We start from the raw sequence: 57,671 nt of genomic DNA, 5'->3' as shown, positions 1-57,671 counted from the left end.
CGCCCTGCCCCAGTTCGGCGACCTCGCCGTCCACCCGGATCTCGCGGATCTGGCCGCCGCCGACGGCGCTGTCCCGGACACCGTGCTGCTGCCGCTCACCGGCACCGGACCCGACGCCGACCCGGTCACCGCCGCACACCGCGCCGCCACCGAGGCCCTCGCCGCCGTCCGGACCTGGCTCGAGCAGGACGAGCGGTTCGCCGCCTCCCGGCTCGCCCTGGTCACCCGGGGCGCGACCACCGGCCACGACCCGGCCGCCGCCGCGGTCTGGGGCCTGGTGCGCTCCGCCCAGTCCGAGAACCCCGGCCGCTTCCTCCTCGTCGACCTCGACGCCGACCAGGACACCCCCGCGCTCCCGGCCGCCGCGCTCACCTCCGAGGAGCCGCAGCTCGCCGTGCGCGGCGAGGAGCTCCGCGCCGCCCGTCTGGTCCGCCGTCCCGCTTCCACCGCCGAGGCCGTTCCCGCCTTCGGTGGGGAGGGTGCGGTGTTGGTGACGGGTGGTACCGGTGGTCTGGGTGCGGTGCTGGCGCGTCATCTGGTGGCCGAGCACGGTGTGCGTGAGCTGGTTCTGGTCAGTCGTCGTGGTGGTGCGGCGGCGGGTGCGGCCGAGCTGGTCGCGGAGCTGGCGGAGTCGGGTGCGCGGGCGACGGTGGTGGCCTGTGATGTGACGGACCGTGCGGCGGTGGCCGAGCTGGTGGCCGCGCATCCGGTGTCGGCGGTGGTGCACTCCGCCGGTGTCCTGGACGACGGCATGGTCGGCACGCTGACCCCCGAACGCCTCACCACCGTGCTCCGTCCCAAGGTGGACGCGGCCTGGAACCTCCATGAGGCCACCCGCGACCTGGACCTGAAGGCCTTTGTGCTGTTCTCGTCGGTCGCCGGCGTCCTGGGCAGCCCCGGTCAGGCCAACTACGCCGCAGGCAACGCCTTCCTGGACGCCCTCGCGGCCCACCGCCGGGCCGCGGGCCTGCCGGGTCTGTCGCTGGCCTGGGGCCCCTGGGAGCAGACCGGCGGCATGACCGGCGGCATCTCCGAGGACGACCTGCGCCGCATGGCCCGCGCCGGAACTCCGGCCCTCACCGTCGAGCAGGGCCTCGCCCTCCTCGACGCCGCCCTCGACGGCGACGACGCCGCGCTCGCCCCCGTCCGCCTGGACCTCTCCGTCCTGCGGGCCCAGGGCGAAGTGCCGCCGCTGCTGCGCTCCCTGATCCGCGGCCGCTCCCGCCGTGCCGCCGTCGCCGGGTCCGCCACCGCCGGCGGGCTCGCCCAGCGTCTGGCCCGCCTGGACGCCGAGAGCCGCGACGAACTGGTCCTGGACCTCGTCCGCGGCCAGGTCGCCCTCGTCCTCGGTCACGCCACCGGCGCCGAGATCGACGCCGGCCGCGCCTTCCGTGAGCTGGGCTTCGACTCCCTCACCGCCGTCGAGCTGCGCAACCGCCTGAACACGGTCACCGGACTGCGCCTGCCCGCCACCCTGGTCTTCGACTACCCGACGGTCAGCCACCTCGCCTCCTATGTCCTGGACGAGCTTCTCGGCACCGAGGTCGAGGCGGAGGTCGTGCAGCGCGGCACGGCGGCCGTGGCGGACGATCCGATCGTGATCGTGGGCATGGCCTGCCGCTATCCGGGCGGGGTCACCTCGCCGGAGGACCTGTGGCGCCTGGTCACCGAGGGCACGGACGCCGTCTCCGGCTTCCCCGTCAACCGTGGCTGGGACGTGGAGAACCTCTACCACCCGGACCCCGACCACCCCGGCACCGCCTACACGCGTTCCGGTGGTTTCCTGCACGAGGCGGGGGAGTTCGACCCCGGCTTCTTCGGTATGAGCCCCCGTGAGGCGCTGGCGACGGACTCGCAGCAGCGTCTGCTCCTCGAGGCGTCCTGGGAGGCGATCGAGCGGGCCGGGATCGATCCGGTCGGTCTGCGGGGCAGTGCGACCGGTGTGTTCGCCGGTGTGATGTACAGCGACTACAGCGCGATGCTGGGAAGCCCCGAGTTCGAGGGCTTCCAGGGCAGCGGCAGCTCTCCGAGTCTCGCCTCGGGCCGCGTCTCCTACACGCTGGGCCTGGAGGGTCCGGCGGTCACGGTGGACACCGCGTGCTCCTCGTCGCTGGTGGCGATGCACTGGGCGATGCAGGCCCTGCGCTCGGGTGAGATCTCGCTCGCCCTGGCCGGCGGTGTGACCGTGATGTCCACGCCCGCCGTGTTCGTGGACTTCGCGCGGCAGCGGGGTCTGTCGCCCGACGGCCGCTGCAAGGCGTTCTCGGACTCGGCCGATGGTGTGGGCTGGTCCGAGGGTGTCGGCATGCTGGTGCTGGAGCGGCAGTCCGACGCGATCCGCAACGGCCACCAGATCCTCGCGGTCGTCCGCGGTTCGGCCGTCAACCAGGACGGCGCCTCCAACGGCCTCACCGCCCCCAACGGCCCGTCCCAGCAGCGCGTCATCCGCCAGGCCCTCGCCAGTGGTGGGCTCTCGGCGGGCGACGTGGATGTCGTCGAGGCGCACGGTACGGGTACCACCCTGGGTGACCCGATCGAGGCGCAGGCGCTCCTGGCGACCTACGGCCGGGACCGTGACCCGGAGCAGCCGCTGCTGCTGGGTTCGGTGAAGTCCAACATCGGTCACACGCAGGCCGCGGCCGGTGTCGCGGGTGTGATCAAGATGGTCATGTCGATGCGCCACGGTGTACTGCCCCGCACCCTGCACGTGGACGCCCCGTCCTCGCACGTCGACTGGACCGAAGGCGCGGTCGAGCTGCTCACCGAGCAGACCGCCTGGCCCGAGACCGGCCGTCCGCGTCGCGCCGCCGTGTCCTCCTTCGGCATCAGCGGCACCAATGTCCACACCGTCCTGGAGCAGGCGCCGGGCACCACCGTGCCCGCCCCGGCCGCCCCCGAGCGCACCGCCGGCGCCGTCCCGCTGCTGCTGTCCGGCCGCACCCGCGACGCCCTGCGCGCCCAGGCCGCCCGCCTGCTCACCCACCTCCAGAACCACCCCGAGCCGTCCCTCGCCGACCTCGGCCACTCCCTGGCCACCACCCGCTCCCGCTTCGAGCGCCGCGCCGCGGTGATCGCGCAGGACCGCGAAGGACTGCTCGCCTCCCTCGGCTCCCTCGCCGCCGGCCGCCCCGACCCGGCCGTCGTCGAGGGTGAGGCCGCCGGGCGTGCCCGGGTCGCCGTGATGTTCTCCGGCCAGGGCAGCCAGCGCGCCGCCATGGGCCGCGAACTGTACGAGACCCAGCCCCGGTTCGCCGCCGCGTTCGACGAGGTGTGCGCCGCCCTCGACCCGCTGCTCGACCGGCCGCTGCGCGAGGTCGTGTTCGCCGCCGAGGGCAGCGAAGAGGCCGCGCTGCTCGACCGCACCGGCTGGACCCAGCCCGCGCTGTTCGCCGTCGAGGTCGCCCTCTACCGACTTGTCGAGAGCTGGGGCGTCCGCGCCGACTTCGTCACCGGTCACTCCATCGGTGAGATCGCCGCCGCGCACATCGCCGGGGTGTTCACCCTCCAGGACGCCGCCCGACTGGTCGCCGCCCGCGCCACCCTCATGGAGGCGCTGCCGTCCGGCGGCGCCATGGTCGCCGTGCAGGCCACCGAGGACGAGGTCGCCCCGCTGCTCGGCGAGGGCCTGTCCGTCGCCGCCGTCAACGGCCCCACCTCCGTGGTCGTCTCCGGCGACGAGGACGCCGCCGTGGAGCTCGCCGCCGAGTTCTCCGGCCGAGGGCGCCGCACCAAGCGTCTACGGGTGAGCCATGCCTTCCACTCGCCGCACATGGACGCCATGCTCGACGCGTTCCGCACGGTCGCCGAGACGCTGTCCTACGCCGCCCCCCGCATCCCGCTGGTCTCCGACCTGACGGGCCGCAGGGCCGACGACGCCGAGGTGCGCACCGCCGACTACTGGGTGCGCCACGTCCGTGAGGCCGTACGGTTCGCCGACTGCGTCCGCACCCTGCGCGACGCCGGCGCCACCCTCTTCCTCGAACTCGGCCCCGACGGACTGCTGACCGCCATGGCCGAGGACACCCTCGGCGACGAGCGTTACGACCACAACACGGCACTCGTCCCGCTGCTGCGCGCCGACCGCCCCGAGGAGAGCGCCGCCGCCACCGCCGCGGCCCGCCTCCAGATCCACGGCGTCGACCTCGACTGGACCGCGTACCTGGCCGGCACCGGCGCCCGCCGCGTCGACCTGCCGACCTACGCCTTCCAGCACGCCCACTACTGGCCGCAGCTGCCCTCCGCCGCGCCCTCCCCGGCCGGCGACCCGGCCGACCAGAAGCTGTGGGCCGCCGTCGAGCGCGGCGACGCCGCCGAACTCGCCGCCGTCCTCGGCCTCGACGAGGACAGCCTCACCCCGCTGGACTCCCTGCTGCCCGCGCTGAGCTCCTGGCGCCGCGGCAACCAGGAGAAGGCGCTCCTCGACACGCTGCGCTACCGCGTCGAGTGGACCCGGCTGAGCAAGCCCGCCGCCCCCGTCCTCGACGGCACCTGGCTGCTGGTCTCCTCCGACGCCACCGCCGACGACGAGACCGAGCTGCTCGACGGCCTGGCCGAGGCGCTCGGCGCGCACGGCGCCCGGGTCCGCCGCCTCGTCCTGGACGCCGACTGCGCCGACCGGGCCGTGCTCGGCGCCCGCCTCGCCGACACCGAGAACGCCGACAACACCGCCCAGGTGCTGTCCGTGCTGCCGCTCGACGAGCGCCCCACCGACGGCCCCGCCGGCTTCACCCAGGGCCTCGCCCTGACCATCGCCCTCGTCCAGGCCCTCGCCGACACCGGCGCCCACGGCCGGCTGTGGACCGCCACCCGCGGCGCCGTCTCCACCGGACCCGCCGACCCGGTCACCCACCCCGCCCAGGCCACCGCCTGGGGCATGGGCCGCGGTGTCGCCCTGGAGCACCCCCGCCTGTGGGGCGGCCTCGTCGACCTCCCGGCCGACTTCGACCGCGGCGCCGGACAGCGCCTCGCCGAGGTCCTCGCGGTCAAGGACGCCCCCGACGGCGAGGACCAGGTCGCCCTGCGCGCCACCGGTGTGCACGGCCGCCGCCTGGTCCGCCACATCGTCGACGAGCTGCCCTCCGCCGACCAGTTCACCGCCTCCGGAAGCGTCCTGATCACCGGCGGCACCGGCGGCCTCGGCGCCGAGACCGCCCGCTGGCTGGCCCGCTCCGGCGCCGCCCACCTCGTCCTCACCAGCCGCCGCGGCCCCGACGCCCCCGGCGCCGCCGAACTCCGCGCCGAACTGGAGCAGTCGGGCGCAAGCGTCTCGATCGTGGCCTGCGACGTCGCCGACCGTGACGCCCTCGCCGCCGTCCTCGACGGACTGTCCGCCGACCAGCCCCTCACCGGTGTGGTGCACACCGCGGGCGTCGGCCACTACGGCCCGCTGGACGCGCTGACGCCCGCCGAGTTCGCCGGCCTCACCGCCGCCAAGCTGGCCGGCGCCGCCCACCTCGACAACCTCCTCGGCGACCGCGAACTGGACTTCTTCATCCTGTTCGGCTCCATCGCCGGCGTCTGGGGCAGCGGCGACCAGAGCGCCTACGGCGCTGCCAACGCCTACCTCGACGCCCTCGCCCTGGCCCGCCGCGCCCGCGGCCTCGCCGCGACCTCCATCGCCTGGGGTCCCTGGGGCGGCACCGGCATGGCCGCCGACGACGCCGTCTCCGGCACCCTGCGACGCCAGGGCCTCGGCCTGCTCGACCCCGCGCCCGCCCTCACCGAGATGCGCCGCGCCGTGGTCCGCCAGGACGTCACCGTCACCGTCGCGGACGTCGACTGGACCCGCTACGCCCCGCTGTTCACCTCCGCCCGGCCCAGCGCCCTCATCAGCGACCTGCCCGAGGTCCGTGCCCTGGCCGCCGAGAACACCCCCGCCGACACCGGCGACGCCTCCGAGATCGTCCAGCGGGTCCGCTCGCTGTCGGAGCCGGAGCAACTGCGCCTGCTCACCGACCTGGTGCGCACCGAGGCCGCGACCGTGCTCGGTCACTCCTCCGCCGGCGCCGTACCGGAGGACCGTGCCTTCCGCGAGATCGGCTTCGACTCGCTGACCGCCGTCGAACTGCGCAAGCACCTCGGCGCCGCCACCGGCCTCTCGCTGCCGAGCACCATGGTGTTCGACTACCCGACCCCGCTGGAGCTGGCCCAGTATCTGCGGGCCGAGATGGTCGGCTCCGTCCTGGAGGTCGCGGGCCCCGTCGCCACCGGCGGTACCGACGACGAACCCATCGCCATCATCGGCATGAGCTGCCGCTACCCCGGCGGAGTCAGCTCCCCGGAGCAGCTGTGGGACCTGGTGCTCTCCGGCACCGACGCGATCACCGACTTCCCGGTCAACCGCGGCTGGAACACCGCCGGGCTCTACGACCCCGACCCCGACCACCCTGGCACCACCTACTCCACGCAGGGCGGCTTCCTGCACGAGGCCGACGAGTTCGACCCCATGTTCTTCGGCATCTCGCCCCGCGAGGCGCTGGTCATGGACCCGCAGCAGCGGCTCCTCCTGGAGACCACCTGGGAGGCCTTCGAACGCGCCGGACTCACCCCCGACACCCTCCGCGGCAGCCTGACCGGCACCTTCATCGGCTCCAGCTACCAGGAGTACGGGATGGGCGCCGGCGACGGCGCCGAGGGCCACCTGGTCACCGGCACCAGCCCCAGCGTGCTCTCCGGCCGCCTCGCCTATGTCTTCGGCCTGGAGGGCCCGGCGGTCACCGTCGACACCGCCTGCTCGTCCTCGCTGGTCGCCCTGCACCTGGCCTGCCAGGCGCTGCGCAACGGCGAGAGCAACCTCGCGGTCGCGGGCGGCGCCACCGTCATGACCACCCCCAACGCGTTCGTGGCGTTCAGCCGGCAGCGCGCCCTCGCGCAGGACGGCCGGTGCAAGGCGTTCTCCGAGAGCGCCGACGGCATGACCCTCGCCGAAGGTGTCGGCATCGTCCTCGTCGAGCGGCTGTCCGACGCCCGCCGCAACGGCCACCCGGTGCTCGCCGTGATCCGCGGCTCCGCCATCAACCAGGACGGCGCCTCCAACGGCCTCAGCGCCCCCAACGGCCCCTCCCAGCAGCGCGTCATCCGCCAGGCCCTGGCCAACGCCCGGGTCGCCCCCGGCGAGATCGACCTCCTGGAGGCCCACGGCACCGGCACCCCGCTCGGCGACCCCATCGAGGCGCAGGCCCTGTTCGCCACCTACGGCCGCACCCGTACCCCCGAGACCGCGCTGCTGCTCGGCTCGGTGAAGTCGAACATCGGGCACTCCCAGTCCGCCGCCGGTGTCGCGAGCATCATCAAGATGGTCATGGCGCTGCGCCACGGTGTGATGCCCCAGACCCTGCACGCCGACGAGCCCTCCAGCCACGTCGACTGGAGCCCGGGCACCGTACGGCTGCTCGGCGAGAACACCGACTGGCCGCAGACGGGCCGTCCGCGCCGGGCCGCGGTGTCCTCCTTCGGCATCAGCGGTACCAACGCCCACGTCATCCTGGAGCAGGAGACCGAGGCGCCCGCCGCCGAGGACGAGCAGCTCGCCCCGGCGCCCCTGCCGGTCGCCGCCGGTGTGGTGCCGTGGCTGCTGTCCGCCCGTGGCGCCGCCGCGCTGCGCGAGCAGGCCGACCGCCTCCTCACCCATCTCGTGACCGCCGACCCGGCGGCCCGCCCGATCGACATCGGTCTGTCCCTGGCCACCTCCCGCGCGCTCTTCGAGCACCGCGCCGTGGTCGTGCCGCCCGCCGGCACCGACCCGCTGGAGGCGCTGCGCGCCGTCGCCGCAGACGGGCCCTCGGGCGTCGTCGCCCGCGGTGTCGCGGACGTCGCGGGCCGCACCGTCTTCGTCTTCCCCGGCCAGGGCTCCCAGTGGGCGGGCATGGGCGCCCAGCTCCTGGACGAGTCCCCGGTGTTCGCCGAGCGGATCGCCGAATGCGCCGCCGCCCTCGCCGAGTTCACCGACTGGAACCTCATCGACGTCCTGCGGGGCGCCGAGGGCGCCCCGACGCTGGAGCGCGTCGACGTCGTCCAGCCCGCCTCGTTCGCCGTGATGGTCTCCCTGGCCGCCGTGTGGCGGGCCCAGGGTGTCGAACCCGACGCGGTGGTCGGCCACTCGCAGGGCGAGATCGCCGCCGCGGTGGTCTCCGGCGCCCTGTCGCTGCGCGACGGCGCCCGGGTCGTGACGCTCCGCGCCCAGGCCATCGGCCGCAGCCTCGCCGGGCGCGGCGGCATGATGTCGGTGGCGCTGCCCGTCGCCGAGGTGGAGGCCCGTCTGGAGGCGTTCGAGGGACGGGTGTCCGTCGCCGCCGAGAACGGCCCCCGCTCCTCCGTCGTCGCGGGCGAGCCCGAGGCCCTGGACGAACTGCACGCACAGCTCACCGCCGAGGAGATCCGGGCCCGCCGGGTCGCCGTGGACTACGCCTCGCACTCCCCCCATGTCGAGGACCTGCACGACGAGATCCTCGAACTGCTGGCCGAGGTCGCGCCGCGGACGTCCGAGATCCCGTTCTTCTCGACCGTCACCGGCGACTGGCTCGACACCACCGTCATGGACGCCGGCTACTGGTACCGCAGCCTGCGCGGCCGGGTGCTGTTCGCGGACGCAGTCCGTGACCTGATCGCCGCCGACCACCGTGCCTTCATCGAGGTCAGCTCCCACCCCGTGCTCGCCATGTCCGTCCAGGACATGATCGACGACGCCGGAGTGGCGGGTGTCGCCTCCGGCACCCTGCGCCGCGACAACGGCGGTCTCGACCGCTTCCTGCTGTCCGCCGCCGAGGTGTTCGTCCGCGGTGTCCAGGTCGACTGGGCCGCCGTGTTCGAGGGGACCGGTGCGTCCCGGGTCGACCTGCCCACCTATGCCTTCCAGCACGAGAACCTGTGGGCCATGGCCGCCGCCCCGGAGGCCGTCACCGCGGCCGACCCCGAGGACGCCGCGTTCTGGACCGCCGTCGAGGACGGGGACGTCTCCGCCCTGACCGCGGCCCTCGGCACCGACGAGGACTCCGTCGCCGCCGTGCTGCCCGCGCTGTCCTCCTGGCGCCGGGCCCGCAAGGAGCGCTCCACCGTCGACTCCTGGCGCTACCGCCCGACCTGGAAGCCCGTCACCAAGCTCCCGCAGCGCACCCTGGACGGCACCTGGCTGCTGGTGTCCGCCGACGGCGTCGACGACACCGACGTCGCCGAGGCGCTGGAGACGGGCGGCGCCGAGGTGCGCCGGCTCGTCCTGGACGAGAGCTGCACCGACCGCGCCGTGCTGCGCGAGCGCCTCACCGACGCCGACGGCCTGACCGGCATCGTCTCCGTCCTCGCGGGCGCCGAGCGGACCGGTGCCGTCCCCGGCACCGGGCTCGTCCTCGGGGTCGCCCTCACCGTCGCCCTCGTCCAGGCGCTCGGCGACGCCGGTATCGACACCCCGCTGTGGGCCCTGACCCGCGGCGCCGTCTCCACCGGCCGCTCCGACAAGGTCACCGCGCCCGTCCAGGCCCAGGTCACCGGCATCGGCTGGACCGCCGCGCTGGAGTGCCCGGGACGCTGGGGCGGTGTCGTCGACCTGCCCGAGACACTGGACGCCCGCGCGGGCCAGCGGCTCGCGGCCGTCCTCGCCGGCGCGCTCGGCGACGACGACCAGATCGCCCTGCGCTCCTCCGGCGTCTTCACCCGCCGTATCGTCCGCGCCGACGCCGCCCCCGACGGCTCCGCCCGCGACTGGAAGCCGCGCGGCACCACCCTGGTCACCGGCGGCTCCGGCACCCTCGCCCCGCACCTGGCGCGCTGGCTCGCCGAGCAGGGCGCCGAACACCTGGTCCTGGTCAGCCGGCGCGGCCCCGAGGCGCCCGGCGCCGCCGAACTCCGCGCCGAGCTGGCGGAACGCGGCACCGAGACGACCCTCGCCGCCTGCGACATCACCGACCGTGACGCCGTCGCCGCCCTCCTCGAAAGCCTGAAGGCCGAGGGCCGCACCGTCCGCACGGTGGTGCACACCGCGGCCACCATCGAACTGCACACCCTCGACGCCACCACCCTCGACGACTTCGACCGCGTCCTCGCCGCCAAGGTCACCGGCGCGCAGATCCTCGACGAACTCCTCGACGACGAGGAGCTGGACGACTTCGTCCTGTACTCCTCCACCGCCGGCATGTGGGGCAGCGGCGCGCACGCCGCGTATGTCGCGGGCAACGCCTATCTGGCGGCCCTCGCCGAGCACCGGCGCGCCCGCGGCCTGACCGCCCTGTCGCTGTCCTGGGGCATCTGGGCCGACGACCTCCAGCTCGGCCGAGTCGACCCGCAGATGATCCGCCGCAGCGGCCTGGAGTTCATGGACCCGCAGCTCGCGCTGAGCGGCCTCAAGCGGGCCCTCGACGACGACGAGCAGGTCATCGCGGTCGCCGACGTCGACTGGGAGACGTACCACCCCGTCTACACCTCGGCCCGGCCCACCCCGCTGTTCGACGAGGTCCCCGAGGTGCAGCGGCTCACCGCCGCTGCCGAGCAGAGCGCCGGGGACCCCGCCCGGGGCGAGTTCGCCGCCGCGCTGCTGGCCCTGCCCGCCGCCGAACAGCACCGCAAGCTGCTGGAGACCGTCCGCACCGAGGCCGCCTCCGTGCTCGGCCTGTCCTCCGCGGAGGACCTCACCGACCAGCGCGCCTTCCGCGACGTCGGCTTCGACTCGCTGACCGCCGTCGGGCTGCGCAACCGGCTCGCGTCCGTCACCGGGCTGACGCTGCCGTCCACGATGGTCTTCGACTACCCGAACCCGGCCGCCCTGGCCGGCTTCCTCCACTCCGAACTGGCCGACGTCCACTCCGCGGGCGCCGTCGCCGTCACCGCCGGCGCGCCCGTCGACGACGACCCGATCGCCATCGTCGGCATGAGCTGCCGCTACCCCGGCGGCATCACCTCCGCCGAGCAGCTGTGGCGGGTCTCGCTGGAGGAGGTCGACGCGGTCTCCGTCTTCCCGGCCGACCGCGGCTGGGACGCCGAGGCCCTCTACGACCCCGACCCGGACGCCTCCGGCCGCACCTACTCGGTCCAGGGCGGCTTCCTGCGCGACGTCGCCGACTTCGACCCCGGCTTCTTCGGCATCTCGCCCCGCGAGGCCCTGTCGATGGACCCGCAGCAGCGCCTGCTCCTCGAGACGGCCTGGGAGGTCTTCGAGAACGCCGGCCTCGACCCGGTCGCCCAGCGCGGCAGCCGCACCGGCACCTTCATCGGCGCCAGCTACCAGGACTACGGCGCCGCCGTGCCCGGCAGCGAGGGCTCCGAGGGCCATATGATCACCGGCTCGCTGCCCAGCGTGCTGTCCGGCCGAGTCTCCTACCTCTTCGGCCTCGAGGGCCCGGCCGTCACCCTCGACACCGCCTGCTCGTCCTCGCTGGTCGCGATCCACCTGGCCTGCCAGTCGCTGCGCAACGGCGAGAGCACCCTCGCCCTCGCCGGCGGTGCCAGCATCATGTCCACCCCCATGTCGTTCATCGGCTTCAGCCGGCAGCGGGCCCTCGCCGAGGACGGCCGCTGCAAGGCGTACGCCGAGGGCGCCGACGGCATGACCCTCGCCGAGGGCGTCGGCCTGATCCTGCTGGAGCGGCTCTCCGACGCCCGCCGCAACGGCCACGAGGTCCTCGCCGTCATCCGCGGCTCCGCCGTCAACCAGGACGGCGCCTCCAACGGACTGACCGCCCCCAACGGCCCCTCCCAGCAGCGCGTCATCCGCCAGGCCCTCGCCAACGCGGGCGTCGAGGCGAACGACATCGACGTCCTGGAGGGCCACGGCACCGGCACCGCCCTCGGCGACCCGATCGAGGCGCAGGCCCTGTTCGCCACCTACGGCAAGGACCGCGACCCCGAGCGGCCCGTGCTGCTCGGCTCGGTGAAGTCCAACATCGGCCACACTCAGATGGCCTCCGGCGTCGCCAGCATCATCAAGCTGGTCCACGCCCTGCGGGAGGGCGTCGCCCCCAAGTCGCTCCACATCGACCAGCCGTCCACCCATGTCGACTGGTCCTCCGGCACCATCCAGCTGCTCACCGAGCGCACCGAGTGGCCCGAGACCGGCCGTCCGCGCCGCGCCGCCGTGTCGTCCTTCGGACTCAGCGGCACCAATGTCCACACCGTCCTGGAGCAGGCCCCCGCCGCCGACGCCCCGGCCGCCGAGGACACCCCCGCACCGCGGGACGCCTTGGTGCCCGTCCTCGTCTCCGGACGCGGCGAGGCGGCCCTGCGCGCCCAGGCCGGAGCCCTGCTCGACCTGCTGGCCGAGCGCCCCGGCATCCACCCCACCGATCTGGCGTTCTCCCTCGCCACCTCGCGCGCCGCCCTCGAGCACCGTGCCGCGGTCGTCGCCGACGACCACGAGGCACTGGTGCGCGGTCTGACCGCACTGCGCGACGGACTGCCCGGCGCCGGACTCGTCCAGGGCCGCACCGGCCGCGGACGCACCGCCTTCCTGTTCACCGGACAGGGCAGCCAGCGCCTTGGCATGGGCCGCGAACTCTACGAACGCCACCCGGTGTTCGCCGACGCCCTGGACGCGGTGCTCGCCCGGATCGACGGCACCACCGAACGCCCCCTGCGCGACGTGCTGTTCGCCGCCGAGGGCTCCCAGGACGCCGCCCTGCTCCACCGCACCGGCTACGCACAGCCCGCGCTGTTCGCCCTCGAAGTGGCGCTGTTCCGGCTGCTGGAGTCGTGGGGCGTGACCCCCGACTACCTGGCCGGGCACTCCGTCGGCGAGATCGCCGCCGCGCATGTCGCCGGCGTCCTCGACCTCGACGACGCGTGCACCCTGGTGGCCGCCCGCGGCCGGCTGATGCAGGCACTGCCCGAGGGCGGCGCGATGGTCGCCCTGGAGGCCGCCGAGGACGAGGTGCTGCCGCACCTGGAGGGCCTCGCCGACCAGGTCTCCGTGGCCGCCGTCAACGGGCCCCGGTCCGTCGTCGTCGCCGGCGAGGAGGAGCCCGTGCTCGCCCTCGCCGCGCACTTCGCCGAACAGGGGCGCCGCACCAAGCGTCTGCGGGTGAGCCATGCCTTCCACTCGCCGCTCATGGACCCGATGCTGGACGACTTCGCCGCCGTGGCCCGTGCTCTCACGTACCACGCGCCGTCGATCCCGTTCGTCTCCAATGTGACCGGCACCCTCGCCGCCCCCGAGCAGGTGTGCACCGCCGACTACTGGGTCTCCCACGTCCGCTCCGCCGTGCGCTTCGCCGACGGCATCGGCTGGCTGTCCACCCAGGGCGGCGTCCAGACCTTCCTGGAGCTCGGCCCCGACGGTGTGCTCAGCGGCATGGCCCGCGAGAGCCTCACCGACGCCTCCCGCACGGCGCTGCTGCCCACCCTGCGCGGCGACCGCCCGGAGGAGCAGGCCCTGGTCACCGCCGTCGCCGCGGCCCACGCCCATGGCTTCGACGTCGACTGGACCGCCTGGTTCCAGGGCAGCGGCGCCCGCCGGGTGGCCCTGCCCACCTACGCCTTCCAGCGCGAGCGGTACTGGCCCGACACCACCGCGGCCGGCATCACCGCCCCCGCCCCCGGCTCCGCACTGGACGCCGAGTTCTGGGCCGCGGTGGAACACGCCGACGTCGCCTCGCTCACCGCCTCCCTCGGCCTGGACGACGCGACCGTCACCGCGATGGTCCCGGCGCTCACCGCCTGGCGGCAGCGCCGCGGCGAACAGTCCGCGCTCGACTCCTGGCGCTACCGCGTCACCTGGAAGCCGCGCGGCGGCGCCCCCGGCGCCGCACCCACCGGACGCTGGCTCGTCCTGGTCCCGGCCGAGCACCGCGACGAGGCCACCGCCGCCTGGGCCGCCGATGTCGAGGCCGCCCTCGCCACCGCCACCGTCCGCGTGGAGGTCACCGGCACCGACCGCGCCGCCCTCGCCGCCCGGCTCACCGAGGCCGCCGACGGCGACACCTTCCAGGGTGTGCTGTCGCTGCTGGCGCTGGCGCCCGGTGACGCCGGACACCCCGGCGCCCCGGCCGCGCTCACCCTCACCGCCACCGCCCTCCAGGCGCTCGGCGACGCCCGTATCGACGCCCCGCTGTGGAACATCACCCGCGGAGCCGTCGCCGTCGGCCGCTCCGAGCAGGTCACGGCACCCGAACAGGCCGCCGTATGGGGCCTGTTCCGCGCCGCCGCCCTCGAACTGCCCGCCCGCGTCGGCGGCAGCGTCGACCTCCCGGAGGACCTCGACACCCAGGCCGCCCGACGGCTGCGCGGGATCCTGGCCGCCGCCGACGGCGAGGACGCCGTCGCCGTCCGCGCCAGCGGCGTCTTCCTGCGCCGGCTCGCCCACAGCCCCGCCGCCGACACCGTCGGCTCCGCCTTCGACCCGGCGGCCGGCACCGTCCTGATCACCGGCGGCACCGGCGGCATCGGCGGACACCTCGCCCGCCGCCTCGCCCGCGACGGCGCCGCCCATCTGCTGCTCACCAGCCGCCGCGGCCCCGACGCCCCCGGCGCCGGCGAACTCCGCGCCGAACTGGAGGAGTCGGGCGCCCGTGTCACGATCGCCGCCTGCGACGCCGCCGACCGCGACGCGCTCGCCGCACTCCTCGCCACGGTGCCCGAGGACGCGCCCCTCACCGCCGTCTTCCACACCGCGGGCGTCGTCGACGACCATGTGGTGGACGAGCTGACCCCGGAGAGCTTCGCCACCGTCCTGCATGCCAAGACGGTCGCCGCCCGCCATCTGCACGACCTCACCGCCGGCCACGACCTCGCCGCGTTCGTCCTGTTCTCCTCGACCGCCGGCCTGATCGGCGCCGCCGGACAGGGCAACTACGCCGCCGCCAACTCCCAGCTCGACGCCCTCGCCGAGCAGCGCCGCGCCCAGGGCCTGCCCGCCCTGTCCGTGGCCTGGGGACCCTGGGCCGGCTCCGGCATGGTCGCCGACGCCGCCGAGATCGCCGCCCGGGTGCGCCGCGGCGGATTCGAACCGCTCGACCCCGCCTCCGGTGTCGCCGCGCTGCTGCGCGCCGTCGACAACGGCGACACCTCCGTCGCCGTCGCCGACATCGACTGGGAACGCTTCCTGCGCGCCTTCGCGTCGGCCCGCCCGCTGCCGCTCGTCGCCGACCTCCCGGAGACGGCGGGCGCCAACGCCCCGGCGGCGGCCGCCGGCACCGGCTCAGGCCTGCGCGAGCAGCTCGCCGGCCTGCCCGCCGAGGAGCGCCACGCACATGTCCTCGATCTGCTGCGTACCCAGGTGGCGGCCGTCCTCGGCCACTCCGACGCCCGCACCGTCGACGACGACCTGGCCTTCCGGGACCTCGGCTTCGACTCGCTCACCGTCCTGGAGCTGCGCAACGCGCTCAACGCCCTCACCGGCCTGAGCCTGCCCGCCTCCCTCGTCTACGACCACCCGACGCCGCGCGAGATGGCGGACTTCCTGCTCGCCGAACTCCTCGGCTCGCTCCCGGAGTCCACCGCCCACGCGGTCGCCACCCGGGCCGTCGACGAGGACCCGATCGCGGTCGTCGGCCTCGCCTGCCGCTTCCCCGGCGGCGTGAGCACGCCCGAGGAGCTGTGGCAGCTGCTGGCGGAGGGCCGCGACGGCATCACCGGCTTCCCCGACGACCGCAACTGGGACATCGCGGCCCTCGGCGCCGGCGCCTCCGACACCCTGCACGGCGGATTCCTCGCCCAGGTCGCCGACTTCGACGCCCGCTTCTTCGGCATCTCGCCCCGCGAGGCGCTCGCCATGGACCCGCAGCAGCGACTGCTGCTCGAGACCACCTGGGAGGCCCTGGAGCGGGCCGGCATCGACCCGGCCGCGCTGCGCGGCTCCACCACCGGTGTGTTCGTCGGCACCAACGGCCAGGACTACCCGAACCTGCTGCGCCGCTCGACCTCGGACGTCTCCGGCTATGTCGCCACCGGCAACACCGCCAGCGTGATGTCCGGCCGCCTCTCCTACGCCCTCGGCCTGGAGGGCCCCGCAGTCACCATCGACACCGCCTGCTCCTCCTCGCTGGTCGCCCTGCACTGGGCGGGCCACGCGCTGAGCGCCGGCGAGTGCGACCTCGTCGTCGCGGGCGGCGTCTCGGTGATGTCGACCCCCGACTCCTTCGTCGAGTTCAGCACCCAGGGCGGCCTGGCCCCCGACGGCCACTGCAAGCCGTTCTCCGACGACGCCGACGGCACCGCCTGGTCCGAGGGCGTCGGCATCCTGGTCCTGGAGCGGCTCTCCGACGCGATCCGCAACGGCCACGAGGTCCGCGGCATCATCCGCGGCACCGCCGTCAACCAGGACGGCGCCTCCAACGGACTGACCGCCCCCAACGGCCCGTCCCAGCAGCGCGTCATCCGCCAGGCCCTCGCGGACGCCCGTCTCGCGCCGTCCGAGATCGACGCGGTCGAGGCGCACGGCACCGGCACCACCCTCGGCGACCCGATCGAGGCGCAGGCCCTCCTCAACACCTACGGCCCGGGCCGGGACACCGACCAGCCGCTGCTGCTCGGCACCGTCAAGTCCAACATCGGCCACACCCAGGCCGCCGCGGGCGTCGCCGGCGTCATCAAGATGCTGCTGGCGATGCAGCACGGCACCCTGCCGCGCACCCTGCACGTCACCAGCCCCACCAGCCATGTCGACTGGAGCAGCGGCGCGGTGTCGCTGCTCACCGAGGAGCGCGACTGGCCCGAGACCGGACGGCCGAGGCGCGCCGGTGTCTCCGCCTTCGGCGTCAGCGGCACCAATGCGCATGTCATCGTGGAGCAGGCTCCCATCGACGAGCCCGTGGTCGAGCCCACCGAGGAGCCCGCCCCCGCCGCCGAGGTCACCACCGTCCCGTGGATCGTCTCCGGCCGCAGCCGCGAGGCGCTCCAGGACCAGGTCGACCGGCTCACCGCGTACGCCGCCGCCCGCCCGGAGCTCTCCCCGCTGGACGTCGGCCGCTCCCTGGCCACCGACCGCACCCTCTTCCCGCACCGCGCCGTGCTGCTGGCCGGCCCCGACGGGGTGCGCGAGGCGGCTCGTTCGGTCGCGTCCCGCACCCGGGGCCGTACCGCCTTCCTGTTCTCCGGCCAGGGCGCCCAGCGCGCCCTGATGGGCCGCGAACTCTACGAGCGGTACCCGGCGTTCGCCGACGCGCTGGACACGGTCCTCGCGCAGTTCGACACCGCGCTGGACTTCTCGCTGCGGGAGGTCCTGTTCGCCGAGCCGGGCACGCCCGAGGCCGAGCGGCTGAACGAGACCGGCTGGACCCAGCCCGCGCTGTTCGCCGTCGAGGTCGCCCTCCACCGCCTCGTGGAGTCGTGGGGCCTGACCCCCGACCAGGTCGCCGGTCACTCCATCGGTGAGATCGCCGCCGCGCATGTCGCCGGGGTGTTCTCGCTGGAGGACGCGTGCGCGCTGGTCGCCGCCCGCGCCTCCCTGATGCAGGAGCTGCCGCGGGGCGGTGCGATGCTCGCGGTGCGCGCCACCGAGGAGGAGGTCGCCCCGCATCTGACGGAGCGCGTCTCCGTCGCGGCGGTCAACGGTCCTTCGGCGGTGGTCGTCGCCGGTGACGAGGCCGAAGTCGCCGCGATCGCCGCGCACTTCGAGGCGCAGGACCGCAAGACCACCCGGCTGCGGGTGAGCCATGCCTTCCACTCGCCGCTCATGGACCCGATGCTCACCGCCTTCGCCCGGGTCGCGGAGTCCCTCACCTACCACGAGCCCGTCATCCCGCTGGTCTCCACGGTGACCGGCGTACCCGCCGGAGCCGAACTCCTCACCCCCGGCTACTGGGTGCGGCACGTCCGCGAGACCGTACGGTTCGCCGACGGCGTCCGGGCGCTGCGCGAGGACGGTGTCACCACCTTCGTCGAGATCGGTCCGGACGGACAGCTCACCGCCGCCGCCCAGCAGACCCTGGACGCGTCCGGCGACGAGGCACCTGCCACCGTCGTCGCGCTCCAGCGCCGCGACCGCTCCGAGGAGACCACCCTCCTGGAGGGCCTGGCCACCCTGCACACCCAGGGCGCCGGACCCGACTGGACCGCCTGGTTCGCCGGCACCGGCGGACACCGCGTCGAACTGCCGACGTACGCCTTCCAGCGCGAGCGCTACTGGCCCGAGCCCGCCGCGCCCGGCGCCACCGGCGTCCAGGACCCCGTCGACGCCGCCTTCTGGGCCGCCGTCGAGCGGGAGGACCTGGAGAGCCTCACGGCCTCCCTGGGCCTGGACGGCGACACCGTCACCACGATGGTGCCCGCGCTGTCCGCCTGGCGCCGCCGCACCGACGCCCGCTCCACCGCCCGCGACTGGCGCTACCACGAGAGCTGGACCGCGCTCGGCACCCCGGCGCACTCCGCGGGAGCCGGCCGCGTCCTGGCCCTGGTGCCCGCCGAACACGCCGGCACGGACTGGGCGGAGACCCTGGTCGCCGCCCTGGGCGCCGACCCGCTCGTCGTGGACGGGACCTCCGGCTCCCTCGCCCGGGAACTCGCGGACCTAGTGCCCCAACAGGCGACGTTCGCCCCGTCGCGACGCCCGGCACGCACTCTCGCCGCACCGGCCGAAAGCCCGAGTACGTCCAGTACGGGGACTTCCGGCCGGCACACCGAGAGCACGCACCGGACGCCGCTCCTGGACGGGCAAACGTCACCTGCCGGGACACTGGACCCGGCCGGCTGGACCGTCGTGGTCTCGCTGCTCGCCGCGGGCACCGGCACCCTGCCGGCCCCCGACGCCGCACCGGCCGCCGTCCTGGAGGCCCTCGAGGCCGCCGGCGTCGACGCCCCGCTGTGGTGCGTCACCCGCGGCGCCGTCTCCGTCGCCGGGGAGGCACCCGCCGCCGTCGGCCAGGCCGCCCTCTGGGGCATGGGCCGGGTCGCCGCCCTTGAGCACCCCGAGCGCTTCGGCGGCCTCGCCGACCTCGCGCCCGACGCCGACGCCGCCACCGCTGCCCTGCTCGCCGCCCACCTGGCCGAGCCCGGCGGCGAGGACCAGATCGCCGTCCGCGCCACCGGTCTCTTCGGCCGCCGCCTGGTGCGCACCGCCGTCGCCCCCGGCGACTCCGGATGGCGCCCGCACGGCACCGTCCTGGTCGTCGGCGGCACCCGCGCCATGGGCGCCCGCGCCGCCCGCTGGCTCGCCCGCGAGGGCGCCGCCCGCCTGGTGCTGACCACCTCCCCGGCCGACAGTGCCACCGACACCGAGGAGCTGAGGGCCGAACTCGGCCGGCTCGGCGCCGAGGTCACCGTCGCCCCGTACGACGGCGGCGACCGGGACGCGGCCCGCGCCCTCCTGGACGGACTGACCGGCCTCACCGCGGTCGTGTACGCCGACGACACCCCGGCGGACGGCCCGGCCGCCGCCCTCGCCCCGGTGGACACCCTCGCCGAGGCCGCCACCGGCCGCTCCCTGGACGCGTTCGTGCTCTTCGGCTCCGTCGCCGGGGTCTGGGGCGTGCGCGGCCACACCGACGAGGCCGCGGAAGGCGCCTATGTGGACGCCCTCGCCCGCGCCCTGCGCGCCGAGGGGACGCCCGCGCTGGCCGTCTCCTGGAACGCCTGGGCCGAGCTGACCGACCCGTCGACCACCGCCCATCTGCGGATGAACGGCCTGCCGGTGATGGACGCCGACGCCGCCCTGACCGCCCTCGCCGGTGCCGTCGCCGACGGCTCCGCCGCGGTCACCGTCGCCGACGTCCGCTGGGACACCTTCGCCCCGGCGCACCACGAGACCCGGCCGACCGCACTCTTCGACGGCCTGCCCGAGGCCAGGACCGCCCTCGCCGGCGCGGCCCGCGACCGTGCCGAGGGGGCCACCGCCTCCGACGGCTACGGCCGGTGGCTCCTGGAGCAGCCCGCCGCCGACCGGGACGACATCCTGCTCGCCCTGGTCAGCGAGAAGGCCGCCTTGGTCCTCGGCCACGCGGACACCACGCTCGTCGAACCCGACCTGCCCTTCCGGGACCTCGGCTTCGACTCGCTGACCGCCGTGGACCTGCGCAACCAGCTGACCGCCGCCACCGGCATCACACTGCCCGCGACCCTGGTCTTCGACCACCCCAACCCCGCGGCGCTCGCCGCACACCTGCGCACCGAACTCCTCGGCGGCGCCACGGACACCGCCGCCCCGGTGGCCGCGCCCGCCGCCACCGGCGACGACCCGATCGTCATCGTCGGCATGGCCTGCCGCTTCCCCGGAGGCGTCAACTCGCCCGAGGACCTCTGGCAGCTCGTCCTCGACGAGGTGGACGCCGTCGGCGACTTCCCGGCCGACCGCGGCTGGGACCTCGACGCCCTGGCCGGCGACGGACCGGGCCGCAGCGCCACCGACCAGGGCGGATTCCTCTACGACGCCACCGACTTCGACCCCGGTCTGTTCGGTGTCTCGCCGCGCGAGGCCATGGTGATGGACCCGCAGCAGCGGATCCTGCTCGAGGCGTCCTGGGAGGCCCTGGAGCGGGCCGGCATCGACCCCGGCACCCTGCGCGGCAGCGGCACCACCGGCGTCTTCGTCGGCGGCGGCTCCGGCGACTACCGGCCGCCGGCCGAGTACGGCCAGTGGCAGACCGCCCAGTCCGCCAGCCTGCTGTCCGGCCGCCTCGCCTACACCTTCGGCATCCAGGGCCCCACGGTGTCCGTCGACACCGCCTGCTCCTCCTCCCTGGTCGCCCTGCACCTGGCCGCCCAGGCCCTGCGCTCCGGCGAGTGCTCGATCGCCCTGGCCGGCGGTGTCACCGTGATGGCCACCCCGGTCGGCTTCGTCGAGTTCAGCGCCCAGGGCGCGCTGTCGCCCGACGGCCGCTGCCGCGCCTTCTCCGAGGACGCCAACGGCACCGGCTGGTCGGAGGGTGTCGGCATGCTCGTCGTCGAGCGCCTGTCCGACGCCCGCCGCAACGGCCACCGGGTGCTCGCCGTGCTGCGCGGCTCCGCCATCAACCAGGACGGCGCCTCCAACGGACTGACCGCGCCCAGCGGCCCCGCCCAGCAGCGCGTCATCCGCCAGGCCCTCGCCAACGCCCGCCTGGAGGCCGCCGACGTCGACGCCGTCGAGGCGCACGGCACCGGCACCAAGCTCGGCGACCCGATCGAGGCGCAGGCCCTGCTCGCCACCTACGGGCAGGACCGCGAGCGGCCCGTGCTCGTCGGCTCGCTGAAGGCCAACATCGGCCACACGCAGGCCGCGTCCGGTGTCGGCGGCGTCATCAAGATGGTGCTCGCCATGCAGCACGGTCTGCTGCCGCGCTCGCTGTACACCGAGAACCCCTCCTCGCACGTCGACTGGACCGCGGGCAACGCCCGCCTGCTCACCGAGCTGACCCCCTGGCCCGAGTCGGAGCGGGTGCGCCGGGCCGCCGTCTCCTCCTTCGGGGCCAGCGGCACCAACGCCCACCTGATCCTGGAGCAGCCGGAGCCCGTCAGGCAGCCCGTGGAGGGTGCCCGGCCCGCCGAGGACGGCTCGCCCGTCCCGGTCCTGCTGTCCGGCCGCTCGCAGAACGCGCTGCGCGCCCAGGCCCGCAAGCTTCTGGCCCATGTGGCGGGACACCCCGAGGAGACGGTCACCGACCTGGCCCGCACCCTGGCCACCACCCGCGCCGTCTTCGAGCACCGGGCCGCGGTGACCGCCGCCGACCGGGACGCCCTGATCGCCGGACTCACCGCCGTCGCGGAGGGCACCACCGCCGCGCACATCGTCGAGCACCAGGTGGAGCGCACCGGCAAGCACGCCGTGCTCTTCTCCGGACAGGGCTCCCAGCAGCTCGGCATGGGCCGGGACCTGTACGAGCGGTTCCCGGCGTTCGCCGAGGCGTTCGACGCGGTCCTCGCCCGGCTCGACGGCCACCTCGGCGCCTCGCTGCGGGACGTCGTCTGGCACGGCGACCAGGAGACCCTGAACGAGACCGGGCACACCCAGCCCGCGCTGTTCGCCTTCGAGGTCGCCCTGTACCGCCTGGTGGAGTCCTGGGGAGTGACGCCGGACTTCGTCGCGGGACACTCCGTCGGCGAGATCGCCGCCGCCCATGTCGCGGGCGTCCTCTCCCTGGACGACGCCTGCCGGCTGGTCGCCGCACGGGCCCGCCTGATGCAGGACCTGCCGCGCGGCGGCGCCATGGTCGCGGTCGAGGCCACCGAGCAGGAGGTCGCCGCCGAACTCACCGAGGCGGTGTCGATCGCCGCGGTCAACGGCCCCACCTCCGTGGTGCTCGCCGGTGCGGAGGACGCGGTGCTCGCCGTGGCCGCCGTCCTCGCCGAGCGTGGCCGCCGCACCTCCCGCCTCAAGGTCAGCCACGCCTTCCACTCGGTGCTGATGGACCCGATGCTCGCCGAGTTCCGCAAGGTCGCCGAGAGCCTGCGCTACGAGGCACCCCGCATCGCCGTCGTGTCCAACGTGACCGGCGACGTGGCGGGCGCCGACGAACTGTGCGACGCCGACTACTGGGTGCGCCATGTGCGCGGCACCGTCCGGTTCGCCGACGGCGTCACCGCACTGGCCGGCCGTGGCGTCCGGGTCCTCCTCGAACTCGGCCCCGACGCGGTGCTGTCCGCGCTGGCCGAGCAGAGCGCCCCGGACACCGTGAGCATCCCCGCGCAGCGCCGCAACCGCGACGAGGTGGAGACCCTGGTCGCCGCCCTCGGCCGGCTGCACGTACACGCCGCCGGACCCCGCTGGGACGCCTTCTTCGACGCCGCCCCCGGCTCCTGGCTGGACCTGCCGACCTACGCCTTCCAGCGCGGCCGGTTCTGGCCGGACACCCTGCCCACCGCCCCGCAGGGCGGCGCGACCGCAGGGGAGGCCGACGGCACCGACAGCGCCTTCTGGGACGCCGTCGCACAGGAGGACTTCGGCTCGCTGGAGTCCGTCCTCGACGTCGAGGGCGACGCCCTGTCCAAGGTGCTGCCGGCGCTGCTCGACTGGCGTCGCCGCACCTCCGAGGAGACCCAGCTCGACAGCTGGCGCCACCGCATCGTCTGGAAGCGGCTGACCGGCGCGGCGATGGCCCACCGCAAGCCGCTCACCGGCACCTGGCTGGCCGTCGTCCCCGAGGGCCTCGGCGAGGACCCGTGGGTGACGACCGCGCTGGACGCCCTGGGCACCCGGGTGGTGCGCGCCGAGGTCGGCGCCGACGGCCGGGAGGCCATGGCCGCCACCCTGCGGGAGGCCGCCGGGGAGGGCACCCGCTTCGGCGGCGTCGTCTCCCTGCTGGCCCTGCGCGAGACCGTGCACGGCGATGTGCCGGAGGGCGTCGCCCTCACCGGCACGCTGCTCCAGGCGCTCGGCGACGCCGGGATCGAGGCCCCGCTGTGGTGCGTCACCCGCAGCGCCGTGTCCGCCAACCGCTCCGACCGTCCGCGTCGGCCGCTGCAGGCCGCCGTGTGGGGCCTGGGCCGGGTGGCCGCGCTGGAGTACCCGAACCGCTGGGGCGGTCTGGTGGACCTGCCGGAGCGCGCCGACGAACGGGCCGCCGCCGGACTCGCCGCCGTCCTCGCCGGACTCGACGGGGAGGACCAGGTCGCCGTGCGCGGCTCCGCCGTCCTCGCCCGCCGCCTGGTGCCGGCCCCGGACCGCGGACAGAGCGGCGCCTGGGACCCGACCGGCACCGTGCTGATCACCGGCGGCACCGGAGCCATCGGCGCCCATGTGGCCCGCCGACTGGCCAAGGACGGCGTCCAGCACCTGGTGCTGCTGAGCCGCCGCGGAGCCGAGGCGCCCGGCGCCACCGCCCTGCGCGACGAACTCCAGACGCTCGGCGCCGGCGTCACCCTCGCCGCCTGCGACGCCTCCGACCGGGGCCAGCTGGCCGCGGTGCTGGACGCGATCCCGGACGACCGGCCGCTGACCGCGGTGCTGCACGCGGCGGGCGTGCTCGACGACGGCGTCATCGACCGGCTCACCCCGGAGCGGTACCAGAAGGTGTTCCGCGCGAAGGTGACCTCGGCGCTGCTCCTCGACGAGCTGACCCGCGACCTCGACCTGGCCGCGTTCGTCCTGTTCTCGTCCGCCTCCTCCGCGGTCGGCAACCCCGGCCAGGCCAACTACGCGGCGGCCAACGCGGTCCTGGACGCCCTCGCCGAGGCCCGCCGGGTGCAGAACCTGCCCGCGACCTCCGTGTCCTGGGGCGCCTGGGGCGGCGGCGGCATGGCCGACGGCCACGGCGCGGACGACGCGGCCCGCCGGGCCGGCGTCGCCGCCATGGACCCGGACCTCGCCGTGGAGTCGCTGCTGCGGCTGGTCACCGGCAAGGAGCCGACCGCGGTGGTCGCCGAGGTCGACCTCGACCGGTTCGCCTCCGCCTTCGGCGGCGCCCGGCCGAGCGCCCTGCTGCGGGAGTTCCCCGGCTACCGGGAGACCGTCGCCGCCGCGGCGCCGGCGTCCCCGGAGGGCACCCTCGCCGACCGGCTGGCGGGCATGGCGCCGGCCCGCCGCCTGGACACCGTCGTGGACCTGGTACGGACCCGTGCCGCGCAGGTCCTCGGCTACCCGGACATCGACGCCGTCGGAGCCGAACGGTCCTTCCGGGACCTCGGGGTGGACTCGCTGGGCGCGGTCGAGCTGCGCAACCAGCTCGGCGCCGAGACCGGTCTGAGCCTGCCCGCGACGCTGGTCTTCGACCACCCGACGCCGCTGGCGCTGGGCGAGTTCGTCCTCGCCCGGCTCGCCCCCGAGGAGGCCGGGCCGGCCGTGTCCGACGAGGAGACCGAGATCAGGGCCGTACTGGCCTCCGTCCCGCTCGACCGACTGCGTGAGATCGGGGTCCTGGAGCCGCTGCTCCAGCTCGCCGGACGCGGTGGTGGGGCCGGCGACGACGAAGACGGCGAGTCCGTCGACTCGATGACAGTGGCAGACCTGGTGCGGGCCGCGCTCAACGGCCAGTCCGACCTGTAGCGCGAAGTGATGGAGCAGACGATGAACGCCCCCGCTGAGAACGTAGTTGCGGCACTGCGCGCCGCGGTCAAGGAGACCGAGCGGCTGCGACGCCGCAACCGGACGATCGTGGCCGCGGCCCGGGAGCCGATCGCCGTGGTCGGCATGGGCTGCCGCTTCCCCGGCGGCGTCGACTCCCCGCAGGCCCTGTGGGAGATGGTCGCCGGCGGCACCGATGTGATCTCCGAGTTCCCGGACGACCGGGGCTGGGACCTGGAGGCGCTGCGCACCAGCGGCATCGACGACCGGGACACCTCCGTCAGCCAGCGGGGCGGATTCCTGGACTCCATCGCCGACTTCGACCCCGGCTTCTTCGGGATCTCGCCGCGCGAGGCCGTCACCATGGACCCGCAGCAGCGGCTGCTCCTGGAGACGGCCTGGGAGGCGATCGAGCGCGCCCGCATCGACGCCACCCGGCTGCGCGGCACCCGCACCGGCACGTTCATCGGCACCAACGGGCAGGACTACGCCTATCTGCTGGTGCGGTCCCTGGACGACGCCACCGGGGACGTCGGCACCGGCATCGCCGCCAGTGCCGTCTCCGGCCGGCTGTCGTACACCTTCGGCCTGGAGGGGCCGGCGATCACCGTCGACACCGCCTGCTCCTCCTCGCTGGTGGCGCTGCACCTCGCCGTGCAGTCGCTGCGCAACGGCGAGTGCACCCTGGCGCTGGCCGGCGGCGTCAATGTGATGTCGACGCCGGGCTCCCTGGTCGAGTTCAGCCGGCAGGGCGGTCTCGCCGGGGACGGTCGCTGCAAGGCGTTCTCCGACTCCGCGGACGGTACCGGCTGGTCCGAGGGCGCGGCCGTGCTCGCCCTGGAGCGCCTCTCCGACGCCCAGCGCAACGGCCACCCCGTGCTCGCCGTCATCCGCGGCTCCGCCGTCAACCAGGACGGTGCCTCCAACGGCTTCACCGCCCCCAACGGCCCCTCCCAGCAGCGCGTCATCCGGCAGGCCCTCTCCAACGCGGGCCTGAACCCGGCCGATGTCGACGTGGTCGAGGCGCACGGCACCGGCACTCCGCTCGGCGACCCCATCGAGGCCCAGAGCATCCTCGCCACCTACGGCCAGGACCGTGAACAGCCCCTGCTGCTCGGCTCGATCAAGTCGAACATGGGCCACACCCAGGCCGCGTCCGGTGTCGCCGGGATCATGAAGATGATCATGGCGATGCGCAACGAGGTGCTGCCGAAGACCCTGCACGTCGACCGGCCCTCCACCCATGTCGACTGGACGGCGGGCAAGGTCGAGCTGCTCACCGAGAACCGCCCCTGGCCCACCGCGCCCGACCGCCCCCGCCGCTCCGGCGTCTCCTCCTTCGGCGTCAGCGGCACCAACGCCCATGTCATCGTCGAGCAGGCGCCTCAGACTCCCGCCCATCAGCCGGAAGAGGCGCCGGCCGACCCGTCGGACGAGGCACCGGCCGCGCCCCGCACCGCCGGTGTCCTGCCCTGGGTGCTCTCGGCGCGCTCCGCCGCCGCCCTGCGCGAGCAGGCCGCCGCCCTCCTCGCCCATCTGGACGCCCCCGGTGCCCCCGGCGCGCTGGACACCGGGTACTCGCTGGCCACCACCCGCGCGTCCCTGGAGCACAGACTCGCCGTCGTCACCGGCGCGGACGGCACCGCCGGCCGTGAGGCGCTCACCTCCTGGCTGGCGGGGGACCCCGCCCCGGACGCCCACGAGGGCCGGCCCGTCGGCCGCACCCGCAGCGCCTTCCTGTTCTCCGGGCAGGGCGCCCAGCGCCTCGGCATGGGCCGTGAACTGCACGCCCGCTTCCCGGTGTTCGCCGAAGCCCTGGACCAGGTCCTGGATCTGCTCGACGAGGAACTCGACGCGAGCCTCGGCGACATCATCTGGGGCGAGGAGGAAGCCCCGCTGAACGAGACGGGCTTCACCCAGCCCGCCCTGTTCGCGGTCGAGGTCGCCCTCTACCGCCTGGTGGAGTCCTGGGGCGTCACCCCCGACTTCGTCGCCGGCCACTCCATCGGTGAGATCGCGGCGGCGCATGTGGCGGGGGTGTTCTCGCTGGAGGACGCCTGCCGTCTGGTGGCCGCACGTGCCGGGCTGATGCAGGCGCTGCCGAGTGGTGGTGCCATGGTCGCCGTGGAGGCGACCGAGGACGAGGTGCTGCCGCTGCTGACCGAGGGCGTGGCTGTCGCCGCGGTCAACGGCCCGACGTCTGTGGTCGTTTCGGGTGAGGAGAAGGCCACTCTCGCGGTCGCCGAGCAGTTGGCGGCGAAGGGGCGTCGTACCAGCCGTCTGCGGGTGAGCCATGCCTTCCACTCGCCGCTGATGGACCCCATGCTCGACGACTTCCGCGCGGTCGCCGAGACACTCTCCTACGACGAGCCACAGCTCCCGGTCGTCTCCAACCTGACCGGTACCCTCGCCGCCGACGGGCAGTTGACCAGCCCGGAGTACTGGGTGCGTCATGTCCGCGAGGCCGTCCGGTTCGCCGACGGCGTCCGCGCGCTCGCCGAGGCCGGCGCCGACGTCCTGCTCGAACTCGGCCCCGACGGTGTGCTCGCCGCCCTGGCCCAGCAGTCCGCCACCGCCCTCACCGTCCCGTTCCTGCGCAAGGACCGCCCCGAGGAGCACAGCGCCGTCACCGCGCTGGCCCGGCTGCACACGGCCGGTGTCACGGTCGACTGGGCCGCGTTCCACGACGGCACCGGTGCCCGCACCGGCGAACTGCCCACCTACGCCTTCCAGCACGAGCGTTACTGGCCCAAGGCGACCGCGACCGCTGTCGACGCCACCGGTCTCGGCCTCGCCTCCGCCGACCATCCGCTGCTGGGCGCCGCGATGTCGGTGGCCGGTTCCGACGAACTCCTGCTCACCGGCACCCTGTCGCTCGCCACCCACCCCTGGCTCGCCGACCACAGCGTCGACGGCATGGTCGTCTTCCCCGGTACCGGGTTCCTGGAGCTGGCGGTGCGCGCCGCCGACCAGGCCGGCTGCGACCGGGTCCAGGAACTGACCGTCGCCACCCCGCTCGTGCTGCCCGCCACGGGCGCCGTGCAGATGCAGATCTCCGTCGGCGCCGCCGGCGAGGACGGCTCCCGTGAGCTGCGCTTCTTCACCCGGCCCGGTGAGGACTTCGACGCCGAGTGGACCCAGCACGCCACCGGCCGCATCGCCTCCGGCGAGCACGTCCTCGGCTTCGACACCACGGTGTGGCCGCCGCGCGACTCCGAGGCCGTCGACATCGAGGAACTGTTCGACCGCTTCGCCTCCGACGGTCTGGAGTACGGCCCGGTCTTCCGCGGACTGCGCGCCGCCTGGCGCCAGGACGACACGGTCTACGCCGAGGTCGAACTGCCCGACTCCGTCGAGGACGCCGGTGCCTTCGGTCTGCACCCGGCCCTGCTGCACGCCGCCCTGCACGGCACCGCCTTCCTGTCCGACGACAGTGGACTGCTGCCGTTCGCCTGGGAGGGCGTGTCCCTGCACGCGGACGGGGCGAGCACCCTGCGGGTGCGGATCGCCTCCTGCGGCGAGGACACGGTGGAGATCGCGGCGGTCGACCCGGCGGGTCAGCCGGTCCTCTCCGTGGAGTCGCTGACGCTGCGCGCCGCGGACTCGGGAGCCGGCGCCGCGTCGCGCCGTGAGGAGGCCAACTCGCTGTTCCGCGTCGACTGGACGCCTCGTACGGTGGCGGCGCCGGCTGCGCCCGCCACCTGGGCGGTGCTGGGCGAGGACCCGTTCGGCCTGACGGCCGCGCTGGCCGGTGACTCCGAGGCGGTGGCGGGAGTGCATGCTCCGGCCGCGACGCTCGAGGAGCTGGCCGCCCGGTCCGGGGCGGTGCCCGACATGGTCGCCGTGACGGTGCGCGGTGACGCCGATGGGGGACCCGAAGCCGCTCGCGAGCTGACGCGTGAGGTGCTGGCCCTGGTGCAGGGGTGGCTGGCCGAGCCCGCCTTCGCCTCCTCCCGGCTTGTGGTGGTCACCCGGGATGCGGTCGCCGACGGTGAGCGTGGTGCGGTCGATCTGGCCGCCGCTCCTGTGTGGGGTCTGGTGCGTTCCGCCCAGTCCGAGAACCCGGGCCGGCTGCTGCTGGCGGATGTCGACGACACCGCCGACTCGCTCGCCCGACTGCCGCTGCTTGCGGGGCTGTTCGACGCGGAGGAGCCGCAGGCCGTCGTCCGTGAGGGCACGGTCCGGGTCGGCCGGCTCGCCCGGCTGGAGTCCGGTGACTCTTCCGCCCGCGCCCTGGACCCCGAGGGGACCGTCCTGGTCACCGGTGGCACCGGCGGCCTCGCCTCCGCGCTGGCCCGCCACTTGGTCGCCGAGCACGACATCAGGCATCTGCTGCTGACCAGCCGTCGTGGGCCCGACGCCCCGGGTGCCGCCGACCTCGTCCAGGCGCTGGCCGAACTGGGTGCCGAGGCCAGGGTCGCCGCATGTGATGTCGCCGACCGTGAAGCTCTGGCCGCGCTGTTGGCCTCCGTTCCGGCGGAGCACCCGCTGACCGCGGTGGTGCACACGGCGGGTGTCCTGGACGACGGCATCTTCCCCTCGCTCACCCCGGACCGTCTCGACTCGGTCATGCGGCCGAAGGTCGATGCCGCCTGGCATCTGCACGACCTCACCCGCGACCTCGACCTGGCCGCCTTCGTCCTGTACTCCTCGACGGCCGGTGTCATGGGCAGCCCCGGTCAGGCCAACTACGCGGCGGGCAACACCTTCCTGGACGCGCTTGCCGCGCACCGTCAGTCCCTCGGTCTGCCCGCCACCTCCCTCGCCTGGGGAGCCTGGGAACAAGGCGTCGGCATGACCGGCCAGTTGAGCGGTCAGGACGCACGCCGCATCAGCGACGCCGGTGGGATGCCGCTGCTGTCCGTCGAGCGGGGCCTTGCCCTGTACGACGCCGCCATGCTCGCCGACGAGCCGCTGGTGGTGCCGCTCGGTCTGGGCGGCGGTGGCCCGTTGCCCGCCGGTGCCGGCGTCCCCGCGATCCTGCGCGGACTGGTCCGCACCGGTGGACGCCGCGCCCGGGCGGCCACCGCCGCGGTCGCCCGCGCCGGACTGGCCGAGCGGCTGGCCGTCCTGCCCGAGGAGCAGCGTCGGCCGTTCGTCGTGGACCTGGTGCGTGCGGAGGCCGCCGCGGTCCTCGGGCACGGTTCCGCCGACGCCGTGGACTCCCGTCGTGAGTTCCGTGGTCTCGGCTTCGACTCGCTCACCGCGATCGAGCTGCGCAACCGGCTCGGCAAGGCGACCGGTCTCACCCTCCCCGCCACGCTCGTCTTCGACTACCCGACGCCCGAGCAGCTCGCCGACCATCTCCTGGACGAACTCCTCGGCGCCGACGCCATCGAGGTCTTCGCCGCCTCTCAGAGCGCTGCCGATGTGCACGACGATCCCGTGGTCATCGTCGGGATGGGCTGCCGCTTCCCGGGTGGCGTCGGATCGCCCGAGGACCTGTGGGACCTCCTGGCGTCCGGTTCCGACGCCATCACCGGCTTCCCCGCCGATCGCGAGTGGGAATCGTCGAGGCTCGTCGCCGGTGAGGCCGGCGGCGTGTCCGCGCAGGGCGGGTTCCTGAGCGACATCGCCGGCTTCGACGCGGACTTCTTCGGGATCTCGCCGCGCGAGGCCCTGGCCATGGACCCGCAGCAGCGCATCCTGCTCGAGGTCACCTGGGAGGCCATCGAGCGCGCCGGGGTCGACCCGACCGCCCTGCGCGGCAGCCGCACCGGTGTCTTCATGGGCGTCAACGGCCAGGACTACTCCAGCCTGGTCATGGGGTCCCGTGACGACGTCGCGGGCCACGCCACCGCCGGTCTGGCCGTCAGTGTGGTCTCCGGCCGACTCTCCTACGCGCTCGGCCTGGAGGGTCCCGCCCTCTCGGTCGACACGGCCTGTTCCTCCTCCCTGGTGTCGCTGCATCTCGCCGCGCAGGCGCTGCGGTCGGGGGAGTGCAGCATGGCTCTGGTGGGTGGTGTCACCGTGATGACCACCCCCGCCAACTTCGCCGGGTTCTCCCGGATGGGCGGTCTCGCCCAGGACGGACGCTGCAAGGCGTTCTCCGACTCCGCCGACGGCACCGGCTGGTCCGAGGGCGCGGCCGTGCTCGTGGTGGAGCGCCTCTCCGACGCCCGCCGCGCCGGACACCGGGTGCTCGCCGTGGTGCGTGGCTCCGCGGTGAACCAGGACGGTGCCTCCAACGGCCTGACCGCCCCCAACGGCCCCTCCCAGCAGCGGGTCATCCGGCAGGCACTGGCCAACGCCGGTCTGCGTCCCGGCGATGTCGACGCCGTCGAGGCGCATGGCACCGGCACTCCGCTCGGTGACCCGATCGAGGCCCAGGCCCTGCTGGCCACCTATGGCTCCGACCGTGACCCGCAGCAGCCGCTGCTGCTCGGCTCGGTGAAGTCCAACATCGGCCACACCCAGGCCGCCGCCGGTGTCGCCGGGCTCGTCAAGATGGTCATGGCGATGCGCAACGGCGTGCTGCCGCGCACCCTGCACATCACCGAGCCGTCCACGCATGTCGACTGGTCCCTGGGCGCCGTACAGGTGCTCACCGAGGAGACCGCCTGGCCGGAGACGGGCCGGGTCCGCAGGGCCGGTGTGTCCTCCTTCGGCATCAGCGGCACCAACGCCCATGTCATCCTCGAGGGCGCCCCCGACGAGCCGGTGCCCGCGCCTGTCGCCGACCGGCCCGTGCCCGGCGCCGTCGCCTGGCCCGTCTCGGCGAAGTCCGAGGGCGCGCTCGACGACCAGGCGGAGCGGCTGCGGGAGTCCGCCGACGCGCTGCCCGCGCTCGACACCGCCTACACCCTGGCCACCGGCCGAGCCGACTTCGAGCACCGGGCGGTCCTGCTCGCAGCCGACGGCACCCTCACCGAGGTCGCCCGGGGCGTCGCCGAACCGCACCGCAGTGCCTTCCTGTTCTCCGGTCAGGGCGCCCAGCGCCTCGGCATGGGGCGTGAACTGCACGCCCGTTTCCCGGTGTTCGCCGAGGCCTTCGACTCCGTCACCGCCCTGCTGGAGAGCGAACTCGACACCTCCGTCCGTGAGGTGATGTGGGGCACCGACGAAGGCGCCCTGAACGCCACCGCGTTCACCCAGCCCGCCCTGTTCGCGGTCGAGGTCGCCCTCTACCGTCTGGTGGAGTCCTGGGGAGTGACCCCCGACTTCGTGGCCGGTCACTCGGTCGGTGAGATCGCGGCGGCGCATGTGGCGGGGGTGTTCTCGCTGGAGGACGCCTGCCGGCTGGTGGCCGCGCGTGCGGGGCTGATGCAGGCGTTGCCGAGTGGTGGTGCCATGGTCGCGGTGGAGGCGACCGAGGACGAGGTGCTGCCGCTGCTGACCGAGGGCGTGGCTGTGGCCGCGGTCAACGGCCCGACGTCTGTGGTCGTTTCGGGTGAGGAGCAGGCCACCCTGGCGGTCGCCGAGCAGCTTGCCGCGCAGGGCCGCCGCACCAGCCGTCTGCGGGTGAGTCATGCCTTCCACTCGCCCTTGATGGACCCGATGCTGGAGGACTTCCGGGCGGTCGCGGAGACGCTCTCGTACCACGAGCCGCGGATCCCGGTCGTGTCCAACCTGACCGGTGAGGTCGCCGCTGCGGGCGTACACACCCACCCCGACTACTGGGTGCGTCATGTCCGTGAGGCCGTGCGGTTCGCCGACGGTGTCCGCGGGCTGGCCGACCGGGGCGTGACCGCCTTGCTGGAGATCGGCCCCGACGGAGTGCTCTCCGCGCTCGCCGCCGCCTCCCTGACCGACACCGACACCGTCGTCGTGCCGGCGCTGCGCAAGGACCGCGACGAGACCGTGTCCGTCCTCAGCGGTGTCGCCCGGCTGTACGTCGCCGGGGTCGACGTCGACTGGTCGGCCCCGCTGTCCGGCGCCGGCGCCCGCATCGCCGACGTGCCCACCTACGCCTTCCAGCACGAGCGTTACTGGCCCAAGGCGGCCCCCGCCGCCCTGGACGCCACCGGCCTCGGTCTGGCCTCGGCCGACCACCCGCTGCTCGGTGCCGCCATGTCGGTGGCGGGCTCCGACGAACTCCTGCTGACCGGCTCCCTGTCGGCCGCCACCCATCCCTGGCTGGCCGACCATGTCGTCGGCGGCATGATCTTCTTCCCCGGTACCGGGTTCCTGGAGCTGGCGGTGCGCGCCGCGGACCAGGCCGGCTGTGACCGGGTCGAGGAACTGATGATCGCCGCGCCGCTGGTGCTGCCCGCTACGGGCGCGGTCCAGGTGCAGATCTCCGTGGGCGCCGCCGACGAGGAGGGCTCTCGCGAGCTGCGTTTCTTCACCCGGCCCGGTGAGGACTTCGACGCCGAATGGACCCAGCACGCCACCGGCCGCATCGGCTCGGGTGAGCAGGTCATCGATTTCGACGCCACGGTGTGGCCGCCGCGCGACGCCGAGGCGATCGACATCGACGGCATGTTCGAGCGCTATGCCGCGGACGGTCTGGAGTACGGCCCGGTCTTCCGTGGACTGCGTGCCGTCTGGCGTCAGGACGACACGGTCTACGCCGAGGTCGCGCTGCCCGAGTCGGTCGAGGACGCCGACGCCTTCGGTCTGCACCCGGCGCTCTTCGACGCCGCCCTGCACTCCACGGTCTTCCTGTCCGCCGAGGGCGACACCCGCAGTCTGCTGCCGTTCGCCTGGGAGGGCGTGTCCCTGCACGCGGACGGGGCGAGCACCCTGCGGGTGCGGATCGCCTCCTGCGGCGAGGACACGGTCCAGATCGCCGCGGTCGACCCGGGCGGTCAGCCCGTGGTCTCCGTGGAGTCGCTGACGCTGCGTGCCGCGGGCCCGGGCGACGCTGCCGAGCCGCGCCGTGACGACTCCAACTCCCTGCTCCGGGTCGACTGGACCGCCCGTACGCTCGGGGCGCCTGCCGCCCCTGCCACCTGGGCGGTGCTGGGCGAGGACCCGTTCGGCCTGACGGCCGCGCTGGCCGGTGACTCCGAGGCGGTGGCGGGAGTGCATGCTCCGGCCGCGACGATCGAGGAGCTGGCCGCCCGGTCGGGGGCCGTGCCCGACATGGTCGCCGTGACGGTGCGGGGCGACGCCGACGCGGGACCCGACGACGCTCATGAGCTGGCCCACGAGGTGCTGGCCCTGGTGCAGGGGTGGCTGGCCGAGCCCGCCTTCGCCTCCTCCCGGCTTGTGGTGGTCACCCGGAACGCGGTTGCCGACGGTGAGCGTGGTGCGGTCGATCTGGCGGCCGCTCCTGTGTGGGGTCTGGTGCGTTCCGCCCAGTCCGAGAACCCGGGCCGGCTGCTGCTGGCGGATGTCGACGACACCGCCGACTCGCTCGCCCGACTGCCGCTGCTTGCGGGGCTGTTCGACGCGGAGGAGCCGCAGGCCGTCGTCCGTGAGGGCACGGTCCGGGTCGGCCGGCTCGCCCGGCTGGAGTCCGGCACCTCCCTCGTTCCGCCGGCCGGGACGCCGTGGCGGTTGGGCTGCCGCGCCAAGGGCAGCCTCGACGGTCTCGCCCTGCTGCCGTACCCGGAGGCGGTGACACCGCTCACCGGCCGCGAGGTGCGCATCGGTATCCGTGCCGCGGGCCTCAACTTCCGCGATGTCCTCAACGCGCTCGGCATGTATCCCGGTGAGGCGGGCCTGTTCGGCTCCGAGGGCGCGGGCGTAGTCAGCGAGGTCGGCCCGGATGTCACCGGGCTCGCCCCCGGCGACCGGGTCATGGGCATGGTGTTCGGCGGTTTCGGCCCGCTGGGCGTCGCCGACGAGCGTCTGCTGACCCGGGTTCCCGACGACTGGTCCTGGGAGACCGCGTCGTCCGTGCCGCTGGTGTTCCTCACCGCTTACCACGCGCTGAAGGACCTCGCCGGGCTGCGGCCGGGGGAGAAGATACTGATCCACGCCGGCGCCGGTGGTGTCGGCATGGCGGCCATCCAGATCGCCCACCATCTCGGTGCGGAGGTCTTCGCGACGGCCAGCGAGGGCAAGTGGGACGTACTGCGCTCCCTCGGGGTCGCCGACGACCACATCGCCTCCTCGCGCACCCTCGACTTTGAGACGGCGTTCACCGAGGTCGCGGGGGACAAGGGCCTCGATGTCGTCCTGAACGCGCTGGCCGGGGAGTTCGTCGACGCGTCGATGCGGCTGCTCGGCACGGGCGGCCGGTTCCTGGAGATGGGCAAGACCGACATCCGGGACTCCGACGCCGCGTCGGACGGCATCACCTACCGGTTCTTCGACCTGGGCATGGTCGACCCCGACCACATCCAGCAGATGCTGCTCGACCTGGTCGACCTCTTCGAGCGGGACGTACTGTCCCCGCTGCCGGTCCGTGCCTGGGACGTCCGCCGATCCCGTGAGGCCTTCCGCTTCATGAGCATGGCCAAGCACATCGGCAAGATCGTGCTGACCATGCCCCGGGCCATGGACCCCGAGGGCACCGTCCTGGTCACCGGCGGTACCGGTGGCCTCGCCTCCGCGCTGGCCCGCCACTTGGTCGCCGAGCACGGCATCAAGCACCTGCTGCTGACCAGCCGCCGCGGACCCGATGCCCCCGGCGCCGCCGACCTCGTCCAGGCACTGGCCGAACTGGGTGCCGAGGCCAGGGTCGCCGCGTGTGATGTCGCCGACCGTGATGCCCTGGCCGGGCTGCTCGCCTCCGTTCCGGCCGAGCGCCCGCTGACCGCGGTGGTGCACACGGCGGGTGTCCTGGACGACGGCATCCTCGCCTCCCTCACCCCCGATCGCCTCGACACCGTCATGCGGCCGAAGGTCGATGCCGCCTGGCATCTGCACGACCTCACCCGCGATCTCGACCTGGCCGCCTTCGTCCTCTACTCCTCGACCTCCGGCGTCTTCGGCAGCCCGGGTCAGGCCAACTACGCGGCGGGCAACACCTTCCTGGACGCCCTCGCCGCGCACCGTCAGTCGCTCGGCCTGCCCGCCACCTCCCTCGCCTGGAACGCCTGGGAGCAGGGCAGCGGCATGACGAGCGGACTGAGCGACGAGGACATGCGCCGCATCAACGACAACAGCGGCATGCCGCTGCTGTCCGTCGAGCGGGGCCTTGCCCTGTACGACGCGGCCACCCTCGCCGACGAACCGCTGGTGGTGCCGCTGGGCCTCGGCGGTGGCGGCTCGCTGCCGCCCGGCATGAGCGTCCCCGCGATCCTGCGCGGACTGGTCCGCACCGGCGGACGCCGGGCCAAGGCCGGCGCCGCCGCGGTCGCCCGCGCCGGACTCGCCGAGCGGCTGGCCGTCCTGCCCGAGGAGCAGCGCCTGCCGTTCGTGGTCGACCTGGTACGGGCCGAGGCCGCCACGGTGCTCGGGCACGGTTCCGCCGACGCCGTCGACGCCCGCCGTGAGTTCCGTGGCCTGGGCTTCGACTCGCTCACCGCGATCGAGCTGCGCAACCGGCTCGGCAAGGCCTCAGGACTCACCCTGACCGCCACCCTGGTCTTCGACTACCCGACGCCCCAGCAGCTCGCCGAGCACCTCCTGGACGAACTGCTCGGCGCCGACGCCGCGGAGGCCTTCGCCGCCCCCCAGACCGCCGCCGCCGCGTCCGACGACGACCCCGTGGTCATCGTCGGGATGGGCTGCCGCTTCCCGGGCGGCGTGGGATCGCCCGAGGAACTGTGGGACCTGGTGGCCTCCGGCACCGACGCCATCACCGGCTTCCCCGCCGACCGGGAGTGGGAGTCGTCGACCATCGGCGGCGAGCCGGGCGACCTGTCCGGGCAGGGCGGATTCCTCAGCGACATCGCTGACTTCGACGCCGACTTCTTCGGCATCGCACCGCGCGAGGCCCTCGCCATGGACCCGCAGCAGCGCATCCTGCTCGAAGTCACCTGGGAGGCCGTGGAGCGCGCCGGACTGGACCCGACCGCCCTGCGCGGCAGCCGTACCGGTGTCTTCATGGGCGTCAGCGGCCAGGACTACTCCGGTCTGGTCATGCGCTCCCGCGACGACATCGCCAGCCACGCCACCACCGGCCTCGCCGTGAGCGTGGTCTCCGGCCGCCTCTCCTACACGCTCGGCCTGGAGGGCCCCGCCCTCTCGGTCGACACCGCCTGCTCCTCCTCCCTGGTCTCGCTGCACCTCGCCGCGCAGGCACTGCGATCGGGGGAGTGCACCATGGCGCTCGCCGGTGGTGTCACCGTGATGACCACCCCGGCCAACTTCACCGGGTTCTCCAAGATGGGCGGTCTCGCCCACGACGGACGCTGCAAGGCGTTCTCCGACTCCGCCGACGGCACCGGCTGGTCCGAGGGCGCGGCGGTACTCGTCCTGGAGCGCCTCTCCGACGCCCGCCGCGCCGGACACCGGGTGCTCGCCGTGGTGCGTGGCTCCGCGGTGAACCAGGACGGTGCCTCCAACGGCCTGACCGCCCCCAACGGCCCCTCCCAGCAGCGGGTCATCCGGCAGGCACTGGCCAACGCCGGTCTGCGTCCCGGCGATGTCGACGCCGTCGAGGCACATGGCACCGGCACCCCGCTCGGTGACCCGATCGAGGCCCAGGCCCTGATCGCCACCTACGGCTCCGACCGTGACCCGCAGCAGCCGCTGCTGCTCGGCTCGGTGAAGTCCAACATCGGCCACACCCAGTCCGCGGCCGGCGCCGCCGGACTCGTCAAGATGGTCATGGCGATGCACCAGGGCACGCTCCCGCGCACCCTGCACGTCACCGAGCCGTCCACGCACGTCGACTGGTCCCTGGGCGCCGTCCGGCTGCTCACCGAGGAGACCGCCTGGCCGGAGACCGGCCGGGTCCGCAGGGCCGGTGTGTCCTCCTTCGGCATCAGCGGCACCAACGCCCATGTCATCCTCGAGGGCGCCCCCGAGCCCACCGCGGACGACCGCTCCGCCGAGGACACCGTGACGCCCGCCGTCACCCCGTGGGTCGTCTCGGCCCGCTCCGAGCAGGCGCTCGACGCCCAGCTGGAGCGGCTGCGCGCCCATGCCGCCGCGCACCCGGAGCTGTCCGGCGCCGACATCGGTCTGTCCCTGGTGACGAGCCGGCCCTCCTTCGAGCACCGGGCCGTCCTGCTGGCGGGCCCCGACGGCATCACCGAGGCCGCGCGCGCCGAGGCCGGCACCGCCCGCACACCGGCGTTCCTGTTCTCCGGTCAGGGCGCCCAGCGCCTCGGCATGGGCCGTGAACTGCACGCCCGTTTCCCGGTGTTCGCCGAGGTCTTCGACTCCGTCACCGCCCTGCTGGAGAGCGAACTCGGCACCTCCGTCCGTGAGGTGATGTGGGGCACCGACGAAGCCGCCCTGAACTCCACCGCGTTCACCCAGCCCGCCCTCTTCGCGGTCGAGGTCGCCCTCTACCGCCTGGTGGAGTCCTGGGGAGTGACCCCCGACTTCGTCGCCGGTCACTCGGTCGGTGAGATCGCGGCCGCGCATGTGGCGGGGGTGTTCTCGCTGGAGGACGCCTGCCGGCTGGTCGCCGCCCGCGCCCGGCTCATGGACGCGCTGCCCCGGGGCGGCGCCATGGCCGCCGTCGAGGCCACCGAGGACGAGGTGCTGCCGCTGCTCGACGACGGGGTCGCCGTCGCCGCCGTCAACGGCCCCACCTCCGTCGTCGTCTCCGGCCCCGAGGACGGCGTCGACCAGCTGGTCGCCCTCCTGGAGTCGGACGGCCGCCGCACCACCCGGCTGCGCGTCAGCCACGCGTTCCACTCGTCGCTGATGGACCCGATGCTGGAGGACTTCCGGGCGGTCGCGGAGACGCTCTCGTACCACGAGCCGCGGATCCCGGTCGTGTCCAATCTGACCGGTGAGGTCGCCTCCGCGGGCACCCACACCCACCCCGACTACTGGGTGCGCCACGTCCGTGAGGCGGTGCGCTTCGCCGACGGTGTCCGCGCGCTCGCCGACCGGGGTGTGACCGCCTTCCTGGAGATCGGCCCCGACGGAGTGCTCTCCGCGCTCGCCGCCGCCTCCCTGCCCGACACCGGCACCGTCGTCGTGCCGGCGCTGCGCAAGGACCGCGACGAGACCGTGTCCGTCCTCACCGCCCTGGCCCGGCTGCACACCGCGGGCCTGGACACCGACTGGAGCGCCCACTTCGCCGGCACCGGCGCCCGCACCGTCGAACTGCCCACCTACGCCTTCCAGGGCACCCGCTTCTGGCCCGACACCACCGCCGCTCCCGGCGACGCGGGCGGACTGGGCCTGGACGCCGGAGGGCACCCGCTGCTCACCGCCGCCACATCGGTCGCCGGCTCGGACGAGACGCTGCTCAGCGGGCGCCTGTCCGCCGCCGCACAGCCCTGGCTCACCGGCCGCACGGAGAACGGCACCACCATCCTGCCCACCGCGGTCCTCGCCGAACTCGCGCTGCACGCCGCCGAGGCCTGCGACCGCACCACCGTCGAGAACCTCACCGTCGGCGCACCCCTGGCGCTCACCGGGAACCGCCCCCAGCGCCTCCAGGTACTGGTGGGCGTCCCCGACGAGACCGGCCGGCGCACCCTCACCGTGCACACCCGCGCCGACGGCGACGACGCCCCCTGGGTCGAGCGGGCCACCGCCATGCTCACCGACGCGCCCGCCGCCGCCACGCCCGACACCGTATGGCCGCCCGCCGACGCCACCCCGGTCGACGAGCTGCCCGAACCCACCGGCCCGTCCGTGCTGCGCGCCGCCTGGCGGCGCGGCGGGGACGTCTTCGCCGAGGTCGAGATCACCGAACAGAGCCCGGCCGAGCAGGCGTTCGCCCTGCACCCGGCGCTCCTGGACACCGCGGTCCGCGCCGCCGTCCTCCTCGAAGGAGACGGGGGCGGATCCGGAGACGACACCCTCGACGCCGTCGCCTGGGACGGGCTCGTCCTGCACGCCGCGCACCCCGTCCTCCTGCGGGTACGGCTCACCGCCACCGGCGACGACACCTGGGCGCTGGAGGCGACCGACCCACAGGGCGGCCCGGTGCTCTCGGTGGCCTCGGTCACCCTGGGCGCCACCGTCGCCGCACCCGTCACCGGCGCCCCCGCCACGGACGACGCCGCGCTGCTCGCCCTGGACTGGGTCGCGCCCGCCCCGGCCCCGCGCTCCGGCGACAGCGGCCCCTGGACGGTGCTCGGCGACGCGCTGCCCGGCCTGGACACCGCGCTCGCCGCGGTGGACAACGTCCTCGTCACCCGCGCGGACTCGCTCGCCGAACTGCTGGACAGCGGGGCACCCCTGCCGTCGCTGATGCTGCTGCCGGTCGAGGGCGGCCCCACCGCGGGGCACGACCTGCCCGCCGCGGTCCGCGCCGCCACCACGAGGGTGCTGGACCTGCTGCGCCGCTGGACCTCCGACCCCCGCACCGCGGACTCCCGCCTCGCGATCGTCACCCGTGGCGCCGTCGCGGCCGGCCGGGAGGACGTGACCGATCTGGCGGCCGCAGCCGTCTGGGGCCTGGTCCGCTCCGCCCAGTCCGAGAACCCGGGGTGCTTCCTGCTCCTCGACCTCGACCCGGCCGACGCGGCCGAGGCGACCGACGCCGCCGTCCTGGCCTCGCTGCCCGCCCTGTTCGACGCGGGCGAGACCCAGGCCGCCGTCCGCGGCGGCGCGCTCACCGTCGCCCGCCTCACCCGCACCGAGGCCACGCCCGCCCCGGCCGCCGACCAGGTCCGTGCCTGGGACCGCGACGGCACCGTACTGATCACCGGCGGCACCGGAGGCCTCGGCGCCGTACTCGCCCGCCACCTGGTCACCGGCCACGGCATCAAGCACCTGCTGCTGGCCGGCCGCCGCGGACCCGACGCACCCGGGGCCACCGCCCTGAGCAAGGAACTCTCCGCGCTCGGCGCCGAGGTCACCGTACGGGCCTGCGACGTCTCCGACCGGTCCGCCGTCGACGCGCTGCTCGCCGGGCTGCCGGCCGAGCACCCGCTGACCGCGGTCGTGCACACGGCGGGCGTCCTCGACGACGCCACGATCGGCACCCTCACCGCCGAACAGCTCGACACCGTGCTGCGGCCCAAGGCGGACGCCGCCTGGCATCTGCACCAGGCGACCCGGGCCCTGCCGCTCGCCGGATTCGTCCTGTACTCCTCCGTGGCCGGCGTCACCGGCGGCCCCGGACAGGGCAACTACGCTGCCGCCAACACGTTCCTCGACGCGCTCGCCGCGCACCGTGCGGCCCAGGGCCTGCCCGCCCTGTCGCTCGCCTGGGGACCGTGGGGCCAGGGCGCCGGCATGACCGGCACGCTCAGCGACGCCGACCTCGAGCGCATGGAACGCTCCGGGATGCCGCCGCTCACCGAACGACAGGGCCTCGCCCTGTTCGACGCGGCGAACGGCCACGACGAGGCGCTGGCCGTGGCGATCCGGGTCTCCCGGTCCGCCGCGGCCCCCGACGCCGGCGAGGTGCCCGCGGTGCTGCGCTCCCTGGTCCGCGCCCGGCGTCGCGCGGCGGCCACGGCCGGCGCCGACGGGCTCACCCGCCGACTGGCCGGCCTCGGCGCCGAGCAGCGGCACGAAACCCTCGTCGGCCTGGTCCGCCAGGAGACGGCCGGGGTGCTCGGTCACTCCGGGGCCGACGCGGTCCCCGCCGACCGGGACTTCAGCCGGCTGGGCTTCGACTCGCTGATGGCGGTCGAACTGCGCACCCGGCTCTCCGCGGCCACCGGTGTGCGGCTGCCGTCCACGCTGGTCTTCGACCACCCGACGCCCGCCGCCGTCGCCCGGCACCTGGCCGACTCCCTGACGGGCCAGGACCGCAGCGGCACCGCCGCATCCCCGCTGGCGGCGCTCGACCGGCTGGAGGCGGAACTGTCCGCCGACGGCGTGGACGAGGCCGTCCGCCGCGGGGTCGAGGGCCGGCTGCGGCGGCTGCTGGCCGCCTGGGACGGCACCGGCTCGGACGGGAACGGACCGGCCGTCGAGGAGCGGATCGAGGCGGCGAGCGCCGAGGAGATCTTCGCCTTCATCGACAACGAACTCGGCCGGTCGTCGGATTCCTGACCCGGGCCCACCCCAACTACGTGCGAAACATCTGAGGAAGGTTCAACGGACGATGCCGGACGAAAGTAAGCTCGTCGATTACCTGAAGTGGGTCACGGCGGATCTCCACCAGACCCGCAGGCGCCTCCAGGAAGCCGAGTCGGGCCGCCACGAGCCCGTGGCGATCGTCGGCATGGCGTGCCGCTTCCCCGGCGGTGTGCGTTCCCCGGAGGACCTCTGGGAGATGCTCGCCGACGGCCGCGACGCCATCTCCGGGTTCCCCGCCGACCGCGGCTGGGACCTGGAGACGCTGGCCGGCGACGGAGCGGGCGGCAGCAGCACGCAGGAGGGAGGTTTCCTGCACGACGTGGCCGACTTCGACCCGGGGTTCTTCGACATCTCGCCCCGCGAGGCGCTGGCCATGGACCCGCAGCAGCGGCTGCTCCTGGAGACCGCCTGGGAGGCCGTGGAGCGTGCCGGGATCGCCCCCGGCAGCCTCCGCGGCAGCCGCACCGGCGTGTTCGTCGGCACCAACTCGCAGGACTACGCCCACCTCGTCCTCGCCTCCGACGACGACATGGGCGGCTACGCGGGCAACGGCCTGGCCGCCAGCGTGATGTCCGGCCGGCTGTCCTTTGCGCTCGGCTTCGAAGGACCCGCCGTCACCCTCGACACCGCGTGCTCCTCGGCCCTGGTCGCCCTGCACCTGGCCGCCCAGTCGGTGCGCTCCGGCGAGGCCGACCTCGCGCTGGCCGGCGGTGTCACCGTCATGACCACCTCGTCCAGCTTCGTGGGCTTCAGCCTCCAGGGCGGCCTCGCCACGGACGGCCGCTGCAAGGCGTTCGCCGACTCCGCCGACGGCACCGGCTGGTCCGAGGGCGTCGGCATGATCCTCGTCGAACGGCTCTCCGAGGCCCGGCGCAAGGGCCACCCGGTGCTCGCCGTGCTGCGCGGCTCCGCCGTGAACCAGGACGGCGCCTCCAACGGCCTCAGCGCCCCCAACGGGCCCGCCCAGCAGCGCGTCATCCGCGACGCGCTGGCCTCCGCCGGGCTCTCGCCCGCCGACGTCGACGCCGTCGAGGCGCACGGCACCGGCACCACCCTCGGCGACCCCATCGAGGCGCAGGCCCTGCTCGCCACCTACGGCCAGGACCGCGACGCGAGCCGTCCGCTGCGCCTCGGCACGGTGAAGTCCAACATCGGCCACACCCAGGCCGCCGCCGGCGCCGCGGGCGTCATCAAGATGGTCCTGGCCCTGCGCCACGGGCTGCTGCCCCGCACCCTGCACATCGACGCGCCGTCCACACACGTCGACTGGGACGCAGGACACGTCAGCCTGCTCACCGAGGCCACCCCCTGGCCCGAGGGCGAGCAGACGCGCCGGGCCGGTGTGTCGTCCTTCGGCATCAGCGGCACCAACGCCCATGTCATCCTCGAAGAGGCCCCCGCGGCCGAGGAGGACACCGACGCCGAGCAGCGGCCCGAGCCGGTCGTCCCGGGCGCCGTGCCGTGGCCCGTGTCGGCCCGTACCGCCGACGCCCTCGACGCCCAGCTGGAGAAGGTGCGGCCGCTCGCCGCGTCCGGCGCCGACCCCGTCGCCGTCGGCCACGCCCTGGCCGTCACCCGCACCCCCTTCGAACACCGGGCGCTGCTGGTCGCCGCGGACGGCAATCTCACCGAGGCCGCACGCGGCACCGTCCCCTCCGGCGACCGCCCCGGGCTGGCCGTGCTGTTCTCCGGGCAGGGCGCCCAGCGCCTCGGCATGGGCCGTGAACTCCACGCCCGCTTCCCGGTGTTCGCCGCCGCCCTGGACGAGACCCTCGCCCTCCTCGACGAGCGCCTCGGCCACTCGCTGCGCGACGTCATCTGGGGCGAGGACCCCGTGGCCCTCGACGACACCGGCCACACCCAGCCCGCGCTGTTCGCCGTGGAGGTCGCCCTCTACCGCCTGTTCGCCTCCTGGGGTCTGCGCCCCGACCACCTCGCCGGACACTCCGTCGGGGAGATCGCCGCCGTGCATGTGGCCGGCGCACTGTCCCTGGAGGACGCCTGCACCCTGGTTGCCGCCCGCGCCGGCCTGATGCGGGACCTGCCGGCCGGCGGAGCCATGGTCGCGCTGCGCGCCACCGAGGCCGAGGTGCGGCCGCTGCTCGACGAGCGGGTCTCGCTCGCCTCGGTCAACGGCCCCGATTCCGTGGTGGTCTCCGGCGCCGAGGACGCCGTCCTCGCCGTCGCCGAGCACTTCCGGAAGCAGGACCGGCGCACCACGCGGCTCTCCGTGAGCCACGCCTTCCACTCCCCGCTCGTCGACCCGATGCTCGACGCCTTCCGGGACGTCGTCGCGAAGCTCACCTTCGGCGAGCCGTCGGTACCCGTCGTCTCCACCCTCACCGGCGACGTCGTCGCCGCCGAGGAACTGGCCACGCCGCACTACTGGGTGTGCCACGCCCGGCAGGCCGTCCGCTTCGCCGACGCCGTGCGCACCCTCGTCGACGAGGGCGCCCGGACCTTCCTGGAGGTCGGCCCGGGCGGCGTGCTGTCCGCGCTCGTCGGTGAGAACACCCAGGAGGCCGGGGTCTCTGCCGTGCCCGCGCTGCGCAAGGACCAGCCGGAGGAGGCCTCCGTGCTCGCCGCCCTCGGCACCCTGTGGACCCGGGGCACCGCGGCCGACTGGGACGCCGTGTTCGAGGGCACCCTGCCCGGCCGCCCGGAGTCCGTGGACCTGCCGACCTACGCCTTCCAGCGCGGCCGGTACTGGCCCACCGTGCGCGCCCGCTCCGGCGACCCCGCCGGACTGGGCCTCGGCGCCGCCGGGCACCCGCTGCTCAGCGCCACCGTCACCCTCGCCGAGGCCGACGAGTCCGTCCTCACCGGACGGCTCTCGCCGCTGACCCACCCCTGGCTCACCGAGCACCGCGTCGACGGCCGGATCACCGTCCCCGGCACGGCCCTCGTGGAGATCGCGGTCCGTGCGGGCGACGAGAACGGCACCCCCCGCCTGGACCGGCTCGACCTGCTCGCCCCGCTGACCCTCGGCGACCGCGACGCGGTGCTGCTCCAGGTGCGCGTCGGCCCCGAGGACGCCTCCGGCCGGCGGACGCTCTCCGTGCACGCCCGCCCGGCGACCGCGGACGACGCCCCCTGGACCACGTACGCCCGTGGTGTCCTCGCCCCCGACGAGGGCGCCGAGGACACCGCCGCGGACCTTGTGGAGTGGCCGCCCGCCGACGCCCGTCAGGTCCCGCTCACGGAGCTGGAGTCCGAAGGACGCGCCCTCGGCCCGCTCTTCAGCGGCCTCACCGGGGTGTGGCGGCACGAGGGCGAGGTGTTCGCCGAGGCCGAGCTGCCCGCAGGACCCGACAGCGGCTTCGGACTGCACCCCGCGCTGCTGTCCACCGCCCTGCGCGCCGCCGCCGTCCTCGACGGCACCACGGCCGGCGAGCCCGCCGCCTTCGAGGGGCTCACCCTGCACGCCACCGGCGCCACCGCGCTGCGCGTACGGCTGAGCACCACCGGGCCCGACACCGTCGACCTCACCGCCGTCGACCCCGCGGGCAACCTCGTCCTGACCGCCGAGACCGTGCGTCTCGGCACCCCGGACGGCACCGCCGACACCCCGGCCGCCACCGGCCGGGGCGACCTGTTCGGGCTGAAGTGGGTGCCCGTCAAGGCCTCGGAGCGCGCCACCGGCACCCGCTGGGCCGTCGTCGGCTCCGACGAACTCGACCTCGGCTACGCCATGCACCGCGCCGACGAGACCGTCACCGCCTACGCGGAGTCCCTCGGCGGCGCCATCGGCGACAGCGGGGTCGCCCCCGATGTGTTCCTGATCCCGCTCGCAGGCGAGAAGGACGCCGGAGCGGAGGGCGTGCACGCCCTCACCACCCGGGTCCTCGGCTACCTCCAGGAGTGGCTGTCCGAGCCCCGGCTCTCCGGCACCCGCCTGGTCTTCGTCACCCGCCGCGCCGTCGCCCTCGACGACGAGGACGTCCTGGACCCGGCCGGCGCGGCCGTCTGGGGCCTGGTGCGCTCCGCGCAGACCGAGAACCCCGGCAGCCTGCTGCTCGTCGACCTCGACGACACCTTCCTGTCCGCCGGAGTACTGCCCGACGTGCTGACGCTCGACGAGCAGCAGCTCGCGGTCCGCGACTACCAGGTCCGCGCCGCCCGGCTCGCCCGGCTGCCGCGCCCGGCCGACGACGCCCCCGCCGCCGACTGGAACCCCGACGGCACCGTCCTGATCACCGGCGGCACCGGCGGCCTCGGCGCCGCGCTCGCCCGGCACCTGGTCACCAGCCGGGGCGCCCGTCACCTGCTGCTGGCGAGCCGCCGCGGCCCGGACGCGCCCGGCACGTCCGAACTGGTCGCCGAGCTGACCGGCCTGGGAGCCCAGGTGACCGTCTCCGCCTGCGACGTCGGCGACCGCGACGCGGTCGACACGCTCGTCGCGTCGGTGCCCGCCGAGCACCCGCTGACCGCCGTCGTGCACACCGCGGGTGTCCTGGACGACGCCCTGACCGGCTCGCTCACCCCGGAACAACTGGCTGGTGTGCTGCGCCCCAAGGCCGACGCGGCCCTGCACCTGCACGAGGCGACCCTCGGCCAGGACCTCGCCGCGTTCGTGCTGTACTCCTCGATCTCCGGCGTCATCGGCGGCCCCGGCCAGGCCAACTACGCCGCCGCCAACGCCTCCCTGGACGCGCTCGCCCACCGGCGCAGGGCGGCCGGTCTGCCCGGTCTGTCCCTCGCCTGGGGGCCCTGGGGCCGCGGCAGCGGCATGACCAGCCAGGTCAGCGACACCGACCTGGGGCGGATGGACCGCGGCGGCACCCCGCCGATGAGCCTCGAGGACGGCCTCGCCCTGTTCGACGCCGCCCTGGCCCGCACCGAGCCGATGGTCGTGCCCACCCGGATCAATGTCACCGGACTCCAGGTCCAGCAGACGCTGCCCGCGCTCTGGCGCGACCTGGTGCCGCGCCCCCGGCGCACCGCCGCCGCGGACCGCTCGCCCAAGACCGTGCTCGACGGGCTGCGCACGCTCGACACCGCGGGCCGGGAGAAGCTGCTCACCGAGCTGGTCGTCGGCTTCACCGCGGGCCTGCTCGGCCACGCCGACCCCGCCGCCGTCGACCCCGAGCGCGGCTTCCTGGAGCTGGGCTTCGACTCGCTGGTCTCGGTCAGCCTGCGCAACCAGCTCGGCGAACTCCTCGGGCTGCGCCTGCCGACGTCGGTGGTCTTCGACAGCAAGACGCCGGTGAAGCTGGCCCGCCACCTCAACGAGGAACTGGGCGACCTGTCCGCCTCCGGCCCCGCGTCCGGCACCGCCGTCGCCGGCACCACGGTGCATCCCGACGACACCCTGGTCGGCCTGTTCCACAACGCGGTGCGCGGCGGCAAGCTCGTCGAGGCGATGCGGATGCTGAAGGCGGTCGCCAACACCCGGCCCACCTTCGAGACGCCCGCGGACCTGGAGGAGCTGTCCGAGGCCGTCACCCTGGCCACGGGGCCCGGCTCCCCGCGGCTGATCTTCGTCAGCGCGCCCGGCGCCACCGGCGGTGTCCACCAGTACGCGCGCATCGCCGCCCACTTCCGCGGCAAGCGCCATGTGTCGGCGATACCGCTGATGGGCTTCGCCCCCGGCGAGCTGCTGCCCGCCACCAGTGAGGCGGCGGCCCGGATCGTCGCCGAGAGCGTCCTGATGGCGAGCGACGGCGAACCGTTCGTGATGGTGGGCCACTCCACCGGCGGTTCCCTCGCCTACCTCGCGGCCGGGGTGCTGGAGGACACCTGGGGCGTGAAGCCGGAGGCGGTCGTCCTGCTCGACACGGCGTCCATCCGGTACAACCCCTCGGAGGGCAACAACCTCGACCAGACGACCCGCTTCTACCTCGCCGACATCGACTCGCCGTCCGTGACGCTCAACAGCGCCCGGATGTCCGCGATGGCGCACTGGTTCATGGCGATGACGGACATCGACGCGCCCGCCACGACCGCCCCCACCCTGCTCCTGCGCGCCACACAGGCCAACAACGGCTTCATGCTGGACACCTCCGCGGTGCCGGCGGACGTGGTGCGTGACATCGAGGCCGACCATCTGTCCCTGGCCATGGAGCACTCGGATCTGACCGCCGAGGCCATAGAGAACTGGCTCGCCGAACTTCCGGCCGGCGAGGCCTGAGCCGGGTCCGGCCGGTGCACGCCACCCCGGCCGGGTCCTCACCGCCCCACCGCGTCCGGGGCGCCGCCCTCACACGGCGTCGCCCCGGACGCGCAGCGGCCCCGCAGCCGGGTAACCGCGCACCTCACCACTCTCCCAAGGAGTAGCAGTCCCATGGTCAACCCGACACCGCCGCCCTCTCTCGAGGATGCCGCGCCTTCGGTGCTCCGCCTCAGCCCGCTGCTGCGCGAGCTCCAGATGCGTGCTCCCGTCACCAAGATCCGCACCCCGGCCGGCGACGAGGGCTGGCTGGTGACCCGGCACGCCGAGCTGAAGCAGCTGCTGCACGACGAGCGCCTGGCCCGTGCGCACGCCGACCCGGCCAACGCGCCCCGCTACGTCAAGAGCCCCTTGATGGACCTGCTCATCATGGACGACGTGGAGGCGGCCCGCGCCGCGCACGCCGAGCTGCGCACCCTGCTCACCCCGCAGTTCTCCGCCCGCCGGGTGCTCAACATGATGCCCATGGTGGAGGGGATCGCGGAGCAGATCCTGAACGGCTTCGCCGCCCAGGAACAACCCGCCGATCTGCGGGGCAACTTCTCGCTGCCGTACTCGCTGACCGTGCTGTGCGCCCTGATCGGCATCCCGCTGCAGGAGCAGGGCCAACTCCTCGCGGTGCTGGGCGAGATGGCCACGCTGAACGACGCGGAGAGCGTCGCCAGGAGCCAGGCGAAGCTGTTCGGGCTGCTGACCGACCTGGCCGGCCGCAAGCGGGCCGAACCCGGCGACGACGTGATCTCCCGGCTGTGCGAGACGGTCCCGGAGGACGAGCGCATCGGCCCCATCGCCGCGAGCCTGCTCTTCGCCGGCCTCGACAGCGTTGCCACCCATGTCGACCTGGGCGTCGTGCTGTTCACGCAGTACCCGGACCAGCTGAAGGAGGCACTCGCCGACGAGAAGCTGATGAGGAGCGGCGTCGAGGAGATCCTGCGGGCCGCGAAGGCCGGCGGCTCGGGCGCCGCGCTGCCGCGCTACGCCACCGACGACATCGAGATCGCCGACGTCACCATTCGCACCGGCGACCTGGTGCTGCTCGACTTCACGCTGGTCAACTTCGACGAGGCGGTCTTCGACGACGCGGACCTCTTCGACATCCGCCGCTCGCCCAACGAGCACCTGACGTTCGGGCACGGCATGTGGCACTGCATCGGTGCCCCGCTGGCCCGGATGATGCTGAAGACCGCCTACACGCAGCTGTTCACCCGGCTGCCCGGTCTGAAGCTGGCCAGCTCGGTGGAGGAGCTCCAGGTGACCTCCGGCCAGCTCAACGGCGGCCTCACCGAACTGCCCGTCACCTGGTGACCTCCCCGCTGTCCGGCACCCGCGGCCCCCACTCCCCGACGAGTGGGGGCCGCACCCTTTTCCGCGGTCGGCGGGACGATACTGGCCCTGCACGCAGCCACGGACGAGGAGCCCCGACGATGACCAGCGACAACCGCACAGGACCGCCCAGTTTCGGCAGCGAACGCGAGATGCTGCGGGCCTTCCTCGACTACCATCGCGCGACCCTCGCCATGAAGTGTGAAGGGCTCACCGACGAGGAGCTGCGGCAGCGGTCGATGCCGCCGTCCACGCTCTCGCTGCTCGGTCTGGTGCGGCACATGGCGGAGGTGGAGCGTGCCTGGTTCCGCCGGGTGTTCGAGGACAACGACGCGCCCATGGTCTGGTCCGACAAGATCGACTTCCAGGCCGCGTACGACGCGAGCGGGTCGACCCGACAGGAGGCGTTCACGGCCTGGGAGGCCGAGGTGGCCGACTCGCGCCGCATCGAGCGCGAGAGCGAGTCCCTGGACCGGGTCGGCCATCAGCCGAGGTGGCGCGAGGAGGTGTCGCTGCGGATGGTGATGGTGCACGTCCTCCTGGAATACGGCCGGCACAACGGGCACGCGGACCTTCTGCGTGAGGGCATCGACGGAACCGTGGGCGCCTGAGCCCGCGCCGCAACCGGCCCCGTGGCGGCCCCGCCGCGCGCCAGGACTGCGAGCGTGCTGGTCGCAGTCCTCGACAAGCGACTGTGACCAGCCCTTCCCCAGCACCCCTAGACGGTTTCCCAGGGATTGCTCTCGTAGCAGTCCACGAGCAGGTCCGTGACCGCCGATTCGACGGCCAGTGCTGCCCCGTCGATGCTCGCGACCGGAAGGGCCGGCGAGATCGAGTTCGTCAGGAAGGCAGCGAGGACCGGGGAGCCGGACGCACGGGCCACGATGTCATCGAGCCGGACCTCACGCCGCTCTGAGGGGATGCCCTTGGCCTCCAGCCCCCGCTGCAGCAGCTGCATCGTGATGCCCGGCAGCACCGCGGCCTCCGGCCAGATCACTCGCTCCCCGTCGTAGAAGCCGATGTTCCAGACCGACGCCTCGCTGATCCGGCCGTACCGATCGGTGAACAGTACGTCGTCGTACCCGGAGAGCACCGCCTGCCGTCGGCCATGAATGAGCCCGAACGTCCCCACGTGTTTCACATGAGGCAGGTCCCGTTCGTACTCCACCGCCCGCAGTCGCATCGGCTCGCTCTGCGCCTCAGCCGGGGCGCTCGTCGCCACCGCCAGCTCCGGCTCCACGGCCTCGCCGCGCAGCACGGCATCCAGCCTCCGGGAGAAGACGGTCACCCGGACCGATACCGCCTCCGGGCCCCCTTCGAGGGCGTGCCGCACACATCCCCGCACCCGCTCGGCGTCCAGGCCCCTGCCGAACAACCCGCGCGCGCTCTCGTCCAACCGTCTCAGGTGCAGATCCAGCCCCCGGACCGCACCGCCCCGCACCTGCATCGAGGTGAAATGCGCGTAGCTGACCCGCATGAGCACCTTGAGGTCCTCGCTGTCCGCCTCGACACCGTTGACTTCCACCCGGTCGATGCCAACCCCTCCCTCACCCACACCCAGCCCGGCTGCCATGTCCCGACCACCTTATGTGCGCGCCAAGACGTTCAAAAGTGGGCCAGATCGCCTTTCGCAACAGGATCTGGGTGCGCTGTCGCGGCAGGTTGGTGACGCGGCAGGCCCGGAGGACAGCGTCAGGAGCGGGCGCCTGGCTCCTGCCGTGACACGCGACGAACGGAGCTTCGCCCTTCCGCAACCCGGCAGCGTCGCTCGCCGGACGCTGCCGAACACCGCACAAGCGCGTGCGGCCCGGCCGATGGAAGGATTCCGTGCGTGAACGATGCCGGTGAAGTGGTCTGCCGTCCCTCCAGCAAGCGCCCTCTGTGGTTCTTCGTCGGACTCGGTGCGGCCGGGGCGCTCCTGGCCGCCGGGCGTGCGGCGTTCGGGGGCGGGTTCCTGGACGTGGGGGTGGGCGTCGGCCTGCTCCTTGCCCTGGTGGGGATCGCGGCTCTCCACGCGGTGACCGCCCAGGTGCGCGCCGACGCGTACGGCCTGCACTCCCGGACACTGTTGCGCCGCCGGAGCGTGCCGTGGCGCGATGTCGCCGACCTGCGCGTACGTCTGAAGTACATAAAAAACGGAGGGAAGTCCCGTCGCGTCGGCCTGGTGCTGCGCGACGGACACAGGCGGCACCTGCCCCTCCCGACGTCCGTGAAGTCCCACGATCCGGACTTCGACGCGAAGCTGGAGGGACTCCGCGCGCTCCACCGCCACTACGGAACCCCGGAGTCGAGCCATATCGCCGTCGTCTCTCCCGGCACCGCCGGGGCCGGCTGGGTCGGGTCGCTGATCGCGTGCGCGCTGCTGCTCGTGAGCGCGGGCGTGGCGGCGGTATTCGTGCCGAGCGCCGGGTCGCACATGCGGGAGTGGAAGTCGGCGACCCCGTGCACCGCCGAGAGTCCCGTCACGGAACGTGGCGAATGCCTCACCACCCTGCCGGCCGTGATCGCGCGGACCGACGCCCACCAGCCCAAGCAGCCGAGCTGGCTGTACTTCATGGACGGCCGGCCGGTGAAGCGAGTCCGGGTTTCGTACGAGGCCGCCGAGGAATTCCAGTCCGGCGACAACGTCGAACTGACCTTCTGGCACGGTCAGGTGATGAAGGTCGCCGGAGAAGGCCATGTTTGGCGGGAACACATCGCCGGCGCCGGGGACGTGGCGGTCGTCGCTGCCGTGCTCACCCTCGCCGCGGGCTACCCTGCGGCCCGGGTACTGCTGCGCCTGCGCGGGCGCCGGCTGCCCGACGACGAGGTCCTTCCGTCGGAACTTCCGTTCGCGGGCGCGCTCGTCGGTACGGCCCTGTGGCTGCTGCCGCTCTGCTACGTCCACCCCCTGTCCCTGCTCGACTCCCCCGTGGCGATGACATGGGCGGCCGCGGGCTCGCTGGTCTCGCTGGGCCTGTTCGGCTGGGCCTGGCACGCCACTCGGATCATTGTGCCCGGAGCGATCGGAGCGATCGGAGCGATCGGAGCGTCCGAAGCATCCGCCGGGAAAGCGGGGGAAGAAGCGTCCACCAAGAAGGCGGGGGAAGGGGAAGAGGAGGTGTTCCTGGTCGCCCGTTTCCTGGAGGACACCGACTACAACCCTTACGGCTTCGGCACCCACATCGCCCTGGGTGGTGGCACCCTCGCGGTGACGCCCGGCCCGGGCCGGTACGGAGCGCACCGCATACCGGTGGAACGGCTGATCGTCAAGGGCGTGCGGCGCGCCCGGGGTGGCGACGACGACACCGTCCCCGCAAGCTGGCACATCGCCGAACTCGACGACGCAGGCACGACCGTTCGCCTCGCGGCGGCCCCGGCCGACCTGGCCCGCATCATCCGCGCGTTGGACTCCGCGGAGGCCTCCGTGAACTCTGCGGACCCCAAGCCGTGATGTCCTGGGGCGCCTGCGAGGATCGGCCTTCCTGATCGGCGGCCGGACAAGGCCGGACAGCGGAGACACCTCAGGGCGTGAGTGCCGGCGATGCGGCCTCCCACGCAAACCCTGTGGAACGCAGCGCGGCGGAGCCGGCGAAGGGTTGATGTCCTGCTGATCGGATGTGGCTGTCGGGTCCAGGTGAGCCCGTGCAACCTCTCCCGCCACTGCCCACCGGTCTCGAGCTGCCGGACTCGCCCCCGAACTGCTGCCGCCGCCGAACGTGGTGCGGGCCGTACCCGCCGGTCGGCAGGTACGGCCCGTTGAACTCCCACTACGGCTCGGCTAGTTCTCCACGACGGTGATCGCCATCGAGGGGCAGACCACCGCGGCCTCCCGGACCGTCTCCACCGTGGACGGGTCCGACGGCTGTGCGAGGACGGTCACCAGGCCGTCGTCGTCCTGGTCGAACACGTCCGACGCGGTCAGGACGCACTGTCCGGCACCGACGCAGCGATCGACGTCCACGTTGACGTGCACCATCATTCCTCCAGGGTCGTTCCAGCGGGCCGGCCGTCGCAGCGGACGGGCCCGTCGCTCAGCTCCATGTGACGGGCAGCTCGTGCAGGCCGAACAGCACGCCGTCGTACTTCAGGGGCAACTCCTCGACCGGCACCGCCAGTTCGAGGGTCGGGATGCGCTCGAACAGGGTACGGTAGGCGATCTCCATCTCCACCCGCACCAGGTTCTGCCCGAGGCACTGGTGGACGCCGTACCCGAACGCCACGTGCGAGCGCGCGGAACGCTCCGGGTTGAACTCCTCGGGCTTGTCGAAGACCGAACCGTCGTGATTGGCCGCGGCGATCAGCGGCACGATGCCCTCACCGGCCTTGATCAGCTGGCCGCCGATCTCCACGTCCTCCACGGCCACCCGGAAGGACACCAGGTCGGCGACCGAGTAGTACCGCAGCATCTCCTCCACGATGCGGTCGTCGCCGATCCACTGCGGGTTGGTCAGCAACTGGACGACGCCCAGGCCGATGTTGTTCGCCGTGGTCTCGTGCCCCGCGATGAGCAGGAGCATCGACACCCCGGACAGCTCCTGCCGGTTCATGGTGCCGGCCTGGAGCAGCCGGCTGATCAGGTCCTCGCCGGGGCGGCGGCCCTTGATCTGGATGAGCCGGTTCAGATAACGCAGCAGCGCCTTGGAGGCCTCGTCACGTTGCTCGTCGGTGGAGCTGAGGGTCACCAGGACCTTTGTCTTCGCCTCGAAGAAGTCCCGGTCCGCCTTGGGCACCCCGAGCAGGTCGGAGATGACCAGCGACGGCACGGACAGCGCGAAGTCCGCGATCAGGTCCGCCGAGTTGCCTGCGGCGAGCAACGCGTCGATCCGCTCGTCCACGATCTGCTGGATCGCCGGACGCAGCTCCCGCACCTTGCGCACGGTGAACTCCGGGATCAGCGTCTTGCGGAACCGGTCGTGCTCCGGGGGGTCCAGCGCCACGAACCAGCCCGGGATCTCCGACTGCGAGGGGGCGCCGCCGGTGCGCCTGGCCCTCGGGAAGCCGGGGCGGGAGGGGTCCGCGCTGATCCGGGGGTCCGTCAGCACGGTCCGCACGTCCTCGTGCCGCGTCACCAGCCACACCGGGCCGCTTGCGGGCAGTTCGGAGCGGACCAGGCCCTCGCCCGCACGGTAGTCGGCGTACTCCGGCGGCGGGAACGGACGTCCCGGCCGGCGCAGCGGGAAGGCGACGGGGCAGCCCGGCGCGAAGGTCGTCATCTCGGTCTCGGCGGTCATCACAGGACTCCGTAGAAGGCGCGTACCCGGTCGGTGATGAACTCCTGGTCCTGCGCGGTCAGCCCGGTGTGCGTCGGCAGATAGAACCCGTCCTCGCTGAACCGGGAGGCGTTCAGCGACGGCCAGTTCGCGTCGTAGTAGCCCGGCTGACGGCTCATCGGCTTGAAGAACACCCGGGTCTCGACGCCCTGGTCGGCCAGGTACGCGCGCAGCTCCTCGCTGCGCTCGGCCCGCAGGTCGTACATCCACAGCACGTCGCGGGCCGGCATCAGCGTGATGCCGGGCACGTCCCGCAGCGCCTCGTCGTAGCGCTTCTCGATGTCGCGGCGGGTCGCGAGGATGGTGTCCAGCTGCTCGGTCTGCGCGAGCGCCACCGCGGCCTGCATGTTGGTCATGCGGTAGTTGTAGGCCAGCTTCTTGTGCAGGAAGCTGTGGTCCTTGGTGAACGCCATGGCCCGCAGATGCGCCATCTGCTCGGCCAGATGGGCGTCCCGGGTCACGCACACCCCGCCCTCACCCGCCGTGATGATCTTGTTGGCGAACAGCGAGAAGCAGGCGATGTCGCCCACCGGCCGCACCCCGTGCGCCTCCGCCGAGTCCTCGACGACCCGCAGGTTGTACTCGTACGCCAGGTTCATGATGGCGTCCATGTCGCACTGCCGGCCGTAGATGTGCACCGGCATGATCACCTTGGTGCGCGGGGTGATCTTCTCCTCGATGCGGGAGACATCGATGTTCAGGTCGTCGCCGCAGTCCACGAACACCGGGGTCGCCCCCGTGTAGGTGACCGCCCAGGCGGTCGCGATCATGGTGAACTCCGGGACGATCACCTCGTCGCCGGGGCCGACGCCCAGCGCCCGCAGCGCCAGCGTCAGCGCGGTGGTGCCCGAGGAACAGGCGACACCGTGCGGCATGTCGTTGTAGGCGGCGAACGCCTCCTCGAACTGCCGGACGTAGGGGCCCTGCGACGAGATCCAGCCGCCGCTGACGGCCTCCGTCACATACTCCAGCTCGCGGCCCTTCAGCCACGGCATGGAGACCGGATACGTATAGGACATCCTTGACTTCCTCGGTCAGTCGTTTGCCAGGACGGGGAGGCCGAGCAGCAGGTCCGCGGCGGCGGTACGACCACCCGCGGCCTTCAGCAACCCGGCGTAGTACTCGGCGCGTTCGGTGAAGGAGGACTCGTTCAGCACGCGGGTGATCTTGTCGAGGACGTCGTCCGTGTCCACGGTCTCGGGACGGTCGACGGTCAGGCTCACGCCGAAGTCCTGGCCGCGCACGGCCTGGTCGTCGCAGTCCACCCACAACGGCCGTACCACCAGAGGCTTTCCGAAGTACAGGCCCTCGTGGTAGCCGTTGCCGCCGGCGTGCGTGAAGAACACCTTGACGTTCGGGTGCGCCAGCACGTCCAGCTGTGAGGGCACCCAGCTCTCGATCCGCAGGTTCGCGGGCAGTTCCTCGGCCGGGGGCAGCAGATGCTGCTGCTCGCTCGGCAGCTTCCACAGCACCTGGTGGCCCTCGCCCTCGAGGCGGCGGGCCACCTCCACCAGCGAGGCGACCTGCTCCCGGGTGAGCCGGGTGATGGTGCCGAAGCCCATGAAGACCACGGACTTCTGCTCCGTCAGCCAGTCCGAGAGGCCCTCGTCGTCCGGCGCCTGCGGCAGCGGCGGCACCAGCGTGCCCACCAGCCGTACCTTCTCGTGCATCGGGAACGGGTAGTCCAGCTCCGCCACCGAGTAGCACAGCACCTGCTCGGCGTGGTCGATGCGCGCCATCATCTGCCGCGCCTCGGGGGAGATGCCCAGCTCGCCGCGGACCCGGTTGTCCTCCTCGACGATCTCCCGGATCTCCTTCGTCATGAACATCCCGAGCGTGCGCACCCGGAACAGCTCGTTCTCCACCCGCTGGGCGAGCGACATCTTGCCGGGCAGGCCCGAGTGCGGCACCGGGAACCCGGACGGCGTGTACGACTTGGCGAACGGCACATGCGAGGTCAGTACATTGCTCGGCAGGAACGGCACCCCGAGCACGAACGGGATCCCCTTGGTGATCGCCAGCTCGTACCCGAACTGGCACATGCTCTCGATCACCATCAGGGCGGGCTGGATCTCCTCGACGGCCTTCTCCAGCGCCCGGTACTTCTCCACCCGGGTCTCGGGCGCGAAGGAGTGCCGGATGACCGCGCGGTGCGCCTTGAAGCGGGAGCGCTGCGTCACCTCGGCATAGGTCTCGTCGTCCCAGGTGACCGCCGACATCTGCGACACGGTGTCACCGAGCGAGGCGAACTGCAGCTCACTGTCCGCCGACGCCGACTCGATCTGGTCCCGCGCCTTCTCGTCCGTGGCGAACCACAGATCCTCCACACCACGCCGGGACAATTCCTCGGCCAGTACGAGCAGCGGATTGAGAAGACCGCTTTCGGCATAACTGACGAACAGGATCGGCCGCCTGTGCGCGCCCATGGACAACACCCTCCGGAAAGTGGCGGACCGCGCAGGCCCGCACGCCTCGCGTCCACCCACCGAAAGTCGCCGGATGATCGCATTCGCCGACGCCGCCGCCTGTCGCGCACGCCGTCACAGGACACCGCCGACCCCGCCGCTCGGCACACCGTGCCGAGCGGGAGAAGCGTGCCGCTGACTTCATCTCACGCCAGGGTCCGGGGAATCCCTAGTCTTCGCCCCGGAGCGGGTGTTTTCGTGTCCGTCCGGGCGCGGCCCGGAGCCGAACACTGAGATTCCTTAGGGAAAAGTACAGCCTTCGCGCCCATACGATCCGGCAGGCAGAGGTGGCCCAGGACCGACTTTTCCGCAGGGGTGAGCGAGGCATGACGATCGGAGCCAACGACGATCCGGTAGTGGTCGTCGGAATGGCCTGCCGCTTCCCGGGAGGCGTCGAGGGGCCCGAGGACCTGTGGGAGCTGGTCCGCGACGGCCGCGACGCCACCGGGCCGTTCCCCGGCGACCGCGGCTGGGACCTGGCCGCCCTGACCGGCGACGGGCCGGACCACAGCGTGACCCACCGAGGCGGATTCCTCGCCGCGGCCGCCGACTTCGACGCCGGCTTCTTCGGGATGTCGCCCCGCGAGGCCGTCTCCACCGACCCGCAGCAGCGGCTCGTCCTGGAGACCTCCTGGGAGGCCCTGGAACACGCCGGCATCGACCCGCACACCCTGCGGGGCACCCGC

The 57,671-nt window shown here is 73.8% G+C and carries 11 protein-coding genes and 1 pseudogene (2 of these 12 cut by a window edge); 7 read left to right on the top strand and 5 right to left on the bottom strand.

Annotated features, from left to right (window positions below; all coding sequences use genetic code 11):
- The 5 genes from CP978_RS03085 to CP978_RS03065 form a co-directional block, all read left to right on the top strand.
- A protein-coding gene (locus CP978_RS03085; RefSeq protein WP_150478135.1) for a type I polyketide synthase crosses the window boundary here: on the top strand, positions 1-24,808 show its 3' portion. The gene continues 3,725 nt to the left of window position 1, outside the view; 24,808 of the gene's 28,533 nt are visible here — the last part of the coding sequence; its start codon lies off the left edge, out of view; its stop codon occupies positions 24,806-24,808.
- A 21-nt stretch (positions 24,809-24,829) separates the two neighbouring features.
- On the top strand, positions 24,830-41,749 hold the full coding sequence (locus CP978_RS03080; RefSeq protein ID WP_052453975.1) for a type I polyketide synthase: 16,920 nt from the start codon (positions 24,830-24,832) through the stop codon (positions 41,747-41,749).
- Positions 41,750-41,801: 52 nt separating this feature from the next.
- Positions 41,802-47,906 (top strand): type I polyketide synthase, encoded by a 6,105-nt coding sequence (locus tag CP978_RS03075; protein WP_043437281.1) that lies wholly within the window; start codon positions 41,802-41,804, stop codon positions 47,904-47,906.
- A 153-nt stretch (positions 47,907-48,059) separates the two neighbouring features.
- Positions 48,060-49,250, top strand: coding sequence for a cytochrome P450 (locus CP978_RS03070; RefSeq protein WP_043437280.1), 1,191 nt, complete (start codon positions 48,060-48,062; stop codon positions 49,248-49,250).
- Positions 49,251-49,369: 119 nt separating this feature from the next.
- Positions 49,370-49,879, top strand: coding sequence for a DinB family protein (locus CP978_RS03065; RefSeq protein ID WP_043437277.1), 510 nt, complete (start codon positions 49,370-49,372; stop codon positions 49,877-49,879).
- A gap of 107 nt (positions 49,880-49,986) precedes the next feature.
- Here CP978_RS03065 and CP978_RS03060 read toward each other — a convergent pair whose 3' ends face one another.
- Positions 49,987-50,841 (bottom strand): aminotransferase class IV family protein, encoded by an 855-nt coding sequence (locus tag CP978_RS03060; protein ID WP_052453974.1) that lies wholly within the window; start codon positions 50,839-50,841, stop codon positions 49,987-49,989.
- A gap of 258 nt (positions 50,842-51,099) precedes the next feature.
- Here CP978_RS03060 and CP978_RS03055 point away from each other — a divergent pair, with 258 nt between their 5' ends.
- Positions 51,100-52,701 (top strand): PH domain-containing protein, encoded by a 1,602-nt coding sequence (locus CP978_RS03055; RefSeq protein ID WP_043437275.1) that lies wholly within the window; start codon positions 51,100-51,102, stop codon positions 52,699-52,701.
- Between the two features lie 327 nt (positions 52,702-53,028).
- Here CP978_RS03055 and CP978_RS03050 read toward each other — a convergent pair whose 3' ends face one another.
- From CP978_RS03050 to CP978_RS03035, 4 genes are read right to left on the bottom strand one after another with little or no spacing between them, the layout of a single operon-like run.
- On the bottom strand, positions 53,029-53,229 hold the full coding sequence (locus tag CP978_RS03050; protein WP_260421112.1) for a ferredoxin: 201 nt from the start codon (positions 53,227-53,229) through the stop codon (positions 53,029-53,031).
- A gap of 52 nt (positions 53,230-53,281) precedes the next feature.
- Positions 53,282-54,463 (bottom strand): cytochrome P450, encoded by a 1,182-nt coding sequence (locus tag CP978_RS03045; protein ID WP_043448022.1) that lies wholly within the window; start codon positions 54,461-54,463, stop codon positions 53,282-53,284.
- Between the two features lie 17 nt (positions 54,464-54,480).
- Positions 54,481-55,539, bottom strand: a complete 1,059-nt coding sequence (locus CP978_RS03040; protein ID WP_043437273.1) for a DegT/DnrJ/EryC1/StrS family aminotransferase — start codon at positions 55,537-55,539, stop codon at positions 54,481-54,483.
- Positions 55,540-55,554: 15 nt separating this feature from the next.
- Positions 55,555-56,946: a glycosyltransferase gene (locus CP978_RS03035; RefSeq protein ID WP_043437270.1), complete on the bottom strand. Its 1,392-nt coding sequence runs from the start codon at positions 56,944-56,946 to the stop codon at positions 55,555-55,557.
- Between the two features lie 356 nt (positions 56,947-57,302).
- Between CP978_RS03035 and CP978_RS36050 the strand changes: the two are divergent.
- Positions 57,303-57,671, top strand: a pseudogene (locus CP978_RS36050) (type I polyketide synthase); its annotated part runs 3,879 nt beyond the window's last position; the annotation flags it as partial.

Origin of the sequence: Streptomyces nodosus, assembly GCF_008704995.1 — a bacterium.
GTDB classification, from domain to species: domain Bacteria; phylum Actinomycetota; class Actinomycetes; order Streptomycetales; family Streptomycetaceae; genus Streptomyces; species Streptomyces nodosus.
This window is presented reverse-complemented; position numbering and strand designations above follow the sequence as displayed.

What these genes read in the sequence shown, in the direction of transcription:
- CP978_RS03080 (WP_052453975.1), top strand. Translation starts at nt 24,830, where the DNA reads ATGAACGCCCCCGCTGAGAACGTAGTTGCGGCACTGCGCGCCGCGGTC.
- CP978_RS03075 (WP_043437281.1), top strand. Translation starts at nt 41,802, where the DNA reads ATGCCGGACGAAAGTAAGCTCGTCGATTACCTGAAGTGGGTCACGGCG.
- CP978_RS03070 (WP_043437280.1), top strand. Translation starts at nt 48,060, where the DNA reads ATGGTCAACCCGACACCGCCGCCCTCTCTCGAGGATGCCGCGCCTTCG.
- CP978_RS03065 (WP_043437277.1), top strand. Translation starts at nt 49,370, where the DNA reads ATGACCAGCGACAACCGCACAGGACCGCCCAGTTTCGGCAGCGAACGC.
- CP978_RS03060 (WP_052453974.1), bottom strand. Translation starts at nt 50,841, where the DNA reads ATGGCAGCCGGGCTGGGTGTGGGTGAGGGAGGGGTTGGCATCGACCGG.
- CP978_RS03050 (WP_260421112.1), bottom strand. Translation starts at nt 53,229, where the DNA reads ATGATGGTGCACGTCAACGTGGACGTCGATCGCTGCGTCGGTGCCGGA.
- CP978_RS03045 (WP_043448022.1), bottom strand. Translation starts at nt 54,463, where the DNA reads ATGACGACCTTCGCGCCGGGCTGCCCCGTCGCCTTCCCGCTGCGCCGG.
- CP978_RS03040 (WP_043437273.1), bottom strand. Translation starts at nt 55,539, where the DNA reads ATGTCCTATACGTATCCGGTCTCCATGCCGTGGCTGAAGGGCCGCGAG.
- CP978_RS03035 (WP_043437270.1), bottom strand. Translation starts at nt 56,946, where the DNA reads ATGGGCGCGCACAGGCGGCCGATCCTGTTCGTCAGTTATGCCGAAAGC.